47 protein-coding genes (1 of these 47 only partly in view) are annotated in these 57230 nt (G+C 71.0%); 26 read left to right on the top strand and 21 right to left on the bottom strand.

Going from position 1 to position 57230, the window contains the following annotated elements; genetic code table 11:
- Positions 1-765: the beginning of a prolyl oligopeptidase family serine peptidase gene (locus KBX21_RS06760; RefSeq protein ID WP_210841343.1), read on the bottom strand. 1416 nt of this gene lie to the left of the window's left edge; 765 of the gene's 2181 nt are visible here — the first part of the coding sequence; it begins with the start codon at positions 763-765; the stop codon falls past the left edge of the window.
- Between the two features lie 193 nt (positions 766-958).
- Between KBX21_RS06760 and KBX21_RS06755 the strand changes: the two genes are divergently transcribed.
- Entirely contained in the window at positions 959-1456 is a 498-nt protein-coding gene (locus KBX21_RS06755; protein WP_210841342.1) for a TspO/MBR family protein, read from the top strand.
- 139 nt (positions 1457-1595) lie between these two features.
- Here KBX21_RS06755 and KBX21_RS06750 read toward each other — a convergent pair whose 3' ends face one another.
- Positions 1596-2816 carry an ABC transporter ATP-binding protein gene (locus KBX21_RS06750; RefSeq protein WP_210841341.1) on the bottom strand — a complete coding sequence of 407 codons (1221 nt, stop codon included), beginning with the start codon at positions 2814-2816 and terminating at the stop codon, positions 1596-1598.
- 639 nt (positions 2817-3455) lie between these two features.
- Here KBX21_RS06750 and lnt point away from each other — a divergent pair.
- Both lnt and KBX21_RS06740 read left to right on the top strand, forming a co-directional pair.
- Positions 3456-5099 carry an apolipoprotein N-acyltransferase gene (gene lnt / locus KBX21_RS06745; protein WP_210841340.1) on the top strand — a complete coding sequence of 548 codons (1644 nt, stop codon included), beginning with the start codon at positions 3456-3458 and terminating at the stop codon, positions 5097-5099.
- 161 nt (positions 5100-5260) lie between these two features.
- Positions 5261-5854: an FxsA family protein gene (locus tag KBX21_RS06740; RefSeq protein WP_210841339.1), complete on the top strand. Its 594-nt coding sequence runs from the start codon at positions 5261-5263 to the stop codon at positions 5852-5854.
- 6 nt (positions 5855-5860) lie between these two features.
- Here the strand turns inward: KBX21_RS06740 and KBX21_RS06735 are convergent, their stop codons facing one another.
- Positions 5861-6574 (bottom strand): potassium channel family protein, encoded by a 714-nt coding sequence (locus tag KBX21_RS06735; protein ID WP_049566495.1) that lies wholly within the window; start codon positions 6572-6574, stop codon positions 5861-5863.
- A 206-nt stretch (positions 6575-6780) separates the two neighbouring features.
- Between KBX21_RS06735 and KBX21_RS06730 the strand changes: the two genes are divergently transcribed.
- Positions 6781-7107: a nuclear transport factor 2 family protein gene (locus KBX21_RS06730; protein ID WP_049566498.1), complete on the top strand. Its 327-nt coding sequence runs from the start codon at positions 6781-6783 to the stop codon at positions 7105-7107.
- A gap of 166 nt (positions 7108-7273) precedes the next feature.
- Here the strand turns inward: KBX21_RS06730 and KBX21_RS06725 are convergent, their stop codons facing one another.
- On the bottom strand, positions 7274-7762 hold the full coding sequence (locus KBX21_RS06725) for a nucleoside deaminase (RefSeq protein ID WP_210841338.1): 489 nt from the start codon (positions 7760-7762) through the stop codon (positions 7274-7276).
- A gap of 103 nt (positions 7763-7865) precedes the next feature.
- Here KBX21_RS06725 and KBX21_RS06720 point away from each other — a divergent pair, with 103 nt between their 5' ends.
- Positions 7866-8345 (top strand): GNAT family N-acetyltransferase, encoded by a 480-nt coding sequence (locus tag KBX21_RS06720; RefSeq protein WP_210841337.1) that lies wholly within the window; start codon positions 7866-7868, stop codon positions 8343-8345.
- A gap of 4 nt (positions 8346-8349) precedes the next feature.
- On the opposite strand, the gene KBX21_RS06715 is transcribed toward KBX21_RS06720, so the two are convergent.
- The 4 genes from KBX21_RS06715 to KBX21_RS06700 all read right to left on the bottom strand — a co-directional run bounded on the left by KBX21_RS06715 (position 8350) and on the right by KBX21_RS06700 (position 13883).
- Positions 8350-10284, bottom strand: coding sequence for a cation-translocating P-type ATPase (locus KBX21_RS06715; protein WP_210841336.1), 1935 nt, complete (start codon positions 10282-10284; stop codon positions 8350-8352).
- Positions 10281-10652: a helix-turn-helix transcriptional regulator gene (locus KBX21_RS06710; protein ID WP_049566509.1), complete on the bottom strand. Its 372-nt coding sequence runs from the start codon at positions 10650-10652 to the stop codon at positions 10281-10283. The genes KBX21_RS06715 and KBX21_RS06710 overlap by 4 nt, the downstream gene beginning before the upstream one ends.
- 60 nt (positions 10653-10712) lie before the next feature.
- Positions 10713-11303, bottom strand: a complete 591-nt coding sequence (locus KBX21_RS06705; RefSeq protein ID WP_049566511.1) for an NUDIX domain-containing protein — start codon at positions 11301-11303, stop codon at positions 10713-10715.
- Positions 11304-11411: 108 nt separating this feature from the next.
- Positions 11412-13883 carry an HAD-IC family P-type ATPase gene (locus KBX21_RS06700; RefSeq protein WP_374225702.1) on the bottom strand — a complete coding sequence of 824 codons (2472 nt, stop codon included), beginning with the start codon at positions 13881-13883 and terminating at the stop codon, positions 11412-11414.
- 263 nt (positions 13884-14146) lie between these two features.
- Here KBX21_RS06700 and KBX21_RS06695 point away from each other — a divergent pair, with 263 nt between their 5' ends.
- Positions 14147-14926 (top strand): NRDE family protein, encoded by a 780-nt coding sequence (locus tag KBX21_RS06695; protein WP_210841433.1) that lies wholly within the window; start codon positions 14147-14149, stop codon positions 14924-14926.
- Between the two features lie 80 nt (positions 14927-15006).
- On the opposite strand, the gene KBX21_RS26880 is transcribed toward KBX21_RS06695, so the two are convergent.
- Positions 15007-15138: a hypothetical protein gene (locus KBX21_RS26880; protein WP_255352542.1), complete on the bottom strand. Its 132-nt coding sequence runs from the start codon at positions 15136-15138 to the stop codon at positions 15007-15009.
- Positions 15139-15179: 41 nt separating this feature from the next.
- Positions 15180-15992, bottom strand: coding sequence for a family 16 glycosylhydrolase (locus KBX21_RS06690; RefSeq protein ID WP_049566514.1), 813 nt, complete (start codon positions 15990-15992; stop codon positions 15180-15182).
- A gap of 241 nt (positions 15993-16233) precedes the next feature.
- On the opposite strand from KBX21_RS06690, the gene KBX21_RS06685 reads away from it, so the two are divergent.
- From KBX21_RS06685 to mshC, 3 genes are all read left to right on the top strand, one after another.
- Positions 16234-16536, top strand: a complete 303-nt coding sequence (locus KBX21_RS06685) for a hypothetical protein (protein WP_049566517.1) — start codon at positions 16234-16236, stop codon at positions 16534-16536.
- A gap of 197 nt (positions 16537-16733) precedes the next feature.
- A complete protein-coding gene (locus KBX21_RS06680; protein ID WP_210841335.1) occupies positions 16734-16922 on the top strand; it encodes a hypothetical protein in 189 nt (62 codons plus the stop codon).
- Positions 16923-17016: 94 nt separating this feature from the next.
- Positions 17017-18240 (top strand): cysteine--1-D-myo-inosityl 2-amino-2-deoxy-alpha-D-glucopyranoside ligase, encoded by a 1224-nt coding sequence (gene mshC, locus KBX21_RS06675; RefSeq protein ID WP_082206252.1) that lies wholly within the window; start codon positions 17017-17019, stop codon positions 18238-18240.
- 79 nt (positions 18241-18319) lie between these two features.
- Here the strand turns inward: mshC and KBX21_RS06670 are convergent, their stop codons facing one another.
- Positions 18320-18865 carry a nitroreductase family deazaflavin-dependent oxidoreductase gene (locus KBX21_RS06670; protein ID WP_210841334.1) on the bottom strand — a complete coding sequence of 182 codons (546 nt, stop codon included), beginning with the start codon at positions 18863-18865 and terminating at the stop codon, positions 18320-18322.
- A 105-nt stretch (positions 18866-18970) separates the two neighbouring features.
- Between KBX21_RS06670 and KBX21_RS06665 the strand changes: the two genes are divergently transcribed.
- Positions 18971-20200: a hypothetical protein gene (locus tag KBX21_RS06665; RefSeq protein WP_049566526.1), complete on the top strand. Its 1230-nt coding sequence runs from the start codon at positions 18971-18973 to the stop codon at positions 20198-20200.
- Between the two features lie 197 nt (positions 20201-20397).
- Positions 20398-20823, top strand: coding sequence for an ABATE domain-containing protein (locus KBX21_RS06660; protein ID WP_210841333.1), 426 nt, complete (start codon positions 20398-20400; stop codon positions 20821-20823).
- 43 nt (positions 20824-20866) lie between these two features.
- On the opposite strand, the gene KBX21_RS06655 is transcribed toward KBX21_RS06660, so the two are convergent.
- Both KBX21_RS06655 and KBX21_RS06650 read right to left on the bottom strand, forming a co-directional pair.
- Positions 20867-22063: a glycosyltransferase family 4 protein gene (locus tag KBX21_RS06655; RefSeq protein ID WP_210841332.1), complete on the bottom strand. Its 1197-nt coding sequence runs from the start codon at positions 22061-22063 to the stop codon at positions 20867-20869.
- A 229-nt stretch (positions 22064-22292) separates the two neighbouring features.
- On the bottom strand, positions 22293-23132 hold the full coding sequence (locus KBX21_RS06650) for a PAC2 family protein (RefSeq protein ID WP_049566533.1): 840 nt from the start codon (positions 23130-23132) through the stop codon (positions 22293-22295).
- Positions 23133-23434: 302 nt separating this feature from the next.
- Here KBX21_RS06650 and metH point away from each other — a divergent pair, with 302 nt between their 5' ends.
- The 7 genes from metH (at position 23435) to KBX21_RS06615 (ending at position 34882) form a co-directional block, all read left to right on the top strand.
- Positions 23435-26905: a methionine synthase gene (metH, locus tag KBX21_RS06645; protein ID WP_082206257.1), complete on the top strand. Its 3471-nt coding sequence runs from the start codon at positions 23435-23437 to the stop codon at positions 26903-26905.
- 90 nt (positions 26906-26995) lie between these two features.
- Positions 26996-27709, top strand: coding sequence for an HAD family phosphatase (locus KBX21_RS06640; RefSeq protein ID WP_049566593.1), 714 nt, complete (start codon positions 26996-26998; stop codon positions 27707-27709).
- 241 nt (positions 27710-27950) lie between these two features.
- Positions 27951-28421 (top strand): hypothetical protein, encoded by a 471-nt coding sequence (locus tag KBX21_RS06635; RefSeq protein WP_049566538.1) that lies wholly within the window; start codon positions 27951-27953, stop codon positions 28419-28421.
- 627 nt (positions 28422-29048) lie between these two features.
- Entirely contained in the window at positions 29049-30080 is a 1032-nt protein-coding gene (locus KBX21_RS06630; RefSeq protein WP_049566541.1) for an ABC transporter permease, read from the top strand.
- 98 nt (positions 30081-30178) lie between these two features.
- Positions 30179-31927, top strand: coding sequence for an ABC transporter substrate-binding protein (locus tag KBX21_RS06625; RefSeq protein WP_049566544.1), 1749 nt, complete (start codon positions 30179-30181; stop codon positions 31925-31927).
- 94 nt (positions 31928-32021) lie between these two features.
- Positions 32022-33035: an ABC transporter permease gene (locus KBX21_RS06620; protein WP_049566548.1), complete on the top strand. Its 1014-nt coding sequence runs from the start codon at positions 32022-32024 to the stop codon at positions 33033-33035.
- Positions 33036-33100: 65 nt separating this feature from the next.
- Entirely contained in the window at positions 33101-34882 is a 1782-nt protein-coding gene (locus KBX21_RS06615) for an ABC transporter ATP-binding protein (protein WP_210841331.1), read from the top strand.
- An 82-nt stretch (positions 34883-34964) separates the two neighbouring features.
- On the opposite strand, the gene KBX21_RS06610 is transcribed toward KBX21_RS06615, so the two are convergent.
- Positions 34965-35696 carry a class I SAM-dependent methyltransferase gene (locus KBX21_RS06610; protein WP_210841330.1) on the bottom strand — a complete coding sequence of 244 codons (732 nt, stop codon included), beginning with the start codon at positions 35694-35696 and terminating at the stop codon, positions 34965-34967.
- A 202-nt stretch (positions 35697-35898) separates the two neighbouring features.
- Between KBX21_RS06610 and KBX21_RS06605 the strand changes: the two genes are divergently transcribed.
- Entirely contained in the window at positions 35899-36498 is a 600-nt protein-coding gene (locus KBX21_RS06605) for a histidine phosphatase family protein (RefSeq protein WP_049566557.1), read from the top strand.
- Positions 36499-36701: 203 nt separating this feature from the next.
- Here the strand turns inward: KBX21_RS06605 and KBX21_RS06600 are convergent, their stop codons facing one another.
- A complete protein-coding gene (locus KBX21_RS06600; protein ID WP_210841329.1) occupies positions 36702-37265 on the bottom strand; it encodes an NUDIX hydrolase in 564 nt (187 codons plus the stop codon).
- Between the two features lie 87 nt (positions 37266-37352).
- On the opposite strand from KBX21_RS06600, the gene KBX21_RS06595 reads away from it, so the two are divergent.
- Entirely contained in the window at positions 37353-37763 is a 411-nt protein-coding gene (locus tag KBX21_RS06595) for a YchJ family protein (protein WP_049566560.1), read from the top strand.
- Between the two features lie 77 nt (positions 37764-37840).
- Positions 37841-39460: an antitoxin YezG family protein gene (locus KBX21_RS06590; RefSeq protein WP_247665331.1), complete on the top strand. Its 1620-nt coding sequence runs from the start codon at positions 37841-37843 to the stop codon at positions 39458-39460.
- A 16-nt stretch (positions 39461-39476) separates the two neighbouring features.
- Here the strand turns inward: KBX21_RS06590 and KBX21_RS06585 are convergent, their stop codons facing one another.
- Positions 39477-40865: a hypothetical protein gene (locus KBX21_RS06585; RefSeq protein ID WP_247665330.1), complete on the bottom strand. Its 1389-nt coding sequence runs from the start codon at positions 40863-40865 to the stop codon at positions 39477-39479.
- Between the two features lie 205 nt (positions 40866-41070).
- Between KBX21_RS06585 and KBX21_RS06580 the strand changes: the two genes are divergently transcribed.
- Together KBX21_RS06580 and KBX21_RS06575 are read left to right on the top strand one after the other, a co-directional pair.
- Positions 41071-43161 carry a hypothetical protein gene (locus tag KBX21_RS06580; protein WP_247665329.1) on the top strand — a complete coding sequence of 697 codons (2091 nt, stop codon included), beginning with the start codon at positions 41071-41073 and terminating at the stop codon, positions 43159-43161.
- A 401-nt stretch (positions 43162-43562) separates the two neighbouring features.
- Positions 43563-45047 carry a sodium/glutamate symporter gene (locus KBX21_RS06575; protein ID WP_049577810.1) on the top strand — a complete coding sequence of 495 codons (1485 nt, stop codon included), beginning with the start codon at positions 43563-43565 and terminating at the stop codon, positions 45045-45047.
- 7 nt (positions 45048-45054) lie between these two features.
- Here KBX21_RS06575 and KBX21_RS06570 read toward each other — a convergent pair whose 3' ends face one another.
- The 4 genes from KBX21_RS06570 to KBX21_RS06555 all read right to left on the bottom strand — a co-directional run bounded on the left by KBX21_RS06570 (position 45055) and on the right by KBX21_RS06555 (position 51095).
- Positions 45055-46443 (bottom strand): hypothetical protein, encoded by a 1389-nt coding sequence (locus tag KBX21_RS06570; RefSeq protein ID WP_049577813.1) that lies wholly within the window; start codon positions 46441-46443, stop codon positions 45055-45057.
- A 228-nt stretch (positions 46444-46671) separates the two neighbouring features.
- On the bottom strand, positions 46672-47409 hold the full coding sequence (locus KBX21_RS06565; RefSeq protein WP_210841328.1) for an SDR family NAD(P)-dependent oxidoreductase: 738 nt from the start codon (positions 47407-47409) through the stop codon (positions 46672-46674).
- A 182-nt stretch (positions 47410-47591) separates the two neighbouring features.
- The gene (locus tag KBX21_RS06560; RefSeq protein WP_210841327.1) at positions 47592-49202 is read right to left on the bottom strand and encodes a hypothetical protein; all 1611 of its coding nucleotides are present in this window, start codon (positions 49200-49202) and stop codon (positions 47592-47594) included.
- A 594-nt stretch (positions 49203-49796) separates the two neighbouring features.
- Positions 49797-51095: a hypothetical protein gene (locus KBX21_RS06555; RefSeq protein WP_210841326.1), complete on the bottom strand. Its 1299-nt coding sequence runs from the start codon at positions 51093-51095 to the stop codon at positions 49797-49799.
- Positions 51096-51648: 553 nt separating this feature from the next.
- On the opposite strand from KBX21_RS06555, the gene KBX21_RS06550 reads away from it, so the two are divergent.
- Together KBX21_RS06550 and KBX21_RS06545 are read left to right on the top strand one after the other, a co-directional pair.
- Positions 51649-52818 (top strand): FxsB family cyclophane-forming radical SAM/SPASM peptide maturase, encoded by a 1170-nt coding sequence (locus KBX21_RS06550; RefSeq protein WP_049577827.1) that lies wholly within the window; start codon positions 51649-51651, stop codon positions 52816-52818.
- Positions 52819-54171, top strand: coding sequence for an HEXXH motif domain-containing protein (locus KBX21_RS06545; RefSeq protein ID WP_210841325.1), 1353 nt, complete (start codon positions 52819-52821; stop codon positions 54169-54171).
- A gap of 5 nt (positions 54172-54176) precedes the next feature.
- On the opposite strand, the gene fxsT is transcribed toward KBX21_RS06545, so the two are convergent.
- Entirely contained in the window at positions 54177-56684 is a 2508-nt protein-coding gene (gene fxsT / locus KBX21_RS06540; RefSeq protein WP_210841324.1) for an FxSxx-COOH system tetratricopeptide repeat protein, read from the bottom strand.
- 352 nt (positions 56685-57036) lie between these two features.
- Between fxsT and fxsA the strand changes: the two genes are divergently transcribed.
- Entirely contained in the window at positions 57037-57210 is a 174-nt protein-coding gene (gene fxsA, locus KBX21_RS06535) for an FxSxx-COOH cyclophane-containing RiPP peptide (RefSeq protein WP_017544888.1), read from the top strand.
- Positions 57211-57230 lie beyond the last annotated feature (20 nt).

Raw genomic sequence — 57230 nt, 5'->3', positions numbered from 1 at the left:
CAGCAGCCAACGTTCGTCCAGAACGCGCACGCCCGGCACGGTGCCAGGGCCGGTGCAGGGGTACACGAGGGTCTCCGCGCCGTCCATAACCCGGCGCAGCCACACGCCGCGCACGCCTCGGGCGCCGTCGCGACGCACGTAGTAGAAGGCCCGCCGCTCGCCGGGCAGCCAGGCCACGTGCGAGTAGCGGACACCGGACACGGTGGGGCCCACGGTGGAGCCCGTGTCGGTCCGGACCACGCGCAGACCGCCGCGCTCCACTCCTCCCGAGGAGGTCTGGAGGGCCACCAGGCGGCCGTCCGGGCTCGGCTCCCAGGAGTCCAGAGTGGTCCTCCCGGTGGGGTCGTCCACGCAGGGGTCGTAGACGGTCAGCGGACCGGTGTCCGAGGTGGAGGAGGGCCCTTCCGCGTCGGGGCCCGCGGTGGCGGATCCGCTCGGATCCCCGGGCCACACCACGAGGCGGGGGTGTTCGCTCCCCGCGTGGCGAACCGTGCAGAACAGCGCTCCGGAGCGGTGGACCGGCGGCGACCACAGGTCGGTGGCCACCAGGGCCCGGATGCGCTCGGCCAGCGGTTCGCGCAGGGGCCAGGTGGCCGCCTCGCGCTCGTACTCCCGCCCGCGTTCGGCCAACCAGCGCAGGGTCGCGGGGGAGCCGGACGTCTCCAGCCAGCGGTAGGGGTCGGGGACGGGATGGCCGTGCAGGGTGTCGACGACCGACACGGGGTCGGTGGCCGGGGCGGTTCCGGGGGCTCGGTTACGCACCATCACATGGTTCAAGCGGCCCGACGCGACGGTCAAGGAAGAGATACCTGGCCCTGAGGGACGCGACTGTGTCCCTGAGGGAAGGTTTGTGGGTCGGGCCAGCCAGGACCGCCGGGATGGTCGAGCGCTGGACAGGGTAGGTCTCCGCCAAGGGGCGGCCCCGTCCCGAGGTGACCGCTGGAGTGGGGAGTGAACCGTGGAGAACACCGAGCGCAGGACCCCCGGGCCGCGCCGTTCGCTGGGAGCGGCGCTGTGCTTCGCGGCGGCGGTCCTGGCAACGGCACTGGTCGGCGCAACCGCGGCGGCTGACTCCGGCGCCGTGTACGCCGGCCTCGACCTGCCGGTGTGGGCCCCACCCGCGTGGTTGTTCGGCCCGGTCTGGACCGTCCTGTACGTGCTCATCGCGGTCGCGGGCTGGCTGGTGTGGCGAGCGGCGGGGATCCAGGGGGCTGTGGTCTTCCTGGGTGTCTACGTCCTCCAACTGCTACTGAACGCCGCCTGGACGCCGCTGTTCTTCGGCGCCGGGCTCTACGGTCTCGCGCTGGTGGACATCCTGCTCCTGGTCGTGGCGGTGGCGGGCACGCTGTTCCTTGCCCGTCCGCACAGCAGGACGGCTGCCCTGCTCCTCGTCCCCTACCTGCTGTGGGTCGCCTTCGCGGCCGCGCTCAACGCCGCCATCTGGGTGGCCAACTGACGGTTCCGACCCTGTGGCGTCCGAGCCGTCGCCGGAGGCGCGAGGGACCGCGACGACGGAGACGGGCGGCGCCCCGGAGGATGGGGCGCCGCCCGCGCGTCCGGTCCGGGGAGGTGTGGACCGGACCTGGGAGGGTCGATCAGACGTTGTCGGGGTGGCCGATCGCCAGGCCGCTCTCCTGGTCGAAGAAGTGCAGCTGGCTGACGTCCACCGCCAGGCTGATGGTGCTGCCCGGGCGCACGCTGCTGCGCGGGCTCACGCGGGCGGTGAACTGCGAGCGGTTGTCGCCCAGCGGCAGGGCGGCCTCGGCGCTCTCCTCGTCGTCGCCGGCGGCGTCCTTGGCCAGGGCGGCCGCGTCCTCGTGGCGGACGGGCGGAGCGTCGATGCCGAAGATCACGTTGATCTCGGTGCCCAGCTCCTCGGTCACGTCGGCGGTGACCTCGATGCGGGTGTCACCGCTGCCGTCGAGCTCGGCGTCGCTGAAGTCCGAGGGACGGATGCCCAGGATCACCGAACGGCCCACGTACTCGCTCAGGCCCGTGCGCTCCTTGAGGATCCCGGCCGGGACCGGGAGTTCGTGCCCGGCGAACCTCAGTACGGCGCCGTCACCGTCGCGGGAGAGGTCGGCGTCGACGAAGTTCATCGCCGGGGAACCGATGAATCCGGCAACGAAGAGGTTGACGGGGGAGTCGAAGAGTCGCTTGGGGGTGTCGACCTGCTGGAGGCGGCCGTCGCGCAGGACCGCCACCCGGTCGCCGAGGGTCATGGCCTCGATCTGGTCGTGGGTGACGTAGACGGTGGTGACGCCCAGACGCTCGTGGAGCTGGTTCAGGGAGGCGCGCATCTGCACGCGGAGCTTGGCGTCCAGGTTGGAGAGCGGCTCGTCCATGAGGAAGGCCTGCGGCTCGCGCACGATGGCGCGGCCCATCGCCACACGCTGGCGCTGACCGCCGGAGAGCGCGCCCGGCTTGCGCTTGAGGTAGGGCTCCAGACCGAGCATGTCGGCGGCCTCGCCGACACGGCGGGCGATCTCGGCCTTGGGGACCTTGCGCAGCTTCAGACCGAAGGCGAGGTTCTGCTCGACGGTCATGTGGGGGTAGAGCGCGTAGTTCTGGAAGACCATCGCGATGTCGCGGTCCTTCGGCGGACGGTCGTTGACGATCTCGTCGCCGATCAGCAGCGTCCCCGCGGAGATCTCCTCCAGTCCCGCGATCATGCGCAGCGCGGTGGACTTGCCACAACCGGACGGGCCGACGAGCACCATGAACTCGCCGTCGTTGATCCGGAGGTTGAGGTCGTCGACGGCCTTGACGTCGCCGCCGTAGATCTTGTCGACGCCCTCAAGGACGATCTCCGCCATGGCTGTCAGCTCCCGCGTTGGCTCGGTGATGTGGCGTATCCGATGGTGGGCGGAGGTTTCCGGGGCACGTTGACCCCGCCAGGAACCCCTCCACCCGAGCCCGATGTTCGAAGTTGATCGAAACGGGCTGAATTCTTGATCACATCAGACCTGATCGCGATCAAAATGTCCAGAGCGGTTTTGATTTCGATCCGATTGCGGTCATGCGCAAACCGCACCCGGTCAGCTGGCGTGCGCGGCTCAGGTGCGTTAGCCTGGCGCACGGTTCATCACGTTCTCCCCTCCCACCACTTGGGTCGGCGGCCACGACACGGCGGCCGGGTTGAGACAAGGGGTCGGGGAGTCTGGGTAACCTAACGACCAGTCCAGCACTGGACGGACCGGTTGTGCGGCCCCCACTCGTCCGATTGGACGCTGCATCACGCGCCAGGTGCAGCTGGGATCGGGTGAGGAGCGGAGTACCGCGACCGGGCGGGGGGTTGGACCCGGAAAAGGCCCGAACATCCAGTAGACAACGGTCTTCCGAGCTCGCCGCCGACGGGACGGAGCCGGTCCGAAGGGTGGCTCGGGCCTTTTCCGCGTCCCCCCAATATGCTGACCGCCAGGACCTCAGTACCCAGCGGAAAGCGAGCATCCCACGTGGTTGCCGAGCAGAAGGGGTCGGAGCCAGCTCCGAGTCCCGAAAGACCCTCGCCGAACACCACGGCGCCGGAGTCCGAGGCGCGGGCCACGACGTGGTCCCCCCTGGCCCCGGGGCACCGCTGGGGACGCCTCGACCCGCTGTGGCGCACCCTGGCCGCCGTCGGAGCGGGTCTGGCCCAGCTCTTCGCGCTCCCGCCGTACGGGCTGTGGTGGCTCGGGCCGCTCAGCGCCGCCCTGCTCCTCCTGGCCGTGAGCGGAACGCGCATGCGACGCGCCGCGTGGCTCGGTGCCCTGTCCGGCGCCGCGCTCATGGTTCCGCTGGTCCACTGGCAGGACATCTTCGGCTTCGACGTGTGGTTGGCCGTCGCCGCCCTCGAGACCGCCTACTTCCTTCCCATGGCCATGGGGCTGTCCCTGGTCGCGCGGTTGCCCTACTGGCCGGTTTGGACCGCCGCCCTGTGGGTGGCCCAGGAGGCCGTGCGCGCCCGCTGGCCGCTCGGCGGGTTCTCCTGGGGCAAACTCGCCTTCGCCCAGCCGGACACCCCCTTCGTGGGATACGCGGCTCTGGGGTCCTCCGCGCTGGTGTCCTTCGTCGTGGCCCTGACCGGGGCCATGCTGGTGTGGACGGTCCTGCGCGCCGTGACCGCCAGGGGCCGCGCGCGGGTGCTCCTTCCGGCCCTGGGCCTGGCCACCAGCGCGGCGATCGTCCTGGGCGGCCTCGTGGCCCCCGCGATCGGCCGCCCGGCTCCTCTGGAGACCGTCACCGTCGGCATGGTGCAGGGAAACGTGCCCAACGTCGGTGAGATCTCGATCCTCGGCGAACGCGCCCAGGTCCTCCACAACCACGCCGACGGCGTCTCGGAGCTGGCCGAGGCGGTCCGGGAGGGTGAGTACCCCCAGCCCGACCTCGTGCTCCTGCCCGAGAACGCCAGCGACATCGACCCCTTCCGCGACCCCGAGGCCGCGAGGACCATCGACGGCGCCGCCCAGGACGTGGACGCGCCCGTCCTGTGGGGGCTGAGCCGGTTCAACGACGACGGCACGCGCCACGTGCAGAGCCTCGTGTGGGACCCCGAGACCGGTCCGGGTGACGCCTACGACAAGCGCCACCTCGTCCCGTTCGGCGAGTACGTCCCCTACCGTGAGTTCTTCACGCGGTTCGTCTCCCGCCTGGGCCAGGTCAGCTCCGACGCCATCCCCGGAACCGACCCCGGCGCCCTGGAGATCGGCGGCACCACACTGGCCATGGGCATCTGCTTCGACGTGGCCTTCGACTCGCCCGTGCGCGAGTCCGTGGCCGCGGGCGGCCAGATCATCGTGATCCCCACCAACAACGCCAACTACAACTTCACCGGCCAGTCCCAGCAGCAGCTGGCCATCACCCAGCTGCGCGCCGTCGAACACGGTCGACCGGCGGTGGTGGTCTCCACCAGCGGTGTCAGCGCGGTCATCGAGCCGAACGGCCGGGTGGCCTACGAGTCGCCGGAGGCCGAGCGCGACATCAACGTCGCCGAACTCACCGCCATGGAGGGCCCCACGGTCGCCACGCGTCTGGGCCCGGCCCCCGAGGCCCTGCTGGCGGCGCTCGGCCTGGGCGCGGTGGTCGCCTCGATCGTCGTCTCGCGCAGGTCCCGGGCCTGAACCCACGGCTCCGCCCCACCGGTCCGGTCCCCTCGCGGGCCGGACCGGCGGCGCCCGACGCGGGTGGGAGCGTCCGGACCGGGAACCATTCACACCACGGGTACGTTCTCTCCAGCAAGAGGAGACCCGACTCCGGCCCACGACACTGAGGATGATTCGCGATGCCGCTGCTGATTGTGCTGGCGCTGATGGCACTGCCCTTCCTTGAGGTGGGCCTGATGATCTGGGTCGGCGGACAGATCGGCGTGCCGTGGACGCTGGCGGCGTTGGTCTCACTGATGGTCCTGGGAGTGGCCGTCCTGCGCCACACCGGCCGGGCCTTCCGCGAGGTCGTCCAGGAGGCCGACGAGGCCATGCGCACCGGCGAACAGCCGCGCAAGGGCCTGCTCGACCCCCTGATGCTCATGGCGGGTGGCATCCTGCTCGTCATTCCTGGCTTCCTCACCGCCGCGGTCGGTCTGCTGCTGGCCACCCCGGTCACCCGGCCCGCCCTGCGGTGGGTGTTCGCCGGTTGGGCGGCCCGACGGATGAAGAAGATGCAGGAGCGCGTGAACGAGGAGTTCGCCGCCCGTGGCGCCACCATCCCGAACCAGGCCCCCTTCGGCCCCGGCGGTCCCGCGGGTTCCGGCACGCCCGCAAATCCGTTCGGCACCACCCCCGGAAGCGCCCCCGGCGCGGACGGCGGCGACCGCTCCGCCACCAACGGCCGTGTCATCCAGGGCCAGTTCGAGCCCGAGGACGATGACCGCGCCTGAGGCGCGTCAGGCGCTCCCGTCCGTTTCGGCCCCGGTCCCGGACCCGCCGGATTCGGTGACGGACACGTAGGCGCCGACGATGCGGGCGATCACCGTGGTGAGGAACAGGGTCCCCGCCACCGCCTCGGCGGTGGCCAGCGACCGCGCCCACGGGGTGAGCGGCACCAGGTCGCCGTAGCCCAGTGTGACCAGGGTGACGAAGCTCAGGTAGGTCAGGTCCTGCCAGTCCACTGCCGTGCCCGGGGCCAGGGAGTCCTCGAACGCGCCCGGCCACAGCGCCTCCACGATGCCGAACAGCGCCGCGAACACCCCGCCCAGCAGCAGGTAGGCGCAGATCGCCGCCATGATCAGCTGCGGTCCGGTCTCGCCCCTGTGCCGCTGCCGGTACGTGAACACGAACACGAGCAGCTTCAGGATCAGATAGCCCTGGAACAGCACCACGGCGCAGAACAGCCAGAGACGGGCGGTGGGGACCTCGGGGTGCAGGGCCGCCCAGAACCCGGCGGCCAGGAACACCGCGGACAGCACGGCCACGGGGACCAGGCGATGGCCCTCGGCCCGCACCACCCGCACGCCCAGGAGGACCACGGCCGGGTACAGCAGGACGTACAGAATCTCCCAGACCTGTCCGCGCAACGTCAGCGGATACGCGAAGTGCAGCAGTACCGAGGCGGTCAGGAACGCCACCAGGGGGTGTGTGAGCCCCGGTCGACCACGCATGCACGCCCCCTCCGTTTGCACCGACGGCGCCCCGGACGACGCCACCGGTCGCCGGGAGGCTAGCCCGGGGACGCACACGGCCGTGTGAGGCGCGGGAGGTGTTTGCCCGACCTTGGAGCGCCGTCGGTACTCGGCAGACCTATCGGCTGCGAGCATCCTCAGGGAGCGGGGCCACCAGGGTCCGCGCCCGAACGCGGAGGAGCACCATGAGCGCGAGCATCCCCGAGCCGGTCGCGTCGTTCATCGACAGGGTCAACGACCACGACGAGCAGGGGTTCCTGGACGCCTTCACCCCGGACGGTGTGGTGGACGACTGGGGACGCGAGTTCCGGGGGCGCGAGGCCATCAAACGGTGGAGCGACGTGGAGTTCATCGGTGCCCGGGGAGTGCTGGACGTGCGCTCGGCCGAAGCCACCGGGGACGGCGTCACCGTGGTCGGCGACTGGCGGTCCCAGCACGCCAACGGACCCAGTTCCTTCGCGTTCTCCGTCGAGGGGGACCGCATCGCCCGGATGACCATCAGGGAGGGGTGACCGGCGACACCTCGACCCCCGGAGGGTGGGATCGCGGACCGGCCACCGGTGCGTCCGGGGGCATATCGGACGACAGGATGTTCGGCTCACCGGCACTGATCGTTTCGATCACTTTCGATCAGGGGAGTGGGCGCAATCCGTTTCCCGCCTCCGGGCCGCGCCCGAATCAGAGGTCCGTCGCACGCCCGTGGAGCCGGGCGTGCAGACCCCGGACCTCCTTGCTCAGGGAGCCCACCGGACCCTCCACCGGAACCCCCGGAGCCACATCGTTGACCGGCAGCGCCCGCACCGGACCGGCGGGGACACCCCACTCCTCCAGCCAGGATCCCAACTGCTCCGAAGAGCTGGCGTACACGATGCGCCCGAGGCCCACCCAGGCGTGGGCGGCGGAGCACATCGGGCAGTGCTCGCCCGAGGTGTAGACGGTCGCCGACGCGCGTGCGGCGGGGGACAGGTGCTCGGCGGCCCAGCGGGCGATCGCGAACTCCGGGTGCCGGGTGGAGTCGCCCCTGGCCACGTGGTTGTGGTCCTCGAACAGCACCGCGCCGTCCGAGCCCACCAGCACGGAACCGAACGGTTCGTCGCCACTGTCCAGCGCCTCGGCGGCCAGGTCGACCGCGCGCCGCAGGTGACGCAGATCGGTCTCGTCCACCATCACGGGGCTCCTTCCCTCGGGTTGGGCGCCAACGTATCGCGGGGCCCGCCCTGCCGGGGCAAACCACTGGCCGACCCGGGCGCGTGTGGCTACGCTGCGACCCATGCAGATCAGGATCCGGCCCTACGATCCGGGCGACCGCGAGACCGTGGTCGACATCGCGCTGCGAGCGTGGGAACCGGCCCACCGGGCCCTGGAGCGGACCCTGGGGACGCGACTCCACCGACAGGTCGTCGGAGACTGGCGCCGGGCGCACGCGCGCGACGTCCGTGAGGACCTGGACTCGGAGGAGGCGCTCGCGTGGGTGGCGGTGAACGACCACGTGAGCGGGTTCGTCACCGTCCGGTTCGACCGCGAGGGCGGCACCGGTCTGGTCCACCTGCTGGGGGTCGACCCCGACCAGCAGGGGCGGGGCACGGGCACCGCGCTCACCGAGTTCGCCGTGGACCGAATCCGGGAGGAGGGCATGGCCGTCGCCGTGATCCGGACCGGCGGCGACGAGGCGCACGCCCCGGCACGGGCCGTCTACGAGAAGGCCGGCTTCGTGGCCTCGCCGGTGGTGCACTACTACCGGAGCCTGTGAGCCGTCACCGCCCGAGCGTGCGGGGTCGGCGTCCGGCACGCATGCCGTTGGCGATGACCACCACCTCCGCCACCTCGTGCACCAGGACCACCGCCGCCAGGCCCAACACGCCGAACAGGGCCAACGGCACCAGGACGACGATGATCGCCAACGACAGTCCGACGCTCTGCCACATGACGGTCCGGCAACGGCGGGCGTGTTCCAGCACCACGGGCAGGTGACGCAGATCCTCACCCATCAGGGCGACGTCCGCGGTCTCCACGGCCACGTCGGTGCCCATCGCCCCCATGGCCACGCCGAGGTCGGCCCCGGCCAGAGCCGGGGCGTCGTTGACCCCGTCGCCGACCATCGCCACCGGGCCCCCGGCGCGCAGCTCACCGACCACCCGCGCCTTGTCCTCGGGCAGCAGACCGGCGTGCACCTGGTCCGGGTCGATTCCGACCTCGGCGGCCAGTGCCCGGGCCGTGACGGGGTGGTCCCCGGTCAGCATCGCCACCCGGTGGCCGGAGCGGCGCAACTCCGCGACCACCTCGGCAGCCTCGGGCCGCGGTTCGTCCCGGACCGCGAGTGCGCCCGCCACGGCGCCGTCCTCCTCCACCACGACCACGGTGGCCCCCGCGTCCAGCAACCGTTCGACCTCGCTCGTGAGGGGCCCCGGCGCCACCCAGCCGGGACGGCCCAGACGCACCTCCACGCCCTCCACCCGGCCGGTCAACCCGTGTCCGGGCACCGCACGGACGTCCCGCGCGGGAGGGGGCACGGGGTGCGCGGCCAGTACGGCTCGGGCCAGCGGGTGTTCGCTGCGGGCCTCCAGCGCCGACGCCAGGGCCAGGACCCGCTCCCGAGTGTGTCCGGGGGCGGGCACCACCTCCACCACGGCGGGCGCGTTCCGGGTGAGGGTCCCGGTCTTGTCCAGGGCCACCACCCTGACCCTTCCCATCGCCTCCAGCGCGGCACCGCCCTTGACCAGCGCGCCCTGGCGTGAGGCGGCGCCGACGGCGGCCACCACGGTCACCGGCACGGAGATCGCCAACGCGCACGGCGAGGCCGCCACGAGCACGACCAGAGCGCGTTCGACCCAGGTCATGGGGTCGCCCATGAGCGACCCGACCACCGCCACCAGGGCGGCCACGATCATGACCCCGGGGACCAGGGGACGGGTGACCCGGTCGGCCAGCCGCTGCCCCTGACCCTTGCGTGCCTGCTCGGCCTCAACGACGCGCACCACCCGCGCCAGGGAGTTGTCCTCGGCACCGGCGGTCACGGTGATCTCCAGCGGGCCCGTTCCGTTGACCGATCCCGCGTACACGGCCTCGCCGGGGCCCGCCTCCACGGGCACGGACTCCCCGGTGATGGCCGAGGTGTCCAGGCTGGTGTGCCCAGAGGAGATCACGCCGTCGGTGGCCAATCGCTCGCCCGGACGCAGCACGAGGGTCTGCCCGGGCCGGATCCGGTCGGGGGAGACGGTGTGCTCGATCCCGTCGCGCAGGACGGTCGCCCGCGCGGGCACCAGGTCCAGCAGGGCGCGAAGACCGCGCCGGGTGCGGGCGACGGCGTAACCCTCCAGGCCCTCGGCGACGGTGAAGAGCACGGCCAGCATCGCCGCCTCCCCCACCTCGCCCAGGGCCACGGCTCCGAAGGCGGCCAGGGTCATGAGGGTGCCCACGCCGATCCGGTCCCGGAACGGACCCGGTCCGAACAGGCGGCGCAGGGTGACCGGGACGAAGGTCCAGCCCGCGACCACCAGCGCCGCGGACTTCAGGAGGAGGGGGAGTGGGTCGGGGGTCCCGAACCAGGCCGCCGCGTACCCGGCGAGGAGCAGGGGCGCGGCGACGGCGGCGAAGCGGATCTCGGGGACCTGCCGGAGCCGGGTGGGTTCCTCGGGTTCGGTCGTCCGCCCGGGAGCGGTCGGGGCGTCGCCGCAGCAGGTGTCGCTCACCGCGCACCGTCGCCGCTGTCGGTTCCGTAGGTGGGGCACAGGGCGACCGCGTTGCCCGTGGCGGCGAGGAGCGTCTCGGCGGCCGCGAGCAGGTTGATCAGTTCGGGGCGGCTGAGGGAGTAGAACACCTGGCGTCCCTGGGGGCGGCCGTCGACCAGCCCGCAGTCCCGCAGGCACGACACGTGCTTGGAGACCGTGGACTGGGCCAGGCCCAGCTGGTCCACGAGGTCGGTCACGCGTGCCTCGCCCCGTGCCAGGCGTTGCACGATCGCCAGGCGGGTCCCGTCGGAGAGGCTGTGGAAGAGGGCCTCGGCGGCGTCCAGCCCGGAGCCCGCGCAGGCCCCCTCCACGTCATCATTGATCGTCATGCGACGATCATATTCTGTTCTGACGATGAATCAGTACGGGGGCCCGTCGCGGTCCCGCGGTCACACGTGCTCGGCCGCCGTTCTCGAAGCGGCCAGCGTCTGGGAGATCTTCGCGGCCAACCGAGCCGAGGGCACGTCCGTGTGGGGCCGCCACGCGAGGGCGTCGGAGGCGCCACCCCTCGCGGGCACCGTGGCGGCCGTCGCCCGGTACAGGTACAGGAACGTGAAGTGCACGTGCTCGGGCTCGCCCCGGTCCGGGTCCTCCTGGACGCGGTGGACGTCCAGGTCCAACGGGAGCGCCTGCGCGTCCGACCCCGCCCGGGAGACCTCGATCCGCTCGGGGGCCAGGCCCGTGGACTCCGTCAGACGACCCAGCGACGCCTCGTCCAGCGCACCGTCCTCGGTGGTCAGGTGCCCGCCCGGCAGGAGCCAGGGGCCCTGTTCGCCCTCCCGGACCATCAGCACCCGCCAACACGGGTCGAGCACCACGGCCCCCGCGGTCACGTGTCCCACACGGAACTCCTTGGGCGAGGACAGCTCGTGCCCGCCGTCCAGGGCCCGCACCAGGGGGTCGGCCGCGTCGACTTCCTTGGGGAAGCGCTCCAGATAGCCGTCCAGCACGGCGCGGACATGCGTGTTGGGGATGCTCAATGTGGCTCCTGTCGATCCGGACACGTGGCGCACCCAGGATCGCGGCTCGGCACCGGCCCTGAACAGTTCCCACGCTGACCGGCCCCGAGGTGGTACCCCGAACCCCCGCTAGGCGGCGGCGCGGCTCGTCATCCGGTCGTCCACCACGCGGATCACCGTGATCACCGCGATCGCCACCCCCGCCACTGCCAGCCCGGTCAGGACCTTGGTCGGATCACTCACGTCGAGGTCGAAGAACCAACGCCCCCACGGAGTCACCATGGCCAGAGTCAGCAGACCCACCATGGAGCCGACCAGCGCCACCTTCCACCACACGTACGGCTTGGCCACCAACAGCAGCACCCACAGCGTGGTCGCGCACAGAGTGATGACCACCGCCGTGCGGTCCGCCGGGTCTGGGACCGTGCGCCCGCCGAGCACCAGCAGGTAGGTCGTCACCGCGGCCAGCCCCGCCACCAGCCCCGAGGGGATCGCCAGCCGCAACGTCCGCAGGACGAACCCCGGCCGGGCGATGTCGGTGTTGGGCGCCAGGGCCAGGAAGAACGACGGGATGCCGAAGGTGACCGCGTTGATCAGCGTCGCGTGCCGAGGGAAGAACGGGTAGGCCACCGCCAGCAGGCCCACGATGATCGCCAGCGTCATCGTGTACACGGTCTTGGTCAGGAACAGGCTGGCCACCCGCTCGATGTTGCCGATCACCCGGCGACCCTCGGCCACCACCCTGGGCAGGACCGCGAAGCGGTTGTCCAACAGGACCAGCTGGGCGACCGAACGCGAGGCGGGGCTGCCCGAACCCATCGCCACGCCGATGTCGGCCTCCTTCAGGGCGAGCACGTCGTTGACGCCGTCACCGGTCATCGCCACCGTGTGCCCGCGGTCACGCAGGCCGCGGACCATGTCGCGCTTGCGTTCGGGGGTGACCCGGCCGAACGCCGAGCGGCCCTCCACCTCCCGCGCCATCCGCTCCGGCTCCTCGGGCAGGTCCCGGGCGTCCATCGGGCGGTCGGCCCCGGACAATCCCAGTTCGCGGCCGACCGCGCCCACCGACGCCGCGTGGTCGCCGGAGACGATCTTGACGTCCACGCCCTGGTCCGCGAAGTAGTCCAGGGTGGGCAGGGCGTCCTCGCGTACCCGCTGGTCCAGTACCACCAGCGACACCGGCTCCACCGTTCCCGGGGCGAACTCGTCGTCCACCCGGACCGAGGCCCGCGCCAGCAACAGCACCCGCAGCCCCTGGGCGCCCAGGCGGGCCGCCTCCGCGGCGGCGGGAGAGGCCGGTTCGGCCAGGACGTCGGCGGCGCCGAGCACCCAGTGCCCCTCACCCGACGGTGTCAGCAGGCTCGCCCCGCTCCATTTGCGGGCGGAGGAGAAGGGGGCCAGCGCGGTGACGGTCCAGTCCGGGGCCTTCCGCCCACCGGCCGCGCACCCCTCAGCGATCGCGGCCATGCTCGGGTTCGGGTCCGGGTCGCTCGCGGCCAGCGCGGCCAGCACCAGAGTGGGGGACTCCGAGGAACCGCCCAGGTCACGGATCTCGGCCAGCTTCATACCGACCTCGGTCAGCGTGCCGGTCTTGTCCGTGCACACCACGTCCACCCGGGCCAGGCCCTCGATCGCGGGCAGCTCCTGCACCAGGCAACGGTGGCGCCCCAGCCGGATCACCCCCACCGCGAAGGCGATGCTCGTGAGCAGGATGAGGCCCTCGGGGATCATCGACACCAACGCCGCCACCATGCCGCGCAGGGCGTCGGCCAGCGGCCCCGGGACGCCCCCGGAGTCCGGCTGGTCCAACGCGACCTGACCGTTCATGAACAGCTGGCTGTAGACGAGCAGGGCGCCGATCGGGAACAGGGCGTAGGTGATCCAGGTCAGGATCGCGTTGATCCCCGACCTCAGCTCGGACCGCACCAGCGAGAACCGGCTCGCCTCCTCGGCCAGGCGCGCCGCGTACGCGTGCCGTCCCACCTTCGTCGCCCGGAAGCGCCCGGCCCCAGCCACCACGAAGCTGCCCGACATCACCGTGTCCCCGGCCTGCTTGAGCACGGGGTCGGCCTCTCCGGTGAGCAACGACTCGTCGATCTCCAGACCCCCGGCCCAGGTCACGACGCCGTCCACCACCACCTGGTCGCCGACCCCGACCTCCAGGACCTCGTCCAGGACGATCTCCTGGGTGGACACCCGCACGGTGGCGCCAGCGCGTACCACCCGGGGTCGCGCGGCGTTGACGATCGCGAGCCTGTCCAGGGTGCGCTTGGCGCGCAGCTCCTGGGTGATGCCGATCAGCGTGTTGATCACGATGACCAGCGCGAAGAGGCCGTCCTGCACCGGTCCGATCACCGCGATGACCGAGAACAGGACGGCGATCATCGCGTTGATGCGGGTGAAGACGTTTCCTCGGATGATCTGCCCGACACTGCGGCTCGCCCGGACGGGGACGTCGTTGGTCCGTCCGTCCGCGACGCGTTCGGCGACGTCCTCCCTCGACAACCCCTCCTCCGGGGGCGGCCCCAGGAGGACGGACCGGCCCGGCGCGGGCTCGGTCGGGAACGGACCCAGTCGGGACCGGTCGGTTTCTTCGGGCACGGAGGGCTCCTGGTTGGCGAAGGAGGGCTAAGGGGGACCGGAGCGGTGAAACCCCCGCTCAAACGGTCCTGGCGTCAACGCACACAAGACTAGGGAGCCCCCAGAGTAGAAGAGCACACCCCGGCCGCGCCGTGGTGCCCGGCCGACCCCCCGTCTTGGGGCCAGCACCACCCTGACCAGGGATCGTGTCCCCAGCGGGCACGCACGGGGGTTCGCGTCGTAGAGTCCTTGGCAAGGGACCCGAACGCGTGGGAGACAACGAGATGTGCACGGTGATCGTCGGTTTCGATCCGGACTCCAGGACACCGCTGGTCGTCGCCGCGCTGAGGGACGAGATGCGCTCACGCCCGTGGGCCTGGCCCGCGCCGCACTGGCCCGAGCGTCCCCACCTCGTCGGTGGCCGTGACCAGCTCGCCGGAGGCACCTGGCTGGCCGTGGATCCCCGCAGGCGACGCATGGCCGCCCTGCTCAACGGCTGGCCGTGGGACGGCACGATGCCGTGGGAGGGTACCTACCCCGCGAGCAGGGGCGACCTGCCGCTCAGGGCGCTGTCCACCCAGCGCGACCCCCTCGCTGGCGAGGACCCCACCCGCTACGCGCCCTTCCACCTGCTCGACGCCGACGCGCACAGCGCGACCCTGTACAGCTGGGACGGACGATGTATGGACGTCCGCTCCCTTCCCCGAGGCGTGACCACGCTGGTCAACACGGGTCTGGACCCCGCCGACCCCCGCGCCGCGCGGCACACCCCGGAGTTCGCCCGCACGCGACCCGACCCGGATCTGCCCGAGGCGACCACCCCGGAGGAGATCTGGGGCGAGTGGCCCGCGCTCATCGGCAAGGCGGCCCACGAGCGGCCCCGGTCGGCGGGCACCACCCCGGGAGGTGACCCGACGGGCCTGATCGCCCACGCGGACCTGGGCGACGGCCAGGTGTGGGCCACCGGCTCCATCACCCTGGTCGCCCTGGACCGAGACACGGTGCGCTACGCCTTCACCGACACCCCCGCCGCCCCCGAACCGTGGAGCATGATCGACGTCTAGGCGCGGGTGGTCCAAGGACGGACGCGAAGGACGTGCGGCCCCGCCCTTGGAGGGCGGGGCCGCACGTGTGGAGCCGGGTGTCAGACCGTCAAAAGGAACGCCAGCGCCACGAGGAGCGTCACCGAGGTGAAGGCGGTCAGGGCGACGAGGGCGTTGCCGCGGAGGCGCTCCGCGTCACCGGGGGTGAAGGGGTCGGGATCGGTCTGGTTCACGGCCCCGTTCTGCCGTGCCCTCGGCCGGGTCTCCAAAGGACCTAGTCCAGGGAGTACACGCGGACGTAGTCCACGCGCATCTCCTGGGGGAGCTGGGTCGTTCCGTCCGGGTAGCCGGGCCAGTTGCCGCCCACGGCCACGTTGAGGATCATGAAGAACGGCTGGTCGAACACCCACGGGTTCCCCCGGGTGTCCGCCGCCGTGTAGGTCTGGTAGGCGATGCCGTTCACGGACCACGTGATCGAACCCGGCCGCCAGTCCACGGCGAACGTGTGGAAGGTGTCGGCGAACGACCATCCCTGCGGGTGCATGTAGGAGCCGGTCAGCGGGCTGCCGCCGAAGTATCCGGGCCCGTGCAGGCTGCCGTGCACCAGGTGCGGTTCGCGGCCGATGTTCTCCATGATGTCGATCTCGCCCGAGTCCGGCCACGGCGTGTTCGGGAAGTTCGAGCCCAGCATCCAGAAGGCGGGCCAGATGCCCTGGCCGCGCGGGATCTGGATGCGCGCCTCGACCCGGCCGTACTGGGGCTGGACCTTGTTCTGGGTGGTCAGGCGGGCGGAGGTGTAACCGCCGTGGGCCTCCTGGCGGGCCGTGATGACGAGGTGGCCGTTACCGTCGAGTGCCGAGTTGGCGCGGCTGTTGGTGTAGTTCTGGAGCTCGTTGTTGCCCCAGCCGTGGTCACCGGTCTCGTGGTTCCAGTTCGCGGGGTTGGGGGCGCTTCCCGCGGGGCCGTTGAACTCGTCCGACCACACGAGCGTGGCCCGCATGTCGGACTCCGTGGTGGACGCTGAGGCGGTGGCGGGGGAGAGCAGGGCCGCGGCGGTGATGACCGCCATGAACAGGGCGCGGTGCATGGGCTACTCCGGGGGGAAGCCCCACAGGGGCGGTGGAGTACCGGGCCTGACACGCGTGTCGCGACCCAGTGTGGTCACCTGGTGACCATTGGTTCTGAAAAGTTACTGTACGTTTAGTAATTCGGAAGCACAAGACCGGGTTCTCCGGGTTTTCTCAGAAGTTTTTCGAAAGCGCGTCATAGGCGCCGTGGTGGATCGTCTCCTTCAGGAAAGACGTTCGACGATCCACCGAGGAACCCACATGCTGAGCGCCCACGCCGTCCCCGCGCCCCTGTTCGACCCCGCCGACCTGGTGGGGCAGTGGGTACGGGTGAAGAAGGACGGCACCGTCGGGCTCCTGACCCGCGCCGACCACACCGGCTGGGCGCTGCGTACCCCGACCGGAGCCCTCTCCGGCCGCGGGCGTCTGGTCGCCGAGCCGCTCACCCGCCGGTCCGAGGCCGGGCCGGTCCGCCGCCGCCTGCGCGCGCTCAAGGACGACCCCGGCTTCCCGGGCGCCGCTGACCTGGACCTTCTCGATCTCCAGCTGGCCGCCCACCCGTGACCGCCGGTGCGTCGTGCGCCTTCGGCCGACCGCCACCTGTCTAGGGTGGAGGAGCGAGGTCGAGGGCACACCGGGGCGTGAGCCACGACCTAAGGAATGCGTAAACCCCCTGCGTGATCGCGGCGTCTCTCTGAGAGACGGCGCATTCGCCGTCGGACACGCGTGGAACGCACGCGTACACAGCAGGGGGCACCACCATGGGCCGAAGCGGCAACCTCATCGAATCCGGGGCGTACTGGCTGCTCTACGTCGTCTCCTTCAGTGGCGCCCTCCTGCACTGGCGCCTGGGCAACGAACTCCTGGCGACCCTGTGCGGCGGGACCGCCCTCCTCAGCGTCCTGCTCATCGGCCGGGTCAGGATCCTCGCCGCGCCACAGGAACGGTGACCGGTATTCCCGCCCCACCTGGGGAAATCATCACCTTCCACCCCACCCGCTATCTGTGCGTTTGTCGCGTGCACGTGCGGATAGGCTTCCCGGTATGCGTTCATGGTCTGCGCCTGACATCGTCCCCCTGCCGGGTTCCGGCGGCCCTCTCCGTATCCACGACACCGCCACCGGACGGATAAGGACGACCACGCCGGGCTCCACCGCGGGTATGTACGCCTGCGGCATCACCCCCTACGACGCCGCCCACCTGGGGCACGCCTTCACCTACCTGACCTTCGACCTGGTCAACCGCGTGTGGCGGGACGCCGGGCACGACGTCAACTACGTCCAGAACACCACCGACATCGACGACCCCCTGCTGGAGCGGGCCGAGGCCACCGGAGTCGACTGGCGCGACCTCGCCCACCGGGAGATCGACGTCTTCCGTGCGGACATGGCCGCCCTGTCGATCATCCCGCCCACGTCGTACGTGGGCGTCGTGGAGTCCGTCGACCTCATCAGCGAGCTCGCCGTCCGCATCCGCGAGACCGGCGCCGCGTACGAGGTGGACGGCGACCTCTACTTCTCCGTCGAGGCCGCGTCGAAGTTCGGCGAGATCAGCAACCTCAGCCGCGAGGAGATGCTCGACCTCTTCGGCCAGCGGGGCGGCGACCCGACGCGCGCGGACAAGAAGGACCCCCTGGACTGGCTGCTGTGGCGTGCCGAGCGCCCCGGTGAACCCGCGTGGGACAGCCCCCTCGGGCGCGGCCGTCCCGGCTGGCACATCGAGTGCAGCGCCATCGCCCTGGACCGGCTCGGCCCCTCGTTCGACCTCAACGGCGGCGGCAGCGACCTCATCTTCCCGCACCACGAGATGGGCGCGGCCGAGACCCGTTGCGCCACCGGTCAGCCCAACGCCCACAACCACCTGCACGTGGGCATGGTCGGTCTGAACGGCGAGAAGATGTCGAAGTCGCTGGGCAACCTGGTCTTCGTGTCCAAGCTGCGCAAGGAGGGCGTGGACCCGGCCGTCATCCGGCTGGCCATGCTCGACCACCACTACCGCGCCCCGTGGGAGTGGACCGACGCCGAGCTGCCCGCCGCGACCGAGCGCGCCGAGCGCTGGCGTGCGGCGGTGGCCCTCGGAGCGGGGCCGGACGCGGCCCCCGTGCTGGCCGCGGTACGTGCCGCGCTCGCCGAGGACCTGGACTCCCCCTCCGCGCTCGCGGCCGTGGACGCCTGGGCGGCCACCGCGCTGACCCAGGGCGGCACCGACACCTCGGCCCCCGGTCTGGCGCGCACCACCGTGGACACACTGCTCGGCGTCGTGCTCTAGACGACCGCCGTCCACGGTATCCTCACACCTCCGTGCCCGTTCCCGTCCGGTTCGTCAGGGACGGGCACGGAGCCTTGTCTCAGCCCCTGGGCCGTGGCACCCCCGGCCCCGTGGGGGTGGTGAAGTCGGGGAACCGGACCGTCTCCGCGTCCGGGAGCAGCCGCACCACGGGGACGCCGTTGGCGGGGTCGGACCCGATCCGCTCGTAGGCCTCGGATCCCTCCACGTCGTGACCGAGCCCGCGCATCAGCTCGGCGGCCGCCACCGGGTGGCGCTGCGCGTAGTGGGCGAGCGCGCGTCCGGACTCCCGCGGGGGGAGCGGTTCGGCCACCCCTCTGCGGCGCTGGTTGCCGACCTGGAACAGGACCCGCGGTTGCGCGCGGATGTTGCGGAACCACTGGGACCGGTCCCCGTAGCCCGAGGCCACCAACACCGCCCCGGTGGCGTCGTTGCGGCCCACCACCTCGAGGACGGCCTGGCGTGCCTCACCGGTGGTGCGTCCCCGGTGCGTGAGCAGGACGAAGCGCTCGCCCAGGAGCGCACCCAGGCCCAGTCGGTAGATCCAGATCGGGGCGCGGTACATCGCGCGCCCGAGTGGGTCGCGCGGGGGTTGGGCGAACGTCATGGCGGCCTCCTGACCTGGGGTTCCAGCGCCCGAGTGTAGTGATCCGCCCGGCACCGGGGCTGGGACGCCACGCCAACGGTCGGTGTCCGCTGCCAGGATGCGGCCATGGACACCAGAGCTGACATCCTCCACTCGACCGACTGGTCGAGGACCTTCCACGCCCACGGTCCGGCGACCGACGCACCGGAGATCCTCGCTGGTCTGCTCTCCGAGAAGGAGGAGGAGTGGTCGAAGGCGCTTGGCTACCTGAACGGTGCGATCCTGCGCCGGGGGACCGTCTACCCGGCCACCCCGCCCGCGGCCCTGTTCGTCGCCAGCCTCCTGGCGGACCGCGTGGGAGACCTCCCGGTGTCGGAACCGTGGGGTGAGGCGGCCGGTGCACCCTCCGATCCGCTCCGCCCGCGCCTGCTCGGGTTCCTCGCCGACGTGGCCCGCGCGGTCACGGAGGCATCCGCCGGGCGTTCGGTCGCCGAACTGGTCGAGCTGGCGGACCCGGGGGAGCGCCGGGACGAACTCGACGCGCTCCTGTCCCGGAGGGCCGACCGCGACGCGGAGGGTGACGGGGATCCCTGGGAGGACCCGCTCCTGGACACCCTGTTCCACGCCGCCCTCCGGGACCTGCACCTGGCCGCGCCCGCGCTCCTCGGGGCGGTGCGGCCGCTGCTCACGCACGCGGACGGTCGGGTGCGTCAACAGGCGGTGACGGCCAGCGGCGCGCTGAGCCGCCTGGGGGACGCACCGGAGGTGGACCTGTCCGGCGCCGCCGACCTCGCCGAGAACCGGGACCAAGGAGCGGCGATCGTGCTCGCCCTGGTGGAGGGCGGCGGGGACACCTCCGCCTTCCTCACCCATCCCGACCAGGCCATTCGTGCCTGCGCCGCGCTTTCGGAGCACCTGGGGGATGATCCCGTCGCCCTCGGAGAGCTCCGGGCGGCCCTGGCCGATCCGAGCGGCGCCGACGCCTGGTTCCAGGACCGCCCCGGCTTCTTCCCCGGCCGCGTACGGTTCTCGCTGGTGGCCGCCCTGGTGGACCGCTCCGGCCCCGAGGACGCGGCCGACCTCCTCCCGGCCTTCCGGGCCCTGGCGGCGGTGGCCAGCGTGTTCACCTCCGAGTCCGACCTGAGCGGTCTGCTCCGCCTGGCCATGGGAGTCAGGGAGGGAACGACCGTGCCCGAGGTCGTGGACCCCACCGACCTCCAACGCGCCTACCTCACGGCGGTGGTCGACAACGACCGGCTCTGGGCCACGCACGTCGCCGACCTCACCCTCGTCCTTCACGGGCTCGGCCTTCCCTCGGACCGAGGGGCCTTGGCGGCCCTGGCCGCGCACCCCTGACCGCCCGTCCGGGAGGGCCCGCGTCGCTCCAGGCGGGACGACTTCCGTCTGCCGGTGGTGGGGAAGGAGGGGATGGAGGGGTGCATGGTGCACTTGTCCGACAGCGTCCGTTTCGGTGGAGATCGTGGTGACCACCTGTGGCCACGACATCGCCGAATCGACACCACCGTCGGGCGGGCCGTGATGGGATGGCGGCCATGACCACGACCACGACCAGTACCCCCACCCGGCCCAGCGCGGCGGCGGAACTCATCGCTGACTTCGTCTCGACCGGCGGCAGCCTCACTGATCGCGCCGACCTGGCCCGGTTCCTGAGGGAGCACCGACTCGTCACCGAGGGCGCCATCCCCATCACCCTCGCCGACCTCGACGAGGCCATCACGCTGCGCGACGGGATCCGCGCCCTGCTCGACCGGGAGAGCGCCCCCGACCCCGAGACCCTGGGTCGTGCCCAGAAGGTCCTGGACGGGCTGCGCGTCACCGTGCGGTTGGAGCCCGCCGAACAGGCCGAGTCCCCGCTGGCGCCCGCCGTCGTCGACGAGGTCCGCCGCGGACTCGCACGCATCGCCGGCGCCTGGGCCGCTGTCCTCGCCACGGGGGAGTGGCGCCGCCTGCGCCTGTGAGCCCCGACCGTCCCCGGCCACGCCCGGCCGGGGCGGTCCGGGCTCAGCCGAACAGCGCTGCCAGCGGTCCCCTCCGAGGACGCTGCGCCCGACGCCGCTCCAGGAATCCCTCCCACTGCGCGGTCACGTCCTCCAACCTGTAGTCGGAGGCCGAGGCCAGCGCCTGGGTGCCCATGCGGTGGCGTTCCTCCCGGTCCGCCACCAGGCGGTTGAGCGCCGCCCCCAGCGCCTCGGTGTCCTGGGGCGGCACCAACAGGCCGTTGCGGCCGTGGTCGATGATCTCCCTGGGGCCGTGGGGGCAGTCGAAGCTCACCGCGGGGACCCCCACGGAGAACGCCTCGATGATGGTCATCCCGAACCCCTCGACCCGCGAGCTCACCGCCAGCATCGAGGCCTTGGACAGCTCGCCGAGCATGTCGGTGGTCCGGCCCATGATGCCGACGTTGTCCTCCAGGCCCAGCCGCCGCACCGTCTCGCGCAGCTCCTCGTCCCGGTCGCCGCCACCGTGGATGTGCAGCCGCCACTGCGGATGCTCCGCCACCACGTGGGCGAACGCCTCGACCAGCAGCGGGTACTGCTTGACCGGGGAGAACCGTCCGGCGGCCGCGATGATCGGCTCGTCCAGAGTGGACCGGGGCGGCTCACCCGGCTCCAGCGCGTTGGGCAGGGCGGTCAGCCATCCCTCGGGCGAGCCGAGCAGCTCCGCGTAGGCGGCGCGGTCGGTCTCGGTGAGCACGCTCAGCCCGCCGAGCTTCGGGTACACCTTGGTGATGGCCTTGCGCACCTTGGTGTTGTGCTCGCCCAGGTTGAGGTGCTCCTGGCCGATGGTCAGGACGCGCGACGGCGCCCACTCGGCCAGGAGCAGGTTGATCCCTGGGCGGGTCCCGATCACCATGTCCGCCTTGGTGGTACGCAGGTAGCGGCGCAGACCGGTGACCGCTTCCGGGGTGTAGTTCTTGTTCCGGCGCCGCTCGGGTTCGGGCACGATCCGTTCGGCCTGTTCGTGCCAGTGGTCCATGACCCGTTTTCTGGGAAGTCTGATGCGCGACTCGTCCGTGTCGTCGCTCAGCGGAACCAGGCTCACGTTCTCGTCGGGTGTGAAGAACGGTTTCCGGCGTTTGCGGACCAGGCTCACGATCTCGACCTCATGGTGTGCCGACAACCCCCGTGCCAGGTTGTGCACGGTCCGTACCGTGCCACCCATGGCGTAGCCGTTGGCGATGACGAAGGCGATCCTCACAAGTAGCCCCAGACCCCACCCCGCGCGGTCGGGACGGGCGCTTGTCCCAGGCCTCGGAGGACGGCGGCCCCACCCGGTCCCGGAGAGCGCGTACCCCCGTAACACGCACTCCGGGCCCCTGGCCCAGTTCCCCCGATCCGCGAGCCATCATTCGCAAGATAGCTATATCGGCATAAAGGCGCGGTAACAGAAAAGCTGGACTTCCAGACGGGTCGGAGTCCCCTCGGAGTCAGCTGTCGTCGCGACGGCGCAGGTAGCGCTCGAACTCCTTGGCGATGGCGTCGCCGGTGGCCTCGGGGAGGTCCACCGTGTCCTTGGCCTCCTCCAGCCCGCGCACGTAGGAGGCGATGTCCTCGTCCTCGGCGGTGAGGTCGTTGACACTGGCCTCCCAGGAGACGGAATCCTCCGGCAGGTCTCCCAGAGGGACCTCGGTCTCCACGAAGTCCTGGACCCAGCCCAGGAGGGCCAGCGTCGCCTTCGGGCAGGGCGGCTGCGCCACGTAGTGCGGGATGGCCGCCCAGAGCGACACGGTCTCCACGCCCACGGCACTGAACGTCTCGTGCACGGCGCCGACGATCCCGGTCGGCCCGGAGTAGGTCGCGGCCTCCAGGCCGTACCGGGTGCCCAGCTCCGGCGGCGAGCACATCCCCGTCACCGGGATGGGGCGGGTGTGCGGTGCGTCGGCCAGCAGGGACCCCAGGATCACGGCGCGCCGGACCCCCAGCTCACGGGCGATGGCCAGCAGGTCAGCCGTGTAGGAGCGCCAGCGCATGTTCGGTTCGGGCCCGCTGACCAGGACGACGTCGCGGCGCGCACCCGGCGGGCGGACCACCCGCACACGGGTGGTGGGCCACTCCATCTCGGTCAGCGTGCCCTCGGTCACCGTCATCCTCGGCCGGGTGACCTGGAAGTCGTAGTAGTCGTCCGGGGCCAGGGCGCACAGCTCCGGGGCGTCCCACTGTTCGGACAGGTGCGACACGGCGAGGCTCGCGGCCTCACCGGCGTCGTTCCATCCCTCGAACGCCGCCACCATGACAGGCTCGACGAGCTCGCGGTCGAGCTGGATCATGGACGGCCCCTTCCTGAACGCGGACCACACCACCCTATGGGGTGCCGAGGTGAGCGAGAAACCGTTGTCCTGGGACGGTCGACGCTGGCCTCAGGCGCAACTTTGGGACGCCTGTCTCACGTGGCGAAACGCCGATGAGGTAGCCTCGCGACCAGCGACTGACCGGGACACACCGCTGTCCCCGGACGCCGACCCCGCCCCGCCCCGCGCCGTGGGTCCGCCCAGCGCCGCAGGTCCCCGTGCCAAGCATCACCGGGATCGAGCTGGGCTCCCGCGGGGCCCCGAGACTAGAGTTGCTGAACATGAGAGATCGACGGACGTTCCGTGAAGCACTGTCCCAGCGAGTCATCGTCGCGGACGGGGCGATGGGCACCATGTTGCAGGCGCACGATCTCGACCTCGACCAGTTCGAGGGCCACGAGGGCCTCAACGACATCCTCAATCTGACCCGGCCCGACATCGTCCGGGACACCCACGCCGCCTTCTTCGAGGCCGGTTCCGACTGTGTGGAGACCAACACCTTCTCCGCCAACTACGGCGGCCTCTACGAGTACGGCATCGAGGACCGCACCTACGAGATCGCCGAGGCCGGGGCGCGCATCGCCCGCGAGGCCGCCGACGCCCACTCCACCGCCGACCAGCCCCGCTACGTGCTGGGCTCGGTCGGTCCCGGAACCCGGCTGCCCACGCTGGGCCACGCCCCCTACACGTTCCTGCGCGACTACTACGAGCGGACCGCGCACGGGCTCATCGACGGCGGCTCCGACGCCATCCTCATCGAGACCTGCCAGGACCTGCTCCAGGTCAAGGCCGCCGTGGTCGGCGCCAGGCGGGCCCGCGCGGCCCTGGGCCGGGACGTGCCGATCATCGCCCAGGTCAGCATCGAGACCAACGGCACCATGCTCATGGGCTCGGAGATCGGCGCCGCCCTCACCTCCCTGGCCCCGCTGGACATCGACGTCATCGGCCTCAACTGCTCCACCGGTCCCGCCGAGATGAGCGAGCACCTGCGCTACCTGTCGCACCACTCGCCCATCCCCATCTCGGTGATGCCCAACGCGGGCCTGCCCGAGCTGGGTCCCAACGGGGCGGTCTACAACCTCTCCCCGGCGGAACTGGCCGACGCCCACGACACCTTCACCGCCGAGTTCGGGCTCAGCCTGGTCGGCGGCTGCTGCGGCACCACCCCCGAGCACCTGCGCCAGGTCGTCGAACGGGTCCAGGGCCGGGGCCTGAAGACCCGCAGGCCGCTGGTCGAGGCGGCCGCGTCCTCCCTGTACCAGAGCGTCCCCTTCCGCCAGGACTCCAGTTACCTGGCGGTCGGCGAGCGCACCAACGCCAACGGCTCCAGGAAGTTCCGTGAGGCCATGCTGGCCGAGGACTGGGACGCCTGCGTGGAGATCGCCCGCGACCAGATCCGCGACGGCGCCCACGTGCTGGACCTCAACATCGACTACGTGGGCCGCGACGGCGTGCGCGACATGCGCGAGCTGGCCTCGCGCCTGGCCACCGCCTCCACCCTGCCGCTCATGCTCGACTCCACCGAGCCCGAGGTCCTGGAGGCCGGGTTGGAGGCCCTGGGCGGGCGCGCGGTGGTCAACTCGGTCAACTACGAGGACGGCGACGGCCCCGACTCCCGCTTCACCCGCATCATGCGGCTGGCCCAGGAGCACGGTGCGGCCGTGGTCGGCCTGTGCATCGACGAGGAGGGTCAGGCCCGCACCGCCGAGTGGAAGGTCCGGGTGGCCAGCCGCCTGATCGACGAGATCACCGGCGACTGGGGGCTGAACACCAGTGACATCGTCATCGACTGCCTCACCTTCCCCATCACCACCGGGCAGGAGGAGACGCGGCGAGACGGCATCGAGACCCTGAACGCCATCCGCGAGCTCAAGGCCCGCTACCCGGAGGTGCAGACCACTCTGGGTCTGTCCAACCTGTCCTTCGGCGTCAACCCGGCCGCGCGGATCGTGCTCAACTCCGTGTTCCTGCACGAGGCCGTCCAGGCGGGCCTGGACTCGGCGATCGTGCACGCCTCCAAGATCGTGCCGATCAACCAGATTCCCGAGGACCAGCGCAAGGTGGCGCTCGACCTCGTCTTCGACCGGCGTGAGGGCGACTACGACCCCCTGTCGGAGTTCATCGACATGTTCCAGGGCGTCGACGCCAAGGCCATGAAGGCCTCCCGCGCCGAGGAACTGGCAGCCCTCCCGCTGTGGGAGCGCCTGGAGCGCCGGATCATCGACGGCGAGCTCACCGGCATCGAGGCCGACCTCGACGAGGCGCTGGCCGAGCGCCCGGCCCTGGCCATCGTCAACGACACCCTCCTGGAGGGCATGAAGACGGTCGGCGAGCTGTTCGGCTCCGGGCAGATGCAGCTGCCCTTCGTGCTCAAGTCCGCCGAGGTCATGAAGAACGCGGTCGCCTACCTCGAACCGCACATGGAGAAGAGCGACGACGACGGCAAGGGCCGCATCGTGCTCGCCACCGTCAAGGGCGACGTCCACGACATCGGCAAGAACCTCGTGGACATCATCCTGTCCAACAACGGCTACGAGGTGGTCAACCTCGGCATCAAGCAGCCGGTGTCGGCGATCCTGGAGGCGGCCGAGGAGAGGCGGGCCGACGTGATCGGCATGTCCGGACTCCTGGTCAAGTCCACCGTGATCATGAAGGAGAACCTGGAGGAGATGAACTCCCGGGGCATCTCCGAGCGCTTCCCGGTGCTCCTGGGCGGCGCCGCCCTCACCCGCTCCTACGTGGAGCAGGACCTGGCCGAGATGTTCGGCGGCGAGGTGCGCTACGCCAAGGACGCCTTCGAGGGCCTGCGCCTGATGGACACCTTCATGGCGGTCAAGCGCGGCGAGGAGGGGGCCAAGCTCCCCGAACTGCGCCAGCGCCGGGTCCGGCGCGGGGCCACCCTCAAGGTCACCGAACCCGAGGCGATGCCCGCCCGCAGCGACGTCTCCACGACCAACAGGGTGCCCACCCCGCCGTTCTGGGGTGACCGGATCAGCAAGGGCATCCCGCTGGCCGACTACGCCGCCTTCCTCGACGAACGCGCCACGTTCATGGGGCAGTGGGGACTCAAGGCGTCCCGTGGCGGCAACGGCCCCAGCTACGAGGAACTGGTGGAGACCGAGGGCCGCCCCCGCATGCGGATGTGGCTGGACCGCATCCAGACCGAGGGCCTGCTGGAGGCGGCGGTCGTGCACGGCCACTACCCCTGCTACAGCGAGGGCGACGACCTGGTCGTGCTGGACGAGGACGGGACCGAACGCACCCGGTTCACGTTCCCGCGCCAGCGCCGGGACCGGCACCTGTGCCTGTCCGACTTCTTCCGGCCCAAGGAGTCGGGTGAGCTGGACGTGGTCTCCTTCCAGGTGGTGACGGTGGGCGCGGCGATCAGCCGGGCCACCGCTGAGCTGTTCGAGAAGAACGCCTACCGCGACTACCTGGAGTTGCACGGGCTGTCGGTGCAGCTCACCGAGGCCCTGGCCGAGTACTGGCACACCCGGGTCCGCGCCGAGCTGGGCTTCGCGGGGGAGGACCCCGCCGAGCTGGACGCGTTCTTCAAGCTCGGCTACCGGGGCGCCCGTTTCTCGCTGGGGTACGGCGCCTGCCCGGACCTGGAGGACCGTGCCAAGATCGTGCGGCTGCTGGCGCCCGAGCGGGTGGGGGTGTCGTTGTCCGAGGAGTTCCAGCTCGTCCCCGAACAGGCCACCGACGCGATCGTCATCCATCACCCAGAGGCGACATACTTCAACGTCTGACCAGCCAAGGTGTGGGCCCCGCCGATGACGGACACCGGCGGGGCCCTCCCCATGGGGGTCAGCACCACCGCCACCACGCCACGAGTCGAGATGAGCGAATTGAGCACAGTGAGTTCCGAACTGACCGAGACCGACGCCCCGGTGGAACGCCGACTCCAGGCCGTCCTGCTGGACATGGACGGCACCCTCATCGAGAGCGAGCACCTGTGGGGTGAGGCGGAGGCCGAGCTGGTCGCCGAACTGGGCGGCGAGTGGACCGAGGTCGACCACGAGGCCAACGTGGGCAACGCCGCCGAGCCGGTGGGCCGCTACATCATCGAGCTGACCGGGGCGGACCACCTCACCCCGCGCCAGGTGGCGGACATGCTCTACGACCGCTTCCGCGCCAAGCTGGAGGGCGGGGCCGACCTGCGCCCCGGCGCCAAGGAACTGGTGACGATGCTCGCCGAGGCCGGGGTCCCGGCGGTCCTGGTCACCTCCACCGAACGCACCCTGATCGAGACGGCCATCGGCGGTATCGGTCTGGAGAGCTTCGTGGACTCGGTGGCGGGCGACGAGGTGGAGGCCAACAAGCCCCATCCCGACCCGTACCTGAGGGCCGCCCGCCGCCTGGGCGTGGACCCGAGGCGCTGTGTGGCAGTGGAGGACTCGGTGGTGGGGGTGACCTCCGCAGCCGACGCCGGGTGCGTCACCGTCGCGATCCCCAACCACGTCGAGGTCGCACCCCGCGAGGGCGTGGTCTTCAGGGACAGCCTGGTCGGGGTCGACCTGGCGTGGCTGGAGTCGTTGGTCTCCGAAGCCTGAGCAGCCCGTACTCACCTGCGGACTCCCGCCCTCCCCGCGGGGCCAGCCGCCCCGCGGGCGATCGGTCCCTTGGTGACCCGCTCAGGGGTGGGTAGCGTGGGGGAGCGGGGAGAGGCGCCGGGCCGCACGGCTCCGGGCGCCGTCCCCGCCGGTGGACGCCCTAGGGGATCGGCCGGATGTGCGTGGGGACGCGGGATGGGAGACTGGGCGCATGCCTGAGACTTTGAGTGAGAACGTCGGTATGGGGCTGGGGGCGGCCCTGACGGTGGTCGGTTTCGTCATCTCCTACTTCGTGTGGCGGAGGAAGGGCGCGGCCTACGGCCTGCGCGGCGTCGCCTGGTCGCTGTTGCCCGTGATCGCGGGCCTCCTCCTGCTGATGGACGTGGTGTTGCAGTTCGTCCTCGGCGTGCTCGGCATCCTGCTGACCATGGCCTTCAAACTCCAGTCGTGGGTCGGCCTCGGGCTGGCCGTGCTCATGGTGGTCCTGTACGTGGTCTCGGGCTTCATGAAGTCCAAGGGCATCGGGGTCAGGCCCGGTGCGCGGCCCGAGGACAAGGCGCGGGCCAGGACCGAGGGCGGGGACACCCCCGCGGCGGGTGCCGCGCCGGCCCCGGCGGGCCAGGTCGGTGCCCCGAAGCAGGCCAAGGCGCCCGCGGCCGACGACGACTTCGATGACATCGAGGCGATGCTGCGCAAGCGCGGCATCGAGTAGCCCACCCCCTCCGCGACGACGAGGGCGGCCCCGCCAGAGCGGGACCGCCCTCTTTCCGTGCGCGCGGTCGTGTCCGCCAACGCGCACCCCGCCATGTGGCGCTGGACGCACCCCTGCGTGGCGTGGTTCACGTAGGGGAATGCGGCGGACACTCACGGTTTCATAGCACTTGCCATAGAACCCCTGTATCGGGTTGGTTCGCGGTGTTTTGGTCGTATCGTTGGCCGGGCGCGGTTCCGGTCTTGTCCCTGCTCAGCCCCGGTCGTCCGATGAATGCGTGGTTTGCGGTCTTTAGTGGCCATATGGGTTGTTTGTTAGCGTTTGTTACGTTTTGGCTACACAGGCAGACTTTGGACGACGTGCGCTCAAAGGGCGAGTAAATTGGTCGTTGTGTAACATCCCGGGCGGAAAGGTCCGTGGTTGTGCCCAACCTCTCAACGGTTGGGCGCGTCACGTGCCAGTACCGACGAGACGGGCCATCCTCTCGCCCCGTCGGTCCAACGCCCACGCCAGCCAGAGTCGAGAACCGGCCGGCCCCACCGTGAGACCTGGAAGGGTCACCCCCTAGTGGCTCACGCGTGGGATCAGTCCCCTCGGCCAGAAGCATGAGTGGAGAGTGGTGGCCTGATGAGCGCGCCCTCGCATGCCCCTGAGACGACCGAACCGGTCGACTCGGAACCCGGCGCGTCGGCCCCGGGTCGCAGCGACGCCGACAATCGGTCCCTGAGGCAGATCGCCTGGCAACGACTGCGCCGAGACAAGGTCGCCATGGTCTCCGGCCTGGTCGTGATCCTGCTCATCCTGGCCGCGATCTTCGCGCCCTTCCTGGTCAAGCTGTTCGGGCACCCGCCCACCCAGTTCCACCAGGACCTGATCGACCCGAGCCGTCGCGTCCCCTACCTCGACCCCGAGAACCCGGACGCGGGCATCGACCGCTGGGGCGGGATCAGCTCCGACCACCTGCTGGGCGTCGAGCCCACCACCGGTCGTGACCTGTTCAGCCGTATCCTCTACGGCGCCCAGATCTCACTGCTGGTCGCCTTCCTGGCCACGCTGGTGTGCGTGGCCCTGGGCACCCTGCTCGGCATCATCGCCGGTTACATGGGTGGCTGGGTCGACACCGTCATCAGCCGAGCCATGGACATCTTCCTGGCCTTCCCGCTGATGCTGTTCGCGATCGCCCTCGTCGGCGTCATCCCCGACGGCGTCTTCGGACTGACCGGCAACGGGCTGAGAATCGGCGTCATCGTCTTCATCATCGGGTTCTTCAACTGGCCCTACATCGCCCGCATCGTCCGCGGACAGACCCTCGCCCTGCGCGAGCGCGAGTTCGTCGAGGCGGCCAAGAGCCTCGGCGCCAGCAACCGGCACATCCTCTTCAAGGAGATCCTGCCGAACCTGGTCACGCCGATCATCGTCTACTCCACGCTCCTGATCCCCACGAACATCCTGTTCGAGGCGGCCCTGAGCTTCCTCGGCGTCGGCATCAACCCGCCCACGCCGAGCTGGGGCAAGATGCTCTCCGAAGCGGTGCCCTTCTACCAGACGGCGCCCTACTTCATCATCTTCCCCGGCCTGGCCATCTTCATCACCGTCCTGGCGTTCAACCTCTTCGGTGACGGCCTGCGCGACGCCTTCGATCCCCGGACCTCGGACTGACCCGACCCCGAGCGGGGAGGCCCGTCTCCCAAGCCGCTCAGAAGTCCGGTCAACCCATGTTCCGACCATCCCCATACCAGGTTCAGAGAGGTACTTCCTTGATGAAGCGCACCCTCGGATTCGTCGCGCTCGGCGCGGCGGCGTCCCTCTTCCTGTCCGCCTGCGGCGGCGCCGCCACCGGCGGCGGCTCCGACTCGGCCGACAGCTTCGACCTCGGCTCCACCGAGGTCGTCAACGCCTCGGACAAGGCCGGCGGCACGCTCAAGTACGCGCTCGCCGCGGACTTCGACTCCACCGACCCGGGCAACACGTACTACGCGTTCAACTGGAACTTCTCCCGTTACTACGCCCGTACGCTCCTCGCCTTCAACCCCGAGCCGGGCGACAACGCCACCGACCTGATCCCCGACATGGCCGTGGATCTGCCGGAGCCCAACGACGACTTCACCGAGTGGACCGTCAAGATCCAGGAAGGCCTCAAGTACGAGGACGGCACTGCGATCACGGCCCAGGACATCAAGTACGGCATCGCCCGCGCCAACTTCAACGGCGGCGTGTTCACCGAGGGCCCGCAGTACTTCAAGGCCCACCTGGACCAGGACGACCACAACGTCTACGACAACGGTGACGACCCGCTCGCGGGCTTCGACTCCATCGAGACCCCGGACGACCACACCCTGGTCTTCCACCTCAAGGACTCGTTCTCCGAGTTCCCGAACGTGCTGACCCAGCCGCAGACCGCCCCGGTGCCGATCGAGGCCGACCGCGAGGCCCTGTACCAGGAGAACGTCCTCTCCTCCGGCCCGTACAAGTTCGACGGTCAGTACGAGCCCGGCGTCAAGCTGAACCTGGAGCGCAACGAGCACTGGGACTCCGACACCGACCCCGTCCGTCAGGCCCTGCCCGACCGCATCGAGGTCGAGATCGGCGTCTCCCAGGACGAGATCGACGAGCGCCTGCTCAGCGGCGAGATCGACGTGGACCTCGCCGGCACCGGCGTGGGCCCGGCGATGAACGCCCGCCTCCTGGACGACGAGAGCGCCCAGGGCAACCTGGACAACCCGTTCTCCGGCGCCCTGCGCTACGTGAACATCCACCTCCCGATCATCGAGGACGTGGCCTGCCGCCAGGCGATCATGTACGCCGCCGACCGCGACAGCATGTGGCGTGCCTGGGGCGGCGCGACCGGTGGTGACCTCGCCACCACCCTGCTCCCCCCGGCCATCCCGGGCTCCAACACCGACTCGGACCTGTACTCGTCCGCTGACGACAAGGGTGACCTGGACAAGGCCCAGGAGAAGCTCGACGAGTGCGGCGAGTCCGACGGCTTCAAGACCAACATCGCGGTCCGCACCGAGCGTGAGAAGGACGTCCAGACCGCCGAGGCTCTCCAGCAGTCGCTGGCCCGCGTCGGCATCGACGTCGAGATCAAGTCGTTCCCGTCCGGGGACTTCTTCGGCCAGTACGCCGGTTCGCAGGACTACGTCCGTGAGAACAACATCGGCCTGAGCGTCTCGGGCTGGGGCCCGGACTGGCCGACCGGCTACGGCTTCGCCTCCAAGATCACGCACGGCGACGCGATCATGGAGACCGGCAACTTCAACACCTCCGAGCTCGACGACCCCGAGATCAACGGCCTCTGGGACGACGCCCTCAAGACCGAGGACCCGGACGAGCGCGCCGATCTGTACACCCAGATCGACACCCTCGTCATGGAGAACGCCGCCATCCTGCCGGTGGTCTTCGACAAGACGCTGATCTACCGCTCCGACGAGCTCACCAACGCCTACTACCACCCCGCGTACATGATGTACGACTTCATGGCGCTGGGCGTCGACCGGGGCTAGGTCCCGAACTACCAGCCTGAACTAGTACGAGAAGGCAGGTGAAAGCGGCGGGGAGCCCGAGGCGATCCCTCGGGTGTCCCCGCCGCCGACCGCGATGCTGAATTATGTTCTCCGCCGCCTTGGTGCGGGTCTCTTGCTTCTCGCCGTCGTCACGGCGGTGACCTTCTGGATCTTCTACGTCCTGCCCAGGTGGGCGGGCGTCACCCCGCACGGCATGGCGGCGATGTACGTGGGCAAGGCGCCCACCCCGGAGGCGCTCGACGCCACCGTGGAGCGCCTTGGCCTCGACCAGCCCGTCGCGGTCCAGTTCTACGACTTCATCCGCACGCTGCTGCTCGGCCAGGAGTTCACCTTCGGCCGGGAGACGGTGCAGTGCGCGGCCCCGTGCCTCGGGTACTCCTTCACCACGAACTCCCCGGTGCTGCCGCAGCTCCTCGACCGCCTCCCCGTCACCCTGTCCCTCGGCCTCGGCGCCGCGGTGATCTGGGTCATCGGCGGTGTGGCCGTCGGCGTGCTCTCCGCTGTCAAGAGGGGCAGCATCTTCGACCGCCTGGCCATGGGCGTCGCCCTCATCGGCGTCTCCCTGCCCATCTACTTCACCGGTCTGCTCGCCCTGGCCTTCCTGGTCCACGAGTGGGGTCTGTTCCCGGTGTCGCGCTACGTGCCGTTCACCGAGAACCCGGTGGCCTGGTTCCAGGTCATGTTCCTTCCCTGGGTGACGCTGGCGTTCCTGCACGCCGCCCAGTACGCGCGGCAGACCCGAGCGGGCATGCTGGAGACCCTCAACGAGGACTACATCCGCACCGCACGGGCCAAGGGTCTGAGCGAGCGCAAGGTGATCTTCAAGCACGCCCTGCGGCCCACCCTGACCCCCATCGTCACCATCCTGGGTCTGGACATCGGCATGGTCCTGGGCGGCGCGATCCTCACCGAGACGGTGTTCTCCCTCAACGGCGTGGGTGCCTACGCGATCACCTCGATCGTGTCCAAGGACCTGCCCGTCGTCCTGGGCGTCACGCTCCTGGGCGCGGTGTTCATCGTCGTCTGCAACCTGATCGTCGACCTCCTGTACCCGGTCGTCGACCCACGGGTGCGCATCGCCAGGTAGGGCGCGCCGCACACGCCCCAGCGCCGAGCGCTGAACCAGACCAGCTCTACTGAAGGAAATGTGACATGGCCTCGACCGGACCGGCATCGGCTGCCTCTGACGCAGTCGTGCGCGTGGATGACCTGCGGGTGACCTTCCCGACGATGGACGGCGACGTCCACGCGGTGAAGGGTCTCTCCTTCGAGGTGCCCGCCGGTGGCGCGCTGGGCATCGTGGGTGAGTCGGGTTCCGGCAAGAGCGTGACCTCGCTGGCCCTGATGGGTCTGCACCGGGGCAGCCGCGCCGAGATCACCGGGTCCATCGAGGTGGCCGACCAGGACGTGGTGACCGCGACCGACAGGAAGCTGCGGTCGATGCGGGGCAACGACATCGCGATGGTCTTCCAGGACCCGATGCAGTCGCTGCACCCCCAGTACACGATCGGCAACCAGCTGGTCGAGGCCTACCTGGTGCACCACCCCAAGGCCGGCAAGGCCGCCGCCAGGGAGCGCGCGGTGGAGGCGCTTGACAGGGTCGGTATCCCCGAGCCCGCCAAGCGGATCAACTCCTACCCGCACGAGTTCTCCGGCGGCATGCGCCAGCGCGTGGTCATCGCCATGGGTCTGATGTGCGACCCCAAGGTGCTGCTCGCCGACGAGCCCACCACCGCCCTGGACGTCACCGTGCAGGCGCGCATCCTGGACCTGCTCGACGAGCTGCGCCGCGACCTCAACATGGCGCTGATCCTGGTCTCCCACGACCTCGCCGTCGTCGCCGGTTCCGTGGACGAGGTCGTGGTCATGCGACACGGCCAGGCGGTGGAGCGCGGCGACGTGCGCAAGGTGCTGTCCGCACCCGAGCACCCCTACACGCAGGCGCTGCTGGCCGCCGTTCCGCGCGTGGAGATGTCACGGGCCGAGCGCCGCGCGCAGGACCGGGTCGACCGGGTGGAGCGGGAGAAGCGCAAGGGTACCGTCACCAAGCCGGGTGACTTCGAGGCCTTCGTGCCCGCCTCCACCGAGGAGGAGCCGCTGCTGCGGGTCCGGGACGTGGCCCAGCGCTTCAGGGTGCGCGGTGGGACGTGGGGCCGGGCAACCGACTTCTGGGCGGTCAAGGGTGTGAGCTTCGACCTGTACAAGGGCGAGACCCTCGGCGTCGTGGGTGAGTCCGGGTCGGGCAAGAGCACGCTCTCCCGGATGGTCATGCGGCTGCTGGAGCCCACCGAGGGCACGGTGGAGTTCGAGGGCCGGGACATCACGCACATGCCCGAGCGCGGGCTGCGCCCGCTCCGCCGCGACGTGCAGATGGTCTTCCAGAACCCCTACTCGTCGCTGAACCCGCGCCTGACCATCGGCGAGAGCATCGGCACCGCCCTGCGCGTGCAGGGCGAGCGGGACGGGAAGAAGATCCGTTCGCAGGTGCAGGAGCTGCTGGAGCGGGTCGGTCTGGAGCCCAACCACTACAACCGGTTCCCGCACGCCTTCTCCGGAGGCCAGCGCCAGCGCATCGCCATCGCCCGCGCGCTGATCCTCAAGCCCAAGCTCATCATCTGCGACGAGCCCGTCTCCGCGCTGGACGTGTCCACCCAGGACCAGGTGCTGCGCCTGCTCTCGGAGCTTCAGGACGACTTCGGTCTCACCTACATCTTCGTCGCCCACGACCTGGCCGTGGTGCGCCAGGTCAGCGACCGCGTCGCGGTCATGCGCAAGGGCGAGATCGTGGAGATGGGTGACAGCGACTCCGTCTACGAGAATCCGCAGAGCGACTACACCAGGCAGTTGCTCACCGCCGCCCCGGTCCTGGACCCCGACGAGGCCCGTGAACTGCGCGCGGAGCGAGTCGCCAAGCGCGCCGCCGACGCCGCCTAGTCGACAGGACGAGCGCGACGGGGCCCCGGCCACTGGAGGACAGTGGCCGGGGCCCCGTGTTCGTTCCCCGGGACGGGTGCGCCTACACGGGCTTGCGGAGCTCGGTGACGCAGTCTCGGTACTTGTCGACGGTGTACTGGCCCTCGGGGCCCCATGAGGTTCGCTGCCCGGTGACCTCCAGTCCCGCCTCCCGGGCCCAGTCGGCGAAGGCCTCGGGGGAGACGTCGGAGCGGTTGCCGTCGTCGCGCCACCGGCGCTGACTCAGCCAGCGCTGGGCGATCCTGCCGGGGCGGCCCGCCCGGCGGTTCACCGGGGCCAGGCGCAGCGACCAGTCGGGCTTGCCCGCGTGGTGGATCACCGCGCTCGCCCCCGGTTCCAGCACACGCGCGACCTCGCCGAGGTACCCGGAGATCACGTCCGGGTCCAGGTGGACGAAGACGTCGAAGGACCAGACGAACGAGATCGACGCGTCGGGGACCGGGTCCATCGAGTACCCGCGGGTGTGGTGGACGTCGAGACCGTGGTGGCCCTCGAACCGCTCACGGCAGCGGTCCAGACAGCTCTCGTTGACGTCCACGATCCAGACCCGGGTGGAGTGCTCCAGCAGGTGCTCGGTCCAGCGGCCGTGTCCCGGACCGATCTCCAGGGAGGTGCCCCGGGTCGCCCCCGGGGCGAGCAGCTCCTCGACCAGCCCGGCCTTCCACTCCTCGTAGGGCTGACCGCAGTACGCGGCCATGTGGGCCCATTCGTCACCGCTCTGCTCCCAGGTGTGCGTACCTCCCCAGGTCCGGCGATTCCAATCAACGGTGGGCATTTCTCTTCTTCCTCCCGGGGGTGGGTTCCGCGTTCGTGCTGGTGAATCGCCTCGAATCCTATCCCCGCGTGGGATGGGGGTCCTTTTCGGAGAGGGCAGTCGTTTTTTGTCTGGGTTAACGTTGCTTTTTCGGAGATGTTGCTTTCGGAGGCTTTTCGATCGCGTGAGAATGCGCTGGCCGTGTGCCGGGAAGGAAACCGGGATGGGTGAACTGGTGTTGGTCAGGCACGGGCAGACCGAGTGGAGCAGGGTGGGTCGGCACACCGGCCGTACCGACCTTCCCCTCACCGAGGAGGGCGAGCGCCAGGCGGGGGCGGTGCGCCCGATGCTGGCGGACCGGGAGTTCGCGCTCGTGCTCACCAGCCCGCTGGGTCGGGCGGTGCGCACCGCCGAACTGTCCGGGCTCGTGGGCGCTGACACCCATCCCGATCTCGTGGAGTGGGACTACGGCGCCTACGAGGGGATCACCACCGCCGAGATCCACCGGGAGACGCCCGACTGGAACCTGTGGACGGACGGGGTGCCGCCGGGGGCGAACGGGTTCCCCGGTGAGGACCCGGAACAGGTGGGCGTGAGAGCCGACCGGGTGCTCGACCACCTCGCCCCGGCGCTGGAAAGGGGCGACGTCGTCCTGGTGGCCCACAGCCACCTCCTGCGCGTCCTGACCGCCAGAAGGCTCGGGCTGCCGCCCTCGGGAGGGGCTCTCTTCCGTCTCGACACGGGTTCGGTCAGCTCTCTCGGAACGGAACACGGGCGTCCCGTCCTGACCTCCTGGAACCGTTCCTGGGAGTCCCCGGAATGAGGCATCGAAAAAGGCATGATCGCGAGGAAAAGGCGATTTCGTGTTTTGTGCCCGCCAGTCTTCTGGGTACGGTCCCCGTGGATGGACATCGAAGCGCGAACAGGAAACGTACTCCCGATCCCCCGTCCACGCCCCGCACCCGATGACGGGCCACCTCCCCGCTCGCTCCCGCCCCCTGACCCACGCCACCCCAACCGCCCCGGTCAGTAGACCGGTCGGCCGCCCGTGTCGGCCCCCTCTCCCGGCACGGACGTCCGCTCAACCCGCAGACGCCGGGCCTCCACGGCCATGCGCTCCCGGTCCTCCGGAAACGCGCCCTCCCAGGGACGGTCCAGCGGGAACCAGGCCGCAGGCTGACCGGCCTCCCCACCCAGGGGCAGGGCCCGGTCCAGGACCGTCGTGTAGGCCAGACCGAGAGTCGGCTCCCAGTCCGCGCGGTAGGAGCGCACCCACGCTGCGGTCGGTACGACCGACACAAGGGCCCGCAGACCGGTCTCCTCAGCGAACTCCCTGGAAGCCGCCGCCCTGGGGCTCTCACCCGGGTCGACCGAACCGCCCGGGCAGACCCAGTCCCGCCAGCGGTGCCGGACCAGGAGCACGTGCCCGAACTCGCGGTCAAAGGCCCATACCTCCGCCGAAACCGGGTTCATGTGGGTGTCGAGCGCTCGCACCAGCCACGCGTGCGCGTCATCGAACTCTCTTCGGGCACGACCGGTGTCGCCCAGGACCGCGTCCAGGGACCGCTGTTCAAGGGGATCTCGTCGCATCCCGCGACCGTAGCGCCCCGGTACGACCCGACCGGTCCACGCCCCGGCCGGGCCCATCGAGTGGCGGGCGGCCGTCACAATGGACGTATGTCCAAGCGCCCACGCCTCCAGCCACCCCTGTCCGCCGACCAGCCCTGTCCCTGCGGCAGGACCCGGGCGTACGGCCAGTGCTGTGGGAGGCTGCACGACGGCTCCGCGAAGGCCGCCACCGCCGAGGACCTCATGCGCTCGCGGTACAGCGCCTTCGCCGTCGGCGACGAGGCCCACCTCCTCCGCTCATGGCACCCGGACACGCGCCCGGCCGAGGTCGGGCTGGACCCGGCCACCGAGTGGGTCGGGCTGGAGATCCTCGGTACCGGTGAGGGGACACCGTTCCACAACGAGGGCACCGTCGAGTTCCGCGCCCACTACCGGGAGGACGGCCAGGCGGGGCTGGTGCACGAGCACAGCCGATTCCTGCGCCACGACGGCGCCTGGGTCTACCTCGACGCCCTGTAGGGCCGGACGCCGGACGGCCGTCGGTTCGACACGGTAGGAAGGAACCGTGAACACCCCCCGACCGACCGGAGCCTGACATGTCGTCCCACACCCCCGAGACCAGCGGCATCCCCGACCCGGTGCGTCAGGGCGAGACACTGGAGTCCATCGCCGCGAGCCTGGCCGCGATCATGCCGGAGAACTGGCAGAACGTGACGTACGGGTTCTGGCGGGTGGGGGGCTTCTCCCACGAGGACGTGGTCGCGGCGAGCACCGACGGCTCGGTCCTGGAGTTCCCCCCGCCTCCGGAGGCCACGCAGGGAGCCCTGGCCCTGAAGGACCTCTTCCACGAGGCCGGGAAGGGCACCTGGCTGTCCATGACGCTCTCGCTCGAGGCCCCCGGGAAGTTCCGCGCCGAGTACAACCACGACACCGACCCCGGTCTCCCCGAGGACGTCGCGCCCGTGGCCTACCTCCAGGAGCTGCGCCGCTACCCCCGGGGCGAGGACACGCTGCCGCAGTGGTGGAGCGCTCAACTGCAGCGCGCCCGGCCGGAGGATCTCGACCGCCTGTACGCGGACTTCGGCGCCGACCTGGCCGCCGCCTGCCGGGAGGTCGGCCTGAGCGCGGAGCACACACCTCCCACCAGCGTGAGTCTGCAGGTGCCCGGGATCGGTGCACTCCCGGACAGCGACCTGCGGGAGACCTTCGAACGAGCGGCCGTCAGCTCCGCCGAGGCCAGGTCCGGGATCGCCGCGAGCGTCGCGAACCACCTGTTGGACAGCGCGCGGGAACAGGGCATCCTCTCCGCCCTGACCGCCGACGGCGCCGTGGTGGTGTCCGCGCTCCGTCACGCCTTCCACGAGGTCGGCGCGCAGGCCTCCTTCCAGGGAATCAACACCCTGGTCGTCCAGCTCCCCGACGGCCCGAGTATCAGCACGGACATCGGTTCCTTCCGCTCCGGGGTGGAGGGGGCCACCCCCGAGCAGGTCAACCAGCACGCCTCCGCGTTCGCCCGCGCCGCCCTCGAACAGTTCGCCCAGGCCACGCGGAACAACCAGGCGGTGAGTACCCCCGCCTCCGGGCGGTTGAAAGTCCGGCTCTACCCTGCCAGCGCCTTCCCCGAGGACGTACCGGAACAGCTCCTGGCGCGGGAGATCGCCCCCGGCCTGTGGCAGACGGTGGTCATCGACAGCCCCGAGTCACTCCAGCCGTTGTCGCGGGTGACCCACGAGCGGTCCGGACGCCCCGACGCCGAGGTGTTCACCGAGGCCGTCGCCAGCGCGCTGGAGGAGCCCGTGGAGGCGAGCGAACACGAGCTCAGCGGGGCGAGGATCGTCCACCTCGGCGCCCAGCACCCGTACGTCGCGGCGCAGGCGCACGCGCTGGACCGGTTCGTCGGTGAGGCCCCGCACGGCGTCCTTGTGGCCTTCCCCGTACCCGAGGTGATCCTCGCCCACCCGCTCGGTCAGGGACACCCGATCGCGGGGATGGACCACCTGGGCCAGCTCGCTCGGCGGTTCGTCGAGGACGCCGAGAAGCCGATCAGCCCGCAGCTGTACTGGTGGCACCCGGGGTCACGGGACCGCGCCCTGGGGGAGCCGCTCGACCTGCGACCGGTCGGGATGACCCTCGACCACGAGACCAGGTCGGTCACCCTGCACACCTCGGACGACGAGTTCGTCCCCCTCGTCGACTCCCTGGCGCGTCGGGGCTGAGACGCGGGCCCGGCGGTCAGCGCAGTTCGCGCAGGCGCCGGGCCAGCTCGCCCGCCCGGGAGGCGGTGTCCGGATCGGGGTGATGGCGGGACAGGGCATCGAGGACGGGGAGAGTGTCCGGGTGCGCTCTCAGCCGGACCGGATCCGGGTCCTCCAACACGGTCCGCTCGACGTCCGGGGTGCCCTGGGCGGACAGGAACTCCGGCAGGTCAGCGTTGTCGGGGGTGATCGCCGCGGCGATCATGTCGATCACCACCCATGGTCCGTGCTCGCCCAGGACCCGGTCGATGCCTCGCTGCGTGAGCATTCCCGAGGAGAGCAGGACCACCGCCGCCATGCTGGCCACAGCGGGGCGCGGTGAGTACAGCAGGGAGCGCAGCTCGGGTTCGAGTTCGGAACTCGTGGTGTTGAGGACCTGGGTGCCGACCCAGCGGCGCAGGGCCACGCCGGGCCCGTGGACGACCGCGCTGATCTGCCGCAGCGCTTCGGCGGGACCGCGCCGGTCCAACCAGGGCCCGGCCTCGGAGAGCCGTTCCTCGACGGGCAGTACCGACAGCGCGTCCAGGAAGCGCGCGGCGCTGGCCTCGGCGAGGGTGTCCACCAACGGGGCGTGGATGCCCACCTCCAGCAGGAGCTGGCGTACCCCGTAACGGCCCAGCGCGGTGAGTTCGACGGTGCAGTGGCCGTGACCGTCCGGCCCCGTGGCGTGGGTGGGGCGGTGGTCCAGGGCGACCGCCCCGGTGTCGGAGAGCTGCCAAAGCACGTGCAGGAGCAGGTCGGTGGCGCTGGTCGCGGGGGGCGTCGGGGAGAGCAACGCCTCACGCACAAGGGTGTCCAGGTCCGGGCGGGAGCCGTCGGGGGCCTCGTACAGGTGGCGCAGGACCCCGGGGAGCAGGTCGGGGCCGGTGGTGCCGGGGGTGGGCGGCTCCGAGCGCGTCAGTTCGCCCCGGGCGTGCTCGATGGTGTGCTCGAATTCCCGGAACCACCAGTCCAGGACCTGTTCGGGCTCGCGCACTCGGAGTTCGAGTCCCGGTGCGGGGCGGGCGTGGGCGTCGTCGATCTCCACCAGGCCCAGGCGCAGGGCCGCGGACCAGGGGACGACGAAGTGGGCGACATCGGCCACCGAATGGAGCCCGCCCAGCCAGGTGGCGCGCTCCGTGACGAGGCTGGGGAGGTCGGGCGGCCAGAGTGCGAACCGGGTGATGGCGGTCCGGGCGTCGTCGATGCCGGGCACCCCGTGCCGAGTGACCGGGGTGCCCGGGGCGCTCCAGCGAGCCAGGCTGAGGGCGTCGCACAGCAGTGGGGAGTCCAGCGCCATCCGGGCGAGGGCGTGGGCGGGGAGCAGTGACACGGGCCTTGCGGCGAGGGGTGGGTGCTCCGGGTTCGACGGGTCATGAGAGGGCATGTCCGCTCCCGGTTTCCTTTCGGGTGTTCGTCTGCGGACTTCGGTACGGGGGGAGTCTCCGCAGGTCTTCGTGAACCCCTCTTGTACCGCCCCCGCGCGGGGTGGCGGGGCGGTTCGCGCAGATCGGTACGAACCCGGGAGGTGGTTGTCCACAGAACGCGGTTCGGGTCCGATGGCGAGGACGGGTCATGTCTAGGCTGGTGGAATGGACCGTCGCACCGCGCTGGAGTCGCATGTCCGATCGATGACCGCCGAACGGGTCGCCGTCCTCCTCACCACCCTGACGGAGGGGGTGGTCCGGTACGCGCGGGCCACACCCCTGACCCTCCTGCACCTGCTACCGATCCTGGCCTACCGCCCGGGGGCCTTCGAACGCCTGACCCTCGCCCACCACCAGGTGCTCTACGCGGCGGTCGGCGTGGTGGAGGACCGCGAACGCCTCCGTGAGACGAGGGCGGACCAGGGGGCGCCGTGGGAGAGGGTGCCCGGGCCGGTGGAGCACGAGACGCTGCTGGCGAGACTGGACGCCGACCGCCCCGGGCTGGCGCGGGTCCGGGCGGAGGAGACTGTCGCGGACCTCGTGGACCTGGCGCTGATGTGGCCGGACGGGCGGGACGGATACCACCTTCCCGACGACGCCATCGAGCAGTTCGGCCTGCCTCACGTCCCGCCCACGGTCCGGGAGGGCCTGGGCTGGCTCGACCTGGCCGGAGTCCGCAGGGTCGCCCTGACCCTGGGACTGGACCCCACCGGGGAACGCGCCACCCTCACGGACGGGATCGAGGAGGTGCTGGGCGCACCCGAACGCGTCGTGGAGCTGTGCCACGCCGCGCGGCACGATGTCGCCCACCTGCTGCTCGGCCACGCGTTCCTCGGGACCGAGGCACGGACCTTCCTCACCAGGGGAGCCGGAGAGCCGTTCAGCGTTCCGGCGGACGGCACCGGGGACTCCGACCTGGACTGGATGTTCGAACACGGTCTGCTGCTGCCCCCGGAACACCCCGGTGACGGACTCGTCATGCCGAGGGAGGTGGCGTTGGCGGTGCGGGGCGCCCACCCCTGGCCGTTCGAACCCGCGCCGCAGGCGGTCGTGGGGGTGCCCGTGGACCGAATGATGCCGGGCGGAGGCACCGACGTGGCCGAGGGCTCACGCGCGGCGCTGACCGCCCTGGCCGGGGCGGACGTCCGGCTCCTGGAGGCGGTCGCCGAGCGCCCCCCGAGGTTGCGCGTGGACGGCCTGCTCATGAAGCAGGAGCGGCGGCGGCTCGCCCGGGTGGCCGACGGCGACGAGGACCTGGCCAGGGTCTGGCTGGAGGCCGGTGCGGTCCTGGGACTCCTCACCGTTCACCTCGGCCGGGTGGTTCCGTCCGAACAGGCCGCCGCGTGGAGGGACCTCGACACCGAGACCAGGCTCTCCGCGCTGGCCGAGGCCTGGGCGGGAACGGAGGACGCCGCGCTGTGGTGGCCGGCACCGGAGGGCGGGGCCCTCTCCAGGGTGCGGTCCGGCCGGGCCCGGACACGCTGGGCCCTGGCCTGCGCGCTCAACGACCTGCCCTGGGGGACCAGCACCGGAGTCGTGGGTCACCGGCTGCTGGCCGAACGAGCCGAGGGGCGGGAGCCGCTCACGGGGGCGCGGTGGCTGGTCTCGGCGGTCACCTGGTACCAGCCGTCGGTGGAGGCCGAACCCGACACCGTGGGGCGTGTTCTGCGGGCGCTGAGGGAGGCGGAACTGCTGGGGGCGGTCTTCGGCGGTGCGACCACCGAGGTCGGCCGCGCGTTGTCCCGGCACTGCCGTGGCCGGTGGGAGGCCTGGCCGCACGGGAGCCCGGGGACGGTGGCGGCGGTCCGCCGTGGGCTGGGCCTGGCTCCCACGGACGACGAACGCTCAGACGGTTCCGGGCGGGCGCCGAAGGGGGGTCCCGATGGGGGGCTTGAGGCTGGGAGGGGCCTCGCTGAGGAGCAGACGGGGGACGGGCGTGGGGAGACCGGACGGGCACGGCGGGGCGAGGGCTACGAAGGTCGGCGGTCCCGGCGGGCGGGTGATCCTGATCCGGAATCCGGGATCGGGAGCCGTGTGAAGGAGAACGGGACCGAAGGCGCTCGATCCCGTCGGCGGGCTCGGTGGGGCCAGGACGGTGGTGGGTCCGGGGGCCCGCCACCGGAGAGCGGCCGTGCGCGGGCCGGGTGTGGTCTGGTCGGGCCGGAGGAGACCCGGCACCGGGAGTTGCGCGAGGCGGCGGGGGAACTCTTCGGTCCGGAATGGTTCGGAGGGGGTGCGGGCACGGAGAGAGCATGATCATCCTCACCGAGATCGCGGACGGTCACGGTGTGTGGGCCAGAGTGATTCGGGTACCGCCCGGCGGCCTCGCGGGGGCGAACGAGGGGTTGACTGTGCGTGAACGCGCCAACCACGGCGCTTTCCGCTTTTCCCCTCTCCCCCGTAGGGAATGGAATGCTCTGCCAGCACCGTCTACTCGTGGGTAGCCGGGGTCTTCCGGCCGGTCCGAGGGCGGGTCGGAACCTTCGTGACCCTGTGTAGGATTCCCTGTGCGTTCGCGTCATTGGGCCACTTTCGTTCGCGATCCACCACCCAGCAACAGCCCCCGTGCGTCCGTGTGCCCTCTTACGGGTTCCGTGCGCTCTGAGGCACGTCTGTTGTGCCCCCGCACGCCCACGGGACCGTACTGAGAGGTAGACATGTCCCCTGACACCGTTGGTCTGGCGCTCCTCCTTCTGGGGGTGCTGCTTCTGATCTCCAAGCTCGTCCGCGTCCGGTGGAAGCTGACACAGAAGCTGTACCTGCCGAGCTCGATCATCGGCGGCGGTATCGCGCTGCTCCTCGGACCCGACCTCTTCGGGCGGGCCATGGGACTGCTGGCCGACCGGGGCATAGCGGAGGGGTTCGCCGAGCGCGCGGCCGAGGGCGGGCTCTTCGGTGTGGACATCATGTCCGTGTGGGCCTCGCTGCCCGGGCTCCTCATCTCGGTGGTCTTCGCCAGCCTCTTCCTGGGCAAACGCATGCCGAAGATGCGTGAGGCGATCGACCTGGCCGGACCCAACCTGTCGTTCGGCATCACCGTGGCCAGCGGCCAGTACGTCATCGGTCTGCTGCTCGCCCTGCTGGTGCTGGCGCCGTTCTTCGGGGTCCCCGTGATCTCGGGCGCGCTCATCGAGATCGGCTTCCTCGGCGGACACGGCACCGCCGCCGGCCTGGGCGACACCTTCGAGCAGGTGGGCTGGGCCGAGGGCCAGGACCTGGCGCTGGGCATGGCCACCATCGGTCTGCTCTCCGGTGTCATCATCGGCATCATCCTGATCAACTGGGGCGCCCGGCGGGGCAAGACGAGCGTGATCAGCTCCGACAACAAGGGCTCCGATCTCGAACAGGCCGGTCTGGTCCAGCGGGAGAAGCGCACCGCCGGATCGATGATGACGATCCACCCGTCGTCCATGGACCCGCTGACCCTGCACTTCGGCCTGGTGGCCCTGGCGGTGATCATCGGTCAGCTCATCCTGTCCGCCCTCCAGTGGGTCGAGCAGCTCGTGTGGGCCGACACCATCGAGATCATGGCCTACGTTCCGCTGTTCCCGCTGGCGATGATCGGCGGCATCATCGTGCAGCTGTTCATCGACCGGTTCGACCGCAACGACATCGTCGACGAGCAGTCGGTGGAGCGCATCCAGGGCCTGTCACTGGACGTGCTGGTCATCGCCGCCATGGCGACCCTGTCGCTCCAGGCCATCGCCGACAACATCGCCGCGTTCGCGGTGCTCTCCATCGCGGGCATCCTCTGGTGCCTGTTCGCCTTCCTGTTCCTCGCGCCGAGGATCATGCCGAACTACTGGTTCGAGCGCGGCATCGGCGAGTTCGGCCAGTCCCTGGGCGTCACCGCCACCGGCATGGTGCTCATGCGCGTGGTCGACCCCGAGGTGCGCACACCCGCCTACCCCGCGTTCGGGTACAAGCAGCTGGTGTTCGAACCGTTCTTCGGCGGTGGTCTGGTCACCGCCGCCGCGATCCCGCTGATCGTCAGCCCGCTGGTCGGACCATGGGGGTTCCTGGCCATCATGGCCGCGACGATGCTGGCCTCGCTCTTCTTCGGCCTGGTGGTGCTGCGGCGCAGGCGCCGCAAGGAGGAGCAGCGGGCGGAGCGGGGCCAGGAGCAGGTTCCGGTCGCGTAGGACCCGATCAGGGGCCCTGGGTCCTGAGCGGGGCATGGGCCGAGGCGGCCCGTGCCCTGGCTGCGATCGACGGGTCCGGATGGTGCTGCCCGAGCATGCGCAGGACGGAGCGCGTGTCCGGGTGCTCGGGCCGCCAGAGCCGGGCGACATCGTCGAGCAGGAAGCGGTCGATGCCCTCGGCCGCCTCCGAGACCAGGAAAGACTTCAGTCCCGTCTCACCGAGGCAGGTGGCGGCGGCGAACATGTCGATGGCGGTCCAGTGGCCGAACTCGGAGGTCAGCCTCGCCCGTTCGTTCTCCGAGAGCATGCGCGAGGCCAACAGGACCACCGACGCCAGACTCGCCAGGGTCGGGTCCCCGCTGCGAAGCAGGGCGTACAGCTGTGGTTCCACTCGCGAACTGATGGTGCCCAGTGCCATGGTGGCGTTCCACCGGCGCAGGGCCAGCCCGGGTCCGGAGGAGACGGTGACGATCTCCCGCAGCGCCTGTTCGGGGGTGCGCGAGTCCAGCCACGCCGTGAGGGCGACGAGCTGGCCGTCGAAGGAGAAGTCAGCCAGGGCGTCCAGGAACTCGTCGGCGTCGAGTCGGATGAACTCCTCGGTCAGGGGCGCGGGCCGTTCCTCGGCCAGGATGATCTGCCGGATGCCGAACCGGCCCAGGTCCGTGAGTTCCACCCAGGTCGGTGCCGCGCGGGGGGAGTGCGGGCCTTCGGAGCGGGGCCCGTGCCAGCCCAGGGAGATCGCTCCGGTGTCGCTGAGCTGCCACAGTGCCCGGGTCAGCAGGAGGGTGCTCCATGCGGGGCAGCGGGCGGGAAGGTAGTGCGCCTCGCGGGCGGGCAGGACCTCCTGGGTGACCAGGCGCAGGGGTACGTGCGCGCCGTTGGGCGACTCGTACAGGCGTGCCAGAGTGGTGTGGGGTTCGAGTCTGGCGATACCCCGCAGTGACTGCTCGACGCACGAGTGGAAGGCGAGGGTCCACCAGCGCAGCACCCTGCCGGGGGAGCCGAGCCAACGCTCCAGCTCCGGGGCGGGGCGGGCCTGGCCGGTCTCGCACTCGATCATGCCCAGGTGCTGGGCGGTGCGCCAGGCCACCATGAACTCCTCGGCCTGGGTCACGCAGGTGATTCCCTCGGCCCAGGCCTCGCGTCGTTCCCTGTCTCGGCTGAGGCCCCGCGGCCACAGTCCGAACCTCTCGATGGCCGCGCGTACGTCGTGCGGGTCCGGGACGCCGTCCACGTCCACGGGGGTGACCGGGCCGCACCAGCGAGCGAGGTCGACGGCGGAGCGCAGGAGACGGCTGGACAGGGCTCTGTGGGCGAGTGCCTCGGTGGGGAGGAGGGACACCGGACGGGCCGCGAATCTGCGGTGGGACGGCGCTTCCGGATGGTGGGATGACATCTGTGCCCCCGACTTCTCCTCGCTCTGAGTTTCTCTCACTTTTACAGCGGGAGCGGGGGCCGTGGAGCGTTTTCGGGGACATCGTGGGGAGAACGCAGTCGAAAGGGGCTTTCGGGCGCGGGACAAAGCGGGAAGGTCGGTGGAAAAACCCGGCTTGGGGTTCCGTTAACGATCTGTCCGGGATTGCCTGTCCTGGATTCCTGGAAGCAGCAGTGTGGATTCGCGGGCTCAGCGCAGGTGGGAGGCGCCGTTGACGTCCAGAACCGTCCCCGAGGACCAGGCGGCCTCCGGTGAGGCGAGGTAGCGCACGGCGGAGGCGACCTCCTCCGGCGCGGCCACCCGGCCGAACGGACTCTGCGCCCGGACCTCGTCAGTGAGCCGAGCCGAGACGCGCTCGGTCTCCACGAACCCGGGCGCCACCGATGCCACCGTGATGCCGTGCGGGGCCAGGGCCACCGCCAGCGACTGGCCCAGCGCGTGCAACGCGGCCTTGCTGGCGCCGTAGGCGGGGTGGTCCGGCTCGCCCTTGAAGGCACCGCGCGAGCCGACGTTGACGATGTGCCCGCCGTGGCCCCGGTCGATCATGTTCCGTGCGACCAGGTACGAGAGGTCCGCCGCCCCGAACACGTTGACGTCGACGGTCGTTCGCCAGGCCCGCCGCCACTCCTCGTACGAGGAGTCGGCGACCGGGTGCGCGACGTTCACCGCGGCGTTGTTGACCAGCACGTCCACACCGCCCAGGAGCTCGACCACCTCCTCGACCAACGCCGCCGCGGCCTCGGGATCACGCAGGTCGGCCCCGACCAGCACGTGCCCCTCCCCGGGCAACCCCGCCAGGGTGGCCTCCGCCTCCTCGCGCCGCGAGCCGTAGTGCACGGCGACCCTGTCGCCGCCCTGCGCGAAGGCGGTCGCCACCGCCCTCCCGATTCCCCTGGCGGCACCGGTGACCAGCACGTTGCGACTCATGGAGTGACCCTTCGACGGTGGTAAGGCGTCCCGAGGCTACCGTCCCGGGGTGGGAGACCACCGACCCGCCCCTGGAGGGACGCGGTCCTCTCCGAGGCCGTGAACCAGCCAGCGGCTGACGCCGCCCAACATCGGCGGGCACGGGAACCCGTGCGCCGAGGAGGTGCTGCGTACCGGGGAGTTCAGCGGCCAACCCCCACGGTGCCGAACCGGGCGCGGCGGGCGGCCCTCGCGGCGTCCGGGCCCAACGCCCCCAGGGCTATCGCGTTCAGTACGCTGTCGGCTGCCGGGTGGCCGGAGCGCCACATCAGCCCCGTGACCGCCTCGGGGTCGCGCCAGACCGGGGCGTCGGCGGGCAGCGGCGCGCCCAGTTCCACCCGCAGCGCGTAGGTGTCCAGCACGACCACCACCAGCTGTTCCAGCCGAACACGGCCGGGGTCGTCGCGGGCGTGCGCGATCCAGCCGCCCAGCACGGGGTGGTCCCGGTAGTCCTCCAACACCCCACCCAAGCCGTCCTCCACGCCGTCGAGGAGCCGGAAGACGTCCAGCCGCTGACGCCAGGAGCCGAGTTCGGCGCAGACCTCCAGCAGCTGGCGGGCACCGGTTCGGACACCGCGCTCGGCCATCCAGGCGCGTCCCAGGACCCGCGCGTCCACGGGTCGCCCCTCCCAGAGCTGGAGCAGCAGCTCCCGGGCGGTCATGGCCCCGGTCGGCGGATAGCCGGGCAGGGTGATCCCCCAACGCCGCCACCGGTGGGCCATGCCCTGGTCACCCAGGGGAGTGATGCGCAGTTCAGCGTCGGAGAGGCGTTCCACCGCGCCCACGTGGACCAGCGTCGCCACCGCGGCCACGACCCGGTCCTCCGGGGTCGGGAGCGGCTCCTCCCGGAGCGGCACCGATTCCCCCGACGCCGAGCCCCTCGGTGCCGGGACCGGGGGTGCCGGAGCCGCCGGGGCGGGCCACGGGGCGAGAGCCTCCACCAGGTCGGGGACCGTCCACACGCCGCCCGAGGTGAACAGCTCCCCGAGCACGCGGAGTCCGAGCGTGCCGTGCTCCGCCACCATCGCGGGCAGCGCCCGGACCCAGGAGAGGACGACCCGGGCGTCGTCCTCCCAGTTCCGGGCCGCCGCGGCCGGACGGACCTCGGTGTAGGTGGTCCGAAGGAACCCGGCACGCAGGGCGACCACGAACAGCCGCGCCACCTCCTGGCGGGACAACCCCAGGTGCGCCGAGGCCTCGTCCACGGTGTGGTCGGTGAGGCTCTCCCCCTCGACCCCTTCGGCCAGGGGCAGGCCCGTGCCCACCCATGCGGTCAGGCGCAGCGCCCGCTCCAGGACGGGGCAGGCGCGAGCAGCGGGGGCCGAGTACTCGGCGGGAACCAGGTGTACTCGAGGGAGGTCCTCCGGCTCCCAGAGCCGCCCCCACCACGGAGCGCCGTCCACGGTCCCCGACCAGGGGGCCTGATCGCAGGGGAGGGGGCGGGCCTCCTCCACCGCCGCGCGCAGGGCCCGGGGACTCTCCTCGGGGCCGAGCAACCCCCTGGCCACGAGGTGGTCGCACCAGGTGAGCCAGGTGGTGCGGAAGTCCTCGGGGAGTGAGCCCCCGGCGGACAGGGTGAGCACGACCCGGGTGACGTCGTCGCGGTCCCAGTCGGTCGGATCGGATCGGACGTGGCCGTGGACGGTGAGGAGCCGGGTGAGGAATCGTGGGTCGACACGACGGGCGGGGCGGGTCTGGTGAGCCCAGTCGAGGCAGGAACGGACGGCGTCGGCGACGGAGGGGGAAACGGTCATGGCGTCCTCGCTTGTCTCCCGGGGGCGGGGTGGCCGCGTCCCTCGCACCACCGAAAGTGACGCGGCCACGTTTCCATCATCGGAGAATTCACGTTCCTTCGCTGAGGGCCTGTGGACAACCCACGTTCGCGGGGTTCGGAGAGGAACGGATGAACCTCCGTGGGGCACAGGGGAAAGCCGTTGGAAAGCCCGCGTCGTTCATGGGGTACCCGGTACCTGACCGCGGCACGCCGTTCCCGAAGGGGACACCGTCGGCGCCCGCGTCCCGGTTCACGAGCGCCATGGGCATCGGATATGAATCCAGCGCCTTGGGGTCGTCGGACGTGAATGCCCTGTACGTGCCCTCTTCGGCGGCTCGGGCACTCGGGGTGCCCGGTCCGGAGACCCGGGGCGAGGTCCCGGGGACCGGGGCGGAGCGGCGTCTGGTCCGGTGCTCCGCACCCGGGCGGTGATGATCTGGGCGCGGCGCCCTGACCCGACCCTGCGTGGTTCGTCCGCTTGGCCGGCCCCGGCCGCCGTGGTCGACCCGCTCGCCCACGCCCCCTCCACAGGGCTGACACGGCGGGCCCGCGCGGTTGACGGTCGGAGGGTTCCCTAGCGGGCCAGGGCCGCGGTGTCCCTCAGCGGGCAGGCCCTGATGCGGGCCAGCACGCTGTCGGCCCAGGGGTGGGCGGACACGGTGCGGACGAACGACTCGGGGTCGTCGTCGACGGGCGGCAGCCCGGCGTCCATCAGGGCCCGCGCGGCCTCCTTCGGCGCGCGGCCCGCGAGCCAGCGGTCCAACAGGACCTCCACGTCCACTGGGCGGACCCCCTCCACCAGGTCGAGGAACCCCTTCGCGTCCAGATCGGTCACGGGCGGGACGACCGGCACCTCGACGCCGGACTCGCCCAGGTGCCGTGCGGCGCAGTGGTCGCCCAGGTCGGTGGCCCGGTACCGCTCGGGGCCGACCCTCTCCACGGCGTCGAGGTCGGCCAGAACCTTGAGCGCCCGCAGGACGTGCTGCTCGGGCTCCTCGGAACCGGGAAGGGCGCCGGGGCCGCAGGCGTCGACCAGCTCGGCCGGCGTGCGCGCCCGACCGGACAGGAAGAGTTCGGCCAGCAGCAGGAACGGCGCGGGTCCGGGAAGCGCGGCCATGGTGGTCAGGGCGTCCGCCCAGGCGTGGGCGGCCGTCCCGGGACGGTCCTCGGCCCAGGCGCTCGCCGCAGGACCGGGCAGGACGTGGAGGTAGGTGGTGCGCACCAGCGCCGCCGAGCGGGCCACGGAGAACAGGAAGCGGATCTCGGCCGGGGTGGTGCCCAGGTCGTCGGCGGCCCGGGCGGTCTCCTCCACACCGAGCTCGTCGTGGTCGGTGCCGGGGCGCAGCAGTCGCCTGGGCGCCACCCAGGCCGACAGCAGGGCGGCCCGGTGCAGGGTCGGGCAGGCGGCGGCCCGGGCGTCCAGTTCGGCCAGCGGCGCGGGTACGTAGGGCAGCAGCGGAGTGGGATCCTCGTCCTCCACGCAGCCCAGTCGCGCCAGCAGTGGTGAGGCGGCGTCGTCCATGGGGTCGCGAACCGTGCGCGGGACGAGGCCCGGCGTCAGCCCGATCCGCTCGATGGTGGCGCGCAGACGGCGCGGGCTCTCCACCGACAGCAGCCCGCCGGAGGAGACCAGGTGGTCACACCAGGACAGCCAGCTGTCCCGGAGGCTGGCGGGCAGGGTGTCCCTGCTTCGCAGGACGGTGGCGACGTCGTGGACGTCGTCCACGGTCCAGTCGCCGGGTTCGTGCGCCCCGGTGTCGCGGTGGACGCTGAGGAGGAGGGCCAGGTCCTCCTTTTCGAGGACGGGCGGGGGGTCGGCTTCGTCGGCCCAGGCGAGGCAGGCGGAGATGGCGGGCAGAATTCGCTCAGTCATGATGTCGTCACCGAACGTTAGGCGGATGGCCGAACCGCACTAGCTTAACCTCGGCAGGTGCTCTCGCATGGGAAAACGTCGAAAACCAGCGCTTCCCTCCCGTGTGCGACCGCTGAATGGGCGCGCCTTTCCCTGGGGTTCGTGGGGGAGCGGTGAAGCGGGGGGAGAAAGGTCGGGCAAAAGCGATGGAATCGTGATCAGGGAGCTTATGGACTGGTTTCGCCGTGCTCTCTCAGGAAATGGCTAATCTCCGTTTCGATGGCCGGAATCGGTCATTTTCTCAGAGGCTGTGATGTTTGGGTGCCGTGAGTCGGGAAGAATCGCCGGAGGCGGCTGGCGGGACCGACCCCGGGTGAGGGGTCTCGGGTCAGGGTGTCCGCACCGCGGAGTGGGGGTGGACTGACCGCGCACGAGGTTTGTGGATACCCATGGGGAGTACATAGAACGACAAATGCGATAATCCAACTGGATTTCGCACTATACGTCATCCCAGGAGGTCGCCCGCGTGGCACGGAGTACCGACCCGGAAAGACGCCCCGAATGGCCAGACGACATGGATGTCGAAGAGCTCCTCGGGCGGGGGTGGCGGCCCACCCCCTTTCGCGAGTTCATCCTCAAGATCCACAGTCGCTGCAATCTGGCCTGTGACTACTGCTACATGTACGAGATGGCCGACCAGAGCTGGAGATCACAACCCCGCCGGATGGCCCGGCCCACTGTGGACCGGGTCGCCGAACGCATCGCCGAGCACGCCCGGGCCCACGGGCGCGAGCGGGTGGACGTCGTCCTCCACGGCGGGGAGCCGCTCCTGGTCGGACTCGACCACCTCCGACACACCGTCCAGTCCCTGCGCAAGGCCTGCGAGCCCGACGTCCACGTGGCACTGCGGATGCAGACCAACGGGGTCCTGATCGACTCCCACTTCCTCGACCTGTTCGAGGAACTCGGCATCCGGGTGGGGGTGAGCATCGACGGTGCCGAGGCCGACCACGACCGCCACCGCACCCGCGCCAACGGTCGGGGCACCCACTCCGAAGTGCGCGCGGGCATCGAACGGCTCAACGAGCGCGACGGCCGCCTGCTGGCGGGCCTGCTCTCCACCGTCGACCTCGAATCGGACCCGGTCACCACCTTCGAGCACCTGCTGGAGTACGACCCGCCCAGCGTCGACTTCCTCCTGCCGCACGGCAACTGGGACGAACCGCCACCCGGCTGGTCGCCCACCGAGCCGCGCTACGGCGCCTGGCTCGTCTCCGTGTTCGACCGCTGGTACCACTCGACCGAGCGCGAGACCAACATCCGCATGTTCAACGAGATCATCCGCCTCGTCCTGGGCAGTCCCTCACGTACGGAGAGCGTGGGCCTCTCCCCGGCCGCCCTCGTGGTGGTGGAGACCGACGGCGGGATCGAACAGGTCGACAGCCTGAAGTCCGCCTTCGAGGGGGCGGCGAGCACGCCCCTGCACACCTTCACCCACACCTTCGACGACGCCCTCTACCTGCCCGCCGTGGCCGCCCGGCAGATCGGGGCCCGCGCCCTCAGCGCCACCTGCACCGACTGCCCGCTCTCCCGGGTCTGCGGCGGCGGCCTCTACCCGCACCGTTACCGAGAGGGGAGCGGATTCCTCAACCCCTCCGTGTACTGCGCCGATCTGTTCCACCTCATCACCCACATCCACCAGACCGTGGCCGCGGACGTGGCCCGCATCAGGAAAGGGCTCTGAATGTCAGATCCGGTTCCGGAACCGGTGTTCGAGGCGCTGTCCCGTGGCGGCGGCGGAGCCGGGGCCACCGGATACCTGCGCGCCGCCCAGTTCGGCAAGCACCTGCTGTTGCTGCGCCGCGTCGTGGACGCGGCGCGGGGGGCGAGACATCCCGACGCCGATCGTGCCCGGGACGCCTACGACCTGCTCGCCGAAGCCCAGGAACACGCGCCCGACCGGGTCGCGACCGTGTTGCGCCACCCCACCGTCGGGGTCTGGGCCCGACGGACCGCGCTCGCCCTGGCCGGGCACCGCCCCGAACGGCCGCGGGTGACCGGACTGGCGGCGATCGCGGCCGTCGCCGCCCTGCGCGGCGGGATGGAGGCACGCCTGGAGGTCCCCCTGGACGGCCCCACCGCGCCGCTGCCGTCGCTGGGCCGGGCACTCGTCGGCGTGGAGAGCCGGAGGGTCAGTACGGGACGCGCCCGGTTCGAGACCACCGGAGGCCGGGCCGTGCTGCGTTCCGGGGACGGGCCGGAGGTGACCGTACCCGCGGACCCCCACGAGGACGCTCCCGGCTGGCACGCCCTGCGCCGCATGGTCGCCGAGCACCGGGGACAGCGCCTCACGCTGCTCCTCGACGACCAGGACCCCGACCGTATGCCGGGTGCCGACCTGGTCGCCCACCGACTCGGCGCCGCCGAACTCGCCCACTGGCGCCGCGACCTGGAGCAGGCCTGGCGACTGTTGGTGGACCACCACTGGACCGTGGCCGCGGAGACCGCCGAAACCGTGGTCACGCTGACCCCCATCAGCGCGCCGGGCGGGCGCACCCACACCAGCGCCACCGCCCGGCACGCCTTCGGCAACCTGGGGCTGTCCACCCCGCCCGGACCGACGCTGCTGGCCCTGACCTTCGCCCACGAGGTCCAGCACGCCAAACTCACCGCCCTGCTCGACCTGGTGGAACTCACCCTGCCCGAGGACGGCAGCCGCTTCTACGCGCCCTGGCGCCCGGACCCGCGCCCCGCCTCGGGGCTGTTCCAGGGGGTCTACGCCCACCTGGGGGTGGCCGGGTTCTGGCGAAGGCACCGACACACCGTCGCCGGGGACGAGGCCGCCCGAGCCCACGCGGACTTCGCGCACTGGCGGCGCACCACGGCGGACGCGGCCGAGGCCCTGGCCGACTCGGGCAGGCTCACCGCCGAGGGGAAACGCTTCCTGGCCGCCACCGACCGCACCCTGCGAGCGTGGCTGGCCGAACCGGTCCCCGCTCCCGCGGAGGCGGCCGCCGAGTCCGCCGCCCGCACCCACCGGGAGCACTGGCACGCACGCCACGGCTGGCCCGGATCAGGGGGCCGGTCCGGAGCGTAGGGTCCTCAGAGCAGTGGCGGGTCGAAGTCGGCGACCAGGCGGCGGCCCTCACCCGCCGCGCCGGTGAAGGAGTGCTCGCGGCCCAGGGCGCGCAGGAAGCCTGTGAAGGTGTGTTCGGCCATCTCGTCGGCGTCGTCCGTCTCCAGCTCGGCGCGCAGGTCCAGCACCAGGTTGGACGCGCAGGCCAGCGAGCTGGGGTGCTCCTCGCCCAGCAGGGCCCGGTAGCGGCGCAGGGTGCCCCGGCCCAACCGCGTGGCGTTCTTCGCCTCGCCCAGGGCGGCCAGGTCGCTGGCCAGGTTGGTGGCCGCCGCCAGGGTGTAGTGGTGGTTGCGGCCGAGTCTGGCCTCCAGGGCGGTCAGCGCCGACTCGTTCATCGAACGGGAACGCCCCGGATCGCCCATCAACCGGTACAGCAGCGCCACGTTGCTCGTGCAGCCGTGCTTGTACGGGTGGTCGGCCCCGTAGGCCTGCGCGTAACGCATGTCGGTGTCCTCGGCCAGCTCCAGCGCCCCGGCCAGCTCGCCGGTCATCCGCCACAGGTTGGCCAGGCACATGGCCGCGGCCAGGGTGCTCGGGTGGTTGATGCCGTGCAGGCGCAGGTAGCGCGAGTGGGCGTCCTGGCCGAGTTCGAGGGCCTCGTCCAGCTCCCCCGAGAGCCTGCGGGCGATCGCCAGGTCCACCTGGGTGCGCAGCGTGCGGGGGTCGTCCACGCCGAGGTGCTCACGACCGTAGGCGAGGGCGTCCTCACCCAGGTCGCAGGCCTCGGTGTAGTCACCCGCCAGCCGCACCACCTGGGCCAGCCCGGACCAGAACGCCAGCAGCGTGGGCGAGGCCCCGGTCGGGCCGCTGCGTTTGAACAGCATGTAGGCGCGCTCGTGCTTGCTCTGCGCCCCGGCGAAGTCGCTGGTGAGCGCGTGGTCCAGGGCCAGACTGTTCATGGCGCGCAGGGTCGCGGTGTCGTTCGGGCCGAAGGCCTCCTGGTACTGGCGCAGCACCTCCTCGTCGTGTTCGCGGGCCTGCCAGAAGTCCCCGCGCGCCCGGTAGTCCGCGCCCAGCCCGGAGAGCACGGAGAGGGTCTCCGGGTGCGCGTGGCCCAGCGTGCGGCGCATCTTCGGGAGGATCGCCAGGTTGAGGTCGTGCGAGGCGATGTAGCTCCCCAGGTCCCGGAGCCGGTTGGCGTACTTGGCCTGGGCCTCCAGGACGAACGAGTCCTCCTCGCCGGAGTCGGCGGTCCACTTCTCGATGAAGTTCTCCGCGTACCGTCCGGCGGTCTCGAAGTTGCCGGACACGTACAGGAAGTTCAGCATGTTCAGCGCGAAGCGCCGCACCTCGGGCCTGTCCGACTCGGCGACCCCGGCCGGGCGCATGTGGGAGAGCAGTTCGAGGTAGCGCGCCTGGGAGGCGGCGTCGGTGAAGGAGTTCGGGGCCGCCGCGCTGAGCAGGGACCACACCTCGACCCGGATCGACTCCTGGGTGGGCTCGTCCAGTTCCTCGCGCAGCAGTGCCTGGATCAGCCGGTGCACCTGGATGGTCCGGTTGGCCTGGTCGAGGCGGACCAGCGCGTACCGGCCCAGCTGGCCGATGGCCTTGCTCAACCGGATGGGGTCGTCCATCAGGGCGGCCATCTCCGGGCGGATCGGACCGTCGTCCACGGGGAAGAACAGGTCGCGGGGAATGGGCTCGGGGCCGAAGAAGGCGCAGCAGCGCAACAGCTCCATCGCCTCGGGCAGGTTCTCCTTGAGTTTCTCCACGGACAGCTGCCAGGCGGCCGTCATGGGCTTGGGGTACTCCGGAGGCTTGCCCTCGCGCAGCAGCGGGCCGGTGCGCTCGGAGAGCAGCCGCAGGTACTCCTGGGTGGACATGCCGGTCTCGGACTGCAGGGCCCCGGCCTGCTCCAGCGCCAGGGGGAGGTATCCCAGCGCCTCGGACAGCTCGACGGCCTCCGCGGTGGTGATGCCGCGCGGGATGCGCTTCTTGAGGAACTCCACGCTCTCGTGCTCGCTGAACACGTTCACCGGCACGGTCTGGGCGACGCCCTCCCACCGGTGGTTGCGGGTGGTGATCAGCACGTGCCCGGGTCCCTGGGGGATGACCTCGGTGAGTTCCTCGGGCTCGTCCGCGTTGTCGAAGATGAGCAGCCAGCGCGAGTACGGCTCACCCTTGCGCAGGGCCTCCAGGACCGCGTCGGCGGCGTCCTCGACGCCGGTCACCCCCGGACCGGGGAGCCCCAGGTGCGGCGCCAGGTGGGCCAACGCGGAGTCCACGAGGCCGGGCTGGTCGGCCATGATCCACCAGACGAGGTCGTACTCGGCTCGGTAACGGTGGGCGTACTCCACGGCCATGAGGGTCTTGCCGACACCGCCGTACCCGTGGAGCGTGTGCGGGACCACCGGGTCGGAGGGGGAGTGCGGGACCACCGCGGTGACCTGGTTGAGCAGCCCGCCGCGGAGAGCGCTGATCTGCTCGTCGCGGCCGGTGAAGTTCTTGTGGCGCGGCGGGACACGGCCCCACACTTCGGGAAATCTGTTTCCGCCGTGTCCGGCCCCTTCCGGGAAACGGTTCCTGCTCTGGCCCTGGGGGTTCCCTTTGGAAGCGGTCACGCGTTGTCCTCCGGTTTCACATAGGCCCCACCAGGAATTCTTTTCCCCTTGAACGGAAGAAGTCCCGGTGTTGTGTTGTGTCACTACTTGTTGCGTGAGGGATTCGTCAACGTCATCAGAGTAGGCGAAGAGGTTAGGGAAGGACAGGTGTGTGGTAGGAACTTCTGTACGGCGATTCCAAGAACGCCGGGGCGAAAGGGCGGACCCCACCGTCAGTTCGCGGCTGGCCGCACGACGGCGGCCATTATCACGCGGAGGCGAGCACATGGGAGAACACGGGTCCACCGGGGGAACGGCACTGGTGGACGTGGGTGAACTGTCGTTGCGCGACCTGGAGGCGATGGGCGGATCGGCGATCGCCGAGGCGCTGCGCACGGTGCTCGACCCCGGAGAGGCCGGAGCCGAGGTGGTGGCCGGGTTCGTCAACGACCCCGAGTAGCACCGTTCGCTGACGCGACC

This window comes from Nocardiopsis sp. B62 (assembly GCF_018070675.1).
GTDB lineage: Bacteria > Actinomycetota > Actinomycetes > Streptosporangiales > Streptosporangiaceae > Nocardiopsis > Nocardiopsis prasina.
Note: the sequence above shows the minus strand (reverse complement) of the source record. Positions and strands in the feature narration are given on the sequence as shown.

What these genes read in the sequence shown, in the direction of transcription:
- KBX21_RS06750 (WP_210841341.1), bottom strand. Translation starts at nt 2,816, where the DNA reads ATGGCGGAGATCGTCCTTGAGGGCGTCGACAAGATCTACGGCGGCGAC.
- KBX21_RS06740 (WP_210841339.1), top strand. Translation starts at nt 5,261, where the DNA reads ATGCCGCTGCTGATTGTGCTGGCGCTGATGGCACTGCCCTTCCTTGAG.
- KBX21_RS06735 (WP_049566495.1), bottom strand. Translation starts at nt 6,574, where the DNA reads ATGCGTGGTCGACCGGGGCTCACACACCCCCTGGTGGCGTTCCTGACC.
- KBX21_RS06730 (WP_049566498.1), top strand. Translation starts at nt 6,781, where the DNA reads ATGAGCGCGAGCATCCCCGAGCCGGTCGCGTCGTTCATCGACAGGGTC.
- KBX21_RS06725 (WP_210841338.1), bottom strand. Translation starts at nt 7,762, where the DNA reads ATGGTGGACGAGACCGATCTGCGTCACCTGCGGCGCGCGGTCGACCTG.
- KBX21_RS06720 (WP_210841337.1), top strand. Translation starts at nt 7,866, where the DNA reads ATGCAGATCAGGATCCGGCCCTACGATCCGGGCGACCGCGAGACCGTG.
- KBX21_RS06710 (WP_049566509.1), bottom strand. Translation starts at nt 10,652, where the DNA reads ATGACGATCAATGATGACGTGGAGGGGGCCTGCGCGGGCTCCGGGCTG.
- KBX21_RS06695 (WP_210841433.1), top strand. Translation starts at nt 14,147, where the DNA reads ATGTGCACGGTGATCGTCGGTTTCGATCCGGACTCCAGGACACCGCTG.
- KBX21_RS06690 (WP_049566514.1), bottom strand. Translation starts at nt 15,992, where the DNA reads ATGCACCGCGCCCTGTTCATGGCGGTCATCACCGCCGCGGCCCTGCTC.
- KBX21_RS06685 (WP_049566517.1), top strand. Translation starts at nt 16,234, where the DNA reads ATGCTGAGCGCCCACGCCGTCCCCGCGCCCCTGTTCGACCCCGCCGAC.
- KBX21_RS06680 (WP_210841335.1), top strand. Translation starts at nt 16,734, where the DNA reads ATGGGCCGAAGCGGCAACCTCATCGAATCCGGGGCGTACTGGCTGCTC.
- mshC (WP_082206252.1), top strand. Translation starts at nt 17,017, where the DNA reads ATGCGTTCATGGTCTGCGCCTGACATCGTCCCCCTGCCGGGTTCCGGC.
- KBX21_RS06670 (WP_210841334.1), bottom strand. Translation starts at nt 18,865, where the DNA reads ATGACGTTCGCCCAACCCCCGCGCGACCCACTCGGGCGCGCGATGTAC.
- KBX21_RS06665 (WP_049566526.1), top strand. Translation starts at nt 18,971, where the DNA reads ATGGACACCAGAGCTGACATCCTCCACTCGACCGACTGGTCGAGGACC.
- KBX21_RS06660 (WP_210841333.1), top strand. Translation starts at nt 20,398, where the DNA reads ATGACCACGACCACGACCAGTACCCCCACCCGGCCCAGCGCGGCGGCG.
- KBX21_RS06650 (WP_049566533.1), bottom strand. Translation starts at nt 23,132, where the DNA reads ATGATCCAGCTCGACCGCGAGCTCGTCGAGCCTGTCATGGTGGCGGCG.
- metH (WP_082206257.1), top strand. Translation starts at nt 23,435, where the DNA reads ATGAGAGATCGACGGACGTTCCGTGAAGCACTGTCCCAGCGAGTCATC.
- KBX21_RS06640 (WP_049566593.1), top strand. Translation starts at nt 26,996, where the DNA reads ATGAGCGAATTGAGCACAGTGAGTTCCGAACTGACCGAGACCGACGCC.
- KBX21_RS06635 (WP_049566538.1), top strand. Translation starts at nt 27,951, where the DNA reads ATGGGGCTGGGGGCGGCCCTGACGGTGGTCGGTTTCGTCATCTCCTAC.
- KBX21_RS06630 (WP_049566541.1), top strand. Translation starts at nt 29,049, where the DNA reads ATGAGCGCGCCCTCGCATGCCCCTGAGACGACCGAACCGGTCGACTCG.
- KBX21_RS06620 (WP_049566548.1), top strand. Translation starts at nt 32,022, where the DNA reads ATGCTGAATTATGTTCTCCGCCGCCTTGGTGCGGGTCTCTTGCTTCTC.
- KBX21_RS06615 (WP_210841331.1), top strand. Translation starts at nt 33,101, where the DNA reads ATGGCCTCGACCGGACCGGCATCGGCTGCCTCTGACGCAGTCGTGCGC.
- KBX21_RS06610 (WP_210841330.1), bottom strand. Translation starts at nt 35,696, where the DNA reads ATGCCCACCGTTGATTGGAATCGCCGGACCTGGGGAGGTACGCACACC.
- KBX21_RS06605 (WP_049566557.1), top strand. Translation starts at nt 35,899, where the DNA reads ATGGGTGAACTGGTGTTGGTCAGGCACGGGCAGACCGAGTGGAGCAGG.
- KBX21_RS06600 (WP_210841329.1), bottom strand. Translation starts at nt 37,265, where the DNA reads ATGCGACGAGATCCCCTTGAACAGCGGTCCCTGGACGCGGTCCTGGGC.
- KBX21_RS06595 (WP_049566560.1), top strand. Translation starts at nt 37,353, where the DNA reads ATGTCCAAGCGCCCACGCCTCCAGCCACCCCTGTCCGCCGACCAGCCC.
- KBX21_RS06590 (WP_247665331.1), top strand. Translation starts at nt 37,841, where the DNA reads ATGTCGTCCCACACCCCCGAGACCAGCGGCATCCCCGACCCGGTGCGT.
- KBX21_RS06585 (WP_247665330.1), bottom strand. Translation starts at nt 40,865, where the DNA reads ATGCCCTCTCATGACCCGTCGAACCCGGAGCACCCACCCCTCGCCGCA.
- KBX21_RS06580 (WP_247665329.1), top strand. Translation starts at nt 41,071, where the DNA reads ATGGACCGTCGCACCGCGCTGGAGTCGCATGTCCGATCGATGACCGCC.
- KBX21_RS06575 (WP_049577810.1), top strand. Translation starts at nt 43,563, where the DNA reads ATGTCCCCTGACACCGTTGGTCTGGCGCTCCTCCTTCTGGGGGTGCTG.
- KBX21_RS06570 (WP_049577813.1), bottom strand. Translation starts at nt 46,443, where the DNA reads ATGTCATCCCACCATCCGGAAGCGCCGTCCCACCGCAGATTCGCGGCC.
- KBX21_RS06565 (WP_210841328.1), bottom strand. Translation starts at nt 47,409, where the DNA reads ATGAGTCGCAACGTGCTGGTCACCGGTGCCGCCAGGGGAATCGGGAGG.
- KBX21_RS06560 (WP_210841327.1), bottom strand. Translation starts at nt 49,202, where the DNA reads ATGACCGTTTCCCCCTCCGTCGCCGACGCCGTCCGTTCCTGCCTCGAC.
- KBX21_RS06555 (WP_210841326.1), bottom strand. Translation starts at nt 51,095, where the DNA reads ATGACTGAGCGAATTCTGCCCGCCATCTCCGCCTGCCTCGCCTGGGCC.
- KBX21_RS06550 (WP_049577827.1), top strand. Translation starts at nt 51,649, where the DNA reads ATGGATGTCGAAGAGCTCCTCGGGCGGGGGTGGCGGCCCACCCCCTTT.
- KBX21_RS06545 (WP_210841325.1), top strand. Translation starts at nt 52,819, where the DNA reads ATGTCAGATCCGGTTCCGGAACCGGTGTTCGAGGCGCTGTCCCGTGGC.
- fxsA (WP_017544888.1), top strand. Translation starts at nt 57,037, where the DNA reads ATGGGAGAACACGGGTCCACCGGGGGAACGGCACTGGTGGACGTGGGT.